This is a genomic window from Pseudomonas sp. P1_F1_2 (assembly GCF_056405815.1).
The window spans coordinates 1-57,084 of record NZ_JBFUBK010000031.1 but is presented as its reverse complement, the minus strand read 5'-3'; the positions used below and the strand labels follow the sequence as shown (position 1 = coordinate 57,084).

58 protein-coding genes are annotated in these 57,084 nt (G+C 55.1%); 27 read left to right on the top strand and 31 right to left on the bottom strand.

The window, feature by feature from the left end; genetic code table 11:
• Positions 1–122 precede the first annotated feature (122 nt).
• The 3 genes from sorB to AC1D2P_RS11960 all read right to left on the bottom strand — a co-directional run bounded on the left by sorB (position 123) and on the right by AC1D2P_RS11960 (position 3,861).
• Entirely contained in the window at positions 123–770 is a 648-nt protein-coding gene (gene sorB, locus AC1D2P_RS11970) for a SorB family sulfite dehydrogenase c-type cytochrome subunit (RefSeq protein WP_109785888.1), read from the bottom strand.
• A 9-nt stretch (positions 771–779) separates the two neighbouring features.
• Positions 780–2,036: a SorA family sulfite dehydrogenase catalytic subunit gene (gene sorA / locus AC1D2P_RS11965; protein ID WP_077430550.1), complete on the bottom strand. Its 1,257-nt coding sequence runs from the start codon at positions 2,034–2,036 to the stop codon at positions 780–782.
• A 307-nt stretch (positions 2,037–2,343) separates the two neighbouring features.
• On the bottom strand, positions 2,344–3,861 hold the full coding sequence (locus tag AC1D2P_RS11960; RefSeq protein ID WP_077430551.1) for a nucleobase:cation symporter-2 family protein: 1,518 nt from the start codon (positions 3,859–3,861) through the stop codon (positions 2,344–2,346).
• A 256-nt stretch (positions 3,862–4,117) separates the two neighbouring features.
• Here AC1D2P_RS11960 and AC1D2P_RS11955 point away from each other — a divergent pair, with 256 nt between their 5' ends.
• Together AC1D2P_RS11955 and AC1D2P_RS11950 are read left to right on the top strand one after the other, a co-directional pair.
• On the top strand, positions 4,118–4,399 hold the full coding sequence (locus AC1D2P_RS11955) for a BrnT family toxin (protein ID WP_046026925.1): 282 nt from the start codon (positions 4,118–4,120) through the stop codon (positions 4,397–4,399).
• Between the two features lie 2 nt (positions 4,400–4,401).
• Positions 4,402–4,743, top strand: a complete 342-nt coding sequence (locus AC1D2P_RS11950) for a BrnA antitoxin family protein (protein ID WP_223523314.1) — start codon at positions 4,402–4,404, stop codon at positions 4,741–4,743.
• 79 nt (positions 4,744–4,822) lie between these two features.
• Here the strand turns inward: AC1D2P_RS11950 and AC1D2P_RS11945 are convergent, their stop codons facing one another.
• Together AC1D2P_RS11945 and xth are read right to left on the bottom strand one after the other, a co-directional pair.
• On the bottom strand, positions 4,823–5,659 hold the full coding sequence (locus AC1D2P_RS11945) for an arylamine N-acetyltransferase family protein (RefSeq protein ID WP_223523316.1): 837 nt from the start codon (positions 5,657–5,659) through the stop codon (positions 4,823–4,825).
• 118 nt (positions 5,660–5,777) lie between these two features.
• Entirely contained in the window at positions 5,778–6,566 is a 789-nt protein-coding gene (gene xth / locus AC1D2P_RS11940) for an exodeoxyribonuclease III (protein ID WP_477757605.1), read from the bottom strand.
• A 169-nt stretch (positions 6,567–6,735) separates the two neighbouring features.
• Here xth and AC1D2P_RS11935 point away from each other — a divergent pair, with 169 nt between their 5' ends.
• Positions 6,736–7,320 carry a GNAT family N-acetyltransferase gene (locus AC1D2P_RS11935; protein ID WP_477757606.1) on the top strand — a complete coding sequence of 195 codons (585 nt, stop codon included), beginning with the start codon at positions 6,736–6,738 and terminating at the stop codon, positions 7,318–7,320.
• Positions 7,321–7,427: 107 nt separating this feature from the next.
• Complete coding sequence (locus AC1D2P_RS11930; protein WP_477757607.1) at positions 7,428–7,748, top strand: hypothetical protein; 321 nt, start codon at positions 7,428–7,430, stop codon at positions 7,746–7,748.
• Between the two features lie 33 nt (positions 7,749–7,781).
• On the opposite strand, the gene AC1D2P_RS11925 is transcribed toward AC1D2P_RS11930, so the two are convergent.
• Together AC1D2P_RS11925 and AC1D2P_RS11920 are read right to left on the bottom strand one after the other, a co-directional pair.
• The gene (locus tag AC1D2P_RS11925; RefSeq protein ID WP_223523321.1) at positions 7,782–9,188 is read right to left on the bottom strand and encodes a DUF1254 domain-containing protein; all 1,407 of its coding nucleotides are present in this window, start codon (positions 9,186–9,188) and stop codon (positions 7,782–7,784) included.
• A gap of 141 nt (positions 9,189–9,329) precedes the next feature.
• Positions 9,330–10,901, bottom strand: coding sequence for a sensor domain-containing diguanylate cyclase (locus AC1D2P_RS11920; RefSeq protein ID WP_046026931.1), 1,572 nt, complete (start codon positions 10,899–10,901; stop codon positions 9,330–9,332).
• A 234-nt stretch (positions 10,902–11,135) separates the two neighbouring features.
• Here AC1D2P_RS11920 and AC1D2P_RS11915 point away from each other — a divergent pair, with 234 nt between their 5' ends.
• On the top strand, positions 11,136–11,603 hold the full coding sequence (locus AC1D2P_RS11915) for an SH3 domain-containing protein (RefSeq protein ID WP_109785895.1): 468 nt from the start codon (positions 11,136–11,138) through the stop codon (positions 11,601–11,603).
• 53 nt (positions 11,604–11,656) lie between these two features.
• Here the strand turns inward: AC1D2P_RS11915 and AC1D2P_RS11910 are convergent, their stop codons facing one another.
• Positions 11,657–13,405, bottom strand: coding sequence for a L,D-transpeptidase family protein (locus AC1D2P_RS11910; RefSeq protein WP_223523326.1), 1,749 nt, complete (start codon positions 13,403–13,405; stop codon positions 11,657–11,659).
• An 81-nt stretch (positions 13,406–13,486) separates the two neighbouring features.
• On the opposite strand from AC1D2P_RS11910, the gene AC1D2P_RS11905 reads away from it, so the two are divergent.
• The 8 genes from AC1D2P_RS11905 (at position 13,487) to AC1D2P_RS11870 (ending at position 20,839) form a co-directional block, all read left to right on the top strand.
• The gene (locus tag AC1D2P_RS11905; protein WP_109785897.1) at positions 13,487–14,188 is read left to right on the top strand and encodes a murein L,D-transpeptidase catalytic domain family protein; all 702 of its coding nucleotides are present in this window, start codon (positions 13,487–13,489) and stop codon (positions 14,186–14,188) included.
• A gap of 293 nt (positions 14,189–14,481) precedes the next feature.
• Positions 14,482–15,309, top strand: coding sequence for a hypothetical protein (locus AC1D2P_RS11900; protein WP_477757608.1), 828 nt, complete (start codon positions 14,482–14,484; stop codon positions 15,307–15,309).
• A gap of 11 nt (positions 15,310–15,320) precedes the next feature.
• Positions 15,321–15,728, top strand: a complete 408-nt coding sequence (locus AC1D2P_RS11895) for a hypothetical protein (RefSeq protein ID WP_109785899.1) — start codon at positions 15,321–15,323, stop codon at positions 15,726–15,728.
• 308 nt (positions 15,729–16,036) lie between these two features.
• Entirely contained in the window at positions 16,037–17,743 is a 1,707-nt protein-coding gene (locus tag AC1D2P_RS11890; RefSeq protein WP_477757609.1) for a copper resistance system multicopper oxidase, read from the top strand.
• 7 nt (positions 17,744–17,750) lie between these two features.
• A complete protein-coding gene (locus tag AC1D2P_RS11885; protein WP_477757610.1) occupies positions 17,751–18,638 on the top strand; it encodes a copper resistance protein B in 888 nt (295 codons plus the stop codon).
• 53 nt (positions 18,639–18,691) lie between these two features.
• Entirely contained in the window at positions 18,692–19,063 is a 372-nt protein-coding gene (gene copC, locus AC1D2P_RS11880) for a copper homeostasis periplasmic binding protein CopC (protein WP_109785902.1), read from the top strand.
• Between the two features lie 3 nt (positions 19,064–19,066).
• Positions 19,067–20,002 carry a copper homeostasis membrane protein CopD gene (gene copD, locus AC1D2P_RS11875; protein WP_477757611.1) on the top strand — a complete coding sequence of 312 codons (936 nt, stop codon included), beginning with the start codon at positions 19,067–19,069 and terminating at the stop codon, positions 20,000–20,002.
• 51 nt (positions 20,003–20,053) lie between these two features.
• Entirely contained in the window at positions 20,054–20,839 is a 786-nt protein-coding gene (locus AC1D2P_RS11870) for a transporter substrate-binding domain-containing protein (RefSeq protein ID WP_477757612.1), read from the top strand.
• Positions 20,840–20,952: 113 nt separating this feature from the next.
• On the opposite strand, the gene AC1D2P_RS11865 is transcribed toward AC1D2P_RS11870, so the two are convergent.
• On the bottom strand, positions 20,953–21,171 hold the full coding sequence (locus AC1D2P_RS11865; protein WP_109785905.1) for a hypothetical protein: 219 nt from the start codon (positions 21,169–21,171) through the stop codon (positions 20,953–20,955).
• A 304-nt stretch (positions 21,172–21,475) separates the two neighbouring features.
• On the opposite strand from AC1D2P_RS11865, the gene AC1D2P_RS11860 reads away from it, so the two are divergent.
• Positions 21,476–22,081, top strand: coding sequence for a transglycosylase SLT domain-containing protein (locus AC1D2P_RS11860; RefSeq protein ID WP_109785906.1), 606 nt, complete (start codon positions 21,476–21,478; stop codon positions 22,079–22,081).
• Between the two features lie 64 nt (positions 22,082–22,145).
• On the opposite strand, the gene AC1D2P_RS11855 is transcribed toward AC1D2P_RS11860, so the two are convergent.
• A complete protein-coding gene (locus AC1D2P_RS11855; RefSeq protein ID WP_109785907.1) occupies positions 22,146–22,805 on the bottom strand; it encodes a hypothetical protein in 660 nt (219 codons plus the stop codon).
• Between the two features lie 189 nt (positions 22,806–22,994).
• Between AC1D2P_RS11855 and dusA the strand changes: the two genes are divergently transcribed.
• Positions 22,995–23,990: a tRNA dihydrouridine(20/20a) synthase DusA gene (gene dusA / locus AC1D2P_RS11850; protein WP_046026947.1), complete on the top strand. Its 996-nt coding sequence runs from the start codon at positions 22,995–22,997 to the stop codon at positions 23,988–23,990.
• 58 nt (positions 23,991–24,048) lie between these two features.
• Here the strand turns inward: dusA and AC1D2P_RS11845 are convergent, their stop codons facing one another.
• A complete protein-coding gene (locus AC1D2P_RS11845) occupies positions 24,049–24,882 on the bottom strand; it encodes an undecaprenyl-diphosphate phosphatase (RefSeq protein ID WP_477811440.1) in 834 nt (277 codons plus the stop codon).
• A 498-nt stretch (positions 24,883–25,380) separates the two neighbouring features.
• Here AC1D2P_RS11845 and AC1D2P_RS11840 point away from each other — a divergent pair, with 498 nt between their 5' ends.
• The 4 genes from AC1D2P_RS11840 (at position 25,381) to AC1D2P_RS11825 (ending at position 29,345) form a co-directional block, all read left to right on the top strand.
• Positions 25,381–26,121 carry a winged helix-turn-helix domain-containing protein gene (locus tag AC1D2P_RS11840; RefSeq protein WP_477757614.1) on the top strand — a complete coding sequence of 247 codons (741 nt, stop codon included), beginning with the start codon at positions 25,381–25,383 and terminating at the stop codon, positions 26,119–26,121.
• A gap of 29 nt (positions 26,122–26,150) precedes the next feature.
• Positions 26,151–26,900, top strand: coding sequence for an EAL domain-containing protein (locus AC1D2P_RS11835; RefSeq protein WP_477757615.1), 750 nt, complete (start codon positions 26,151–26,153; stop codon positions 26,898–26,900).
• A 29-nt stretch (positions 26,901–26,929) separates the two neighbouring features.
• The gene (locus tag AC1D2P_RS11830; RefSeq protein WP_046026951.1) at positions 26,930–27,604 is read left to right on the top strand and encodes a helix-turn-helix domain-containing protein; all 675 of its coding nucleotides are present in this window, start codon (positions 26,930–26,932) and stop codon (positions 27,602–27,604) included.
• A 346-nt stretch (positions 27,605–27,950) separates the two neighbouring features.
• Entirely contained in the window at positions 27,951–29,345 is a 1,395-nt protein-coding gene (locus AC1D2P_RS11825) for an undecaprenyl-phosphate glucose phosphotransferase (protein WP_477757616.1), read from the top strand.
• Between the two features lie 234 nt (positions 29,346–29,579).
• Here AC1D2P_RS11825 and AC1D2P_RS11820 read toward each other — a convergent pair whose 3' ends face one another.
• The 6 genes from AC1D2P_RS11820 to galE form a co-directional block, all read right to left on the bottom strand.
• Positions 29,580–31,658, bottom strand: a complete 2,079-nt coding sequence (locus tag AC1D2P_RS11820; RefSeq protein ID WP_109785911.1) for a YjbH domain-containing protein — start codon at positions 31,656–31,658, stop codon at positions 29,580–29,582.
• Entirely contained in the window at positions 31,655–32,416 is a 762-nt protein-coding gene (locus tag AC1D2P_RS11815; protein WP_223523338.1) for a capsule biosynthesis GfcC family protein, read from the bottom strand. The genes AC1D2P_RS11820 and AC1D2P_RS11815 overlap by 4 nt, the downstream gene beginning before the upstream one ends.
• Positions 32,413–33,048 carry a YjbF family lipoprotein gene (locus AC1D2P_RS11810; RefSeq protein ID WP_263295610.1) on the bottom strand — a complete coding sequence of 212 codons (636 nt, stop codon included), beginning with the start codon at positions 33,046–33,048 and terminating at the stop codon, positions 32,413–32,415. Before AC1D2P_RS11810 ends, AC1D2P_RS11815 begins: the two co-directional genes overlap by 4 nt.
• 44 nt (positions 33,049–33,092) lie before the next feature.
• Positions 33,093–34,202, bottom strand: a complete 1,110-nt coding sequence (locus AC1D2P_RS11805; protein ID WP_477757617.1) for a polysaccharide biosynthesis/export family protein — start codon at positions 34,200–34,202, stop codon at positions 33,093–33,095.
• 86 nt (positions 34,203–34,288) lie between these two features.
• Positions 34,289–34,525, bottom strand: coding sequence for a hypothetical protein (locus AC1D2P_RS11800; protein ID WP_109785914.1), 237 nt, complete (start codon positions 34,523–34,525; stop codon positions 34,289–34,291).
• A gap of 142 nt (positions 34,526–34,667) precedes the next feature.
• A complete protein-coding gene (gene galE, locus AC1D2P_RS11795) occupies positions 34,668–35,684 on the bottom strand; it encodes a UDP-glucose 4-epimerase GalE (RefSeq protein ID WP_477757618.1) in 1,017 nt (338 codons plus the stop codon).
• 309 nt (positions 35,685–35,993) lie between these two features.
• Between galE and galU the strand changes: the two genes are divergently transcribed.
• A complete protein-coding gene (gene galU, locus AC1D2P_RS11790; RefSeq protein ID WP_046026958.1) occupies positions 35,994–36,827 on the top strand; it encodes a UTP--glucose-1-phosphate uridylyltransferase GalU in 834 nt (277 codons plus the stop codon).
• Between the two features lie 73 nt (positions 36,828–36,900).
• Entirely contained in the window at positions 36,901–37,308 is a 408-nt protein-coding gene (locus AC1D2P_RS11785) for a phosphohexomutase domain-containing protein (RefSeq protein WP_046026959.1), read from the top strand.
• A gap of 4 nt (positions 37,309–37,312) precedes the next feature.
• On the opposite strand, the gene AC1D2P_RS11780 is transcribed toward AC1D2P_RS11785, so the two are convergent.
• From AC1D2P_RS11780 to AC1D2P_RS11740, 9 genes are all read right to left on the bottom strand, one after another.
• Positions 37,313–38,449: an SGNH/GDSL hydrolase family protein gene (locus AC1D2P_RS11780; RefSeq protein WP_477757619.1), complete on the bottom strand. Its 1,137-nt coding sequence runs from the start codon at positions 38,447–38,449 to the stop codon at positions 37,313–37,315.
• A 36-nt stretch (positions 38,450–38,485) separates the two neighbouring features.
• Positions 38,486–39,523 (bottom strand): acyltransferase family protein, encoded by a 1,038-nt coding sequence (locus AC1D2P_RS11775; RefSeq protein WP_477811439.1) that lies wholly within the window; start codon positions 39,521–39,523, stop codon positions 38,486–38,488.
• Between the two features lie 12 nt (positions 39,524–39,535).
• Entirely contained in the window at positions 39,536–40,639 is a 1,104-nt protein-coding gene (locus AC1D2P_RS11770; protein ID WP_477757621.1) for a hypothetical protein, read from the bottom strand.
• Positions 40,639–41,859, bottom strand: a complete 1,221-nt coding sequence (locus AC1D2P_RS11765) for an MATE family efflux transporter (RefSeq protein ID WP_477757622.1) — start codon at positions 41,857–41,859, stop codon at positions 40,639–40,641. The genes AC1D2P_RS11770 and AC1D2P_RS11765 overlap by 1 nt, the downstream gene beginning before the upstream one ends.
• Positions 41,856–42,968 carry a polysaccharide pyruvyl transferase family protein gene (locus tag AC1D2P_RS11760; RefSeq protein ID WP_477757714.1) on the bottom strand — a complete coding sequence of 371 codons (1,113 nt, stop codon included), beginning with the start codon at positions 42,966–42,968 and terminating at the stop codon, positions 41,856–41,858. Before AC1D2P_RS11760 ends, AC1D2P_RS11765 begins: the two co-directional genes overlap by 4 nt.
• A gap of 15 nt (positions 42,969–42,983) precedes the next feature.
• The gene (locus AC1D2P_RS11755; protein ID WP_109785920.1) at positions 42,984–44,066 is read right to left on the bottom strand and encodes a glycosyltransferase; all 1,083 of its coding nucleotides are present in this window, start codon (positions 44,064–44,066) and stop codon (positions 42,984–42,986) included.
• 104 nt (positions 44,067–44,170) lie between these two features.
• Positions 44,171–46,393 carry a polysaccharide biosynthesis tyrosine autokinase gene (locus tag AC1D2P_RS11750; RefSeq protein WP_109785921.1) on the bottom strand — a complete coding sequence of 741 codons (2,223 nt, stop codon included), beginning with the start codon at positions 46,391–46,393 and terminating at the stop codon, positions 44,171–44,173.
• Positions 46,394–46,437: 44 nt separating this feature from the next.
• Positions 46,438–46,878, bottom strand: a complete 441-nt coding sequence (locus tag AC1D2P_RS11745; RefSeq protein WP_477757623.1) for a low molecular weight protein-tyrosine-phosphatase — start codon at positions 46,876–46,878, stop codon at positions 46,438–46,440.
• A 364-nt stretch (positions 46,879–47,242) separates the two neighbouring features.
• A complete protein-coding gene (locus AC1D2P_RS11740) occupies positions 47,243–47,626 on the bottom strand; it encodes a hypothetical protein (protein WP_109785922.1) in 384 nt (127 codons plus the stop codon).
• A gap of 340 nt (positions 47,627–47,966) precedes the next feature.
• On the opposite strand from AC1D2P_RS11740, the gene tal reads away from it, so the two are divergent.
• Positions 47,967–48,893, top strand: coding sequence for a transaldolase (tal, locus tag AC1D2P_RS11735; protein ID WP_109785923.1), 927 nt, complete (start codon positions 47,967–47,969; stop codon positions 48,891–48,893).
• Between the two features lie 110 nt (positions 48,894–49,003).
• Here the strand turns inward: tal and rssC are convergent, their stop codons facing one another.
• Positions 49,004–49,486 (bottom strand): anti-sigma factor antagonist RssC, encoded by a 483-nt coding sequence (rssC, locus tag AC1D2P_RS11730; protein ID WP_046026968.1) that lies wholly within the window; start codon positions 49,484–49,486, stop codon positions 49,004–49,006.
• The gene (rssB, locus tag AC1D2P_RS11725) at positions 49,486–50,667 is read right to left on the bottom strand and encodes a two-component system response regulator RssB (protein ID WP_046027144.1); all 1,182 of its coding nucleotides are present in this window, start codon (positions 50,665–50,667) and stop codon (positions 49,486–49,488) included. The genes rssC and rssB overlap by 1 nt, the downstream gene beginning before the upstream one ends.
• 276 nt (positions 50,668–50,943) lie before the next feature.
• Between rssB and AC1D2P_RS11720 the strand changes: the two genes are divergently transcribed.
• Positions 50,944–51,243, top strand: a complete 300-nt coding sequence (locus AC1D2P_RS11720; RefSeq protein WP_046026969.1) for a PilZ domain-containing protein — start codon at positions 50,944–50,946, stop codon at positions 51,241–51,243.
• Positions 51,244–51,303: 60 nt separating this feature from the next.
• On the opposite strand, the gene AC1D2P_RS11715 is transcribed toward AC1D2P_RS11720, so the two are convergent.
• Entirely contained in the window at positions 51,304–51,993 is a 690-nt protein-coding gene (locus tag AC1D2P_RS11715) for an MlaA family lipoprotein (RefSeq protein WP_109785924.1), read from the bottom strand.
• Between the two features lie 202 nt (positions 51,994–52,195).
• On the opposite strand from AC1D2P_RS11715, the gene AC1D2P_RS11710 reads away from it, so the two are divergent.
• Both AC1D2P_RS11710 and AC1D2P_RS11705 read left to right on the top strand, forming a co-directional pair.
• A complete protein-coding gene (locus AC1D2P_RS11710; protein ID WP_109785925.1) occupies positions 52,196–52,816 on the top strand; it encodes an HAD superfamily inactivated hydrolase PcrP in 621 nt (206 codons plus the stop codon).
• 109 nt (positions 52,817–52,925) lie between these two features.
• Entirely contained in the window at positions 52,926–53,189 is a 264-nt protein-coding gene (locus AC1D2P_RS11705) for a DUF4404 family protein (protein ID WP_109785926.1), read from the top strand.
• 172 nt (positions 53,190–53,361) lie between these two features.
• On the opposite strand, the gene queF is transcribed toward AC1D2P_RS11705, so the two are convergent.
• Entirely contained in the window at positions 53,362–54,192 is an 831-nt protein-coding gene (gene queF / locus AC1D2P_RS11700) for an NADPH-dependent 7-cyano-7-deazaguanine reductase QueF (RefSeq protein WP_027921667.1), read from the bottom strand.
• Between the two features lie 61 nt (positions 54,193–54,253).
• Positions 54,254–54,787 (bottom strand): copper-resistant cuproprotein CopI, encoded by a 534-nt coding sequence (gene copI / locus AC1D2P_RS11695; protein WP_477757624.1) that lies wholly within the window; start codon positions 54,785–54,787, stop codon positions 54,254–54,256.
• Positions 54,788–54,942: 155 nt separating this feature from the next.
• Here copI and AC1D2P_RS11690 point away from each other — a divergent pair, with 155 nt between their 5' ends.
• Positions 54,943–55,623, top strand: a complete 681-nt coding sequence (locus AC1D2P_RS11690) for a heavy metal response regulator transcription factor (RefSeq protein ID WP_477757625.1) — start codon at positions 54,943–54,945, stop codon at positions 55,621–55,623.
• Complete coding sequence (locus AC1D2P_RS11685; protein ID WP_077430562.1) at positions 55,623–56,972, top strand: heavy metal sensor histidine kinase; 1,350 nt, start codon at positions 55,623–55,625, stop codon at positions 56,970–56,972. Before AC1D2P_RS11690 ends, AC1D2P_RS11685 begins: the two co-directional genes overlap by 1 nt.
• Positions 56,973–57,084: the final 112 nt, after the last annotated feature.

Below are 57,084 nucleotides of genomic sequence, written 5' to 3'. Positions count from 1 at the left end.
TTATTTTTCTGTTCGAGTCCAGGTCGTGAAGCCAGACAACGTTTCAGGGAAGGTTTTCAAAATCTCTGAAGCTCCGAAAAAACCCGCCATTTGGCGGGTTTTTTCGTTTCTGGCTACCGAGCCTACTGCTGCAGTATGAACGTTGCCAGGGTTTGCAGATTGTCCGGGCTTATCTGTGCGAACGGTGGCATCGGGATATTCCCCCATTTGCCGGTACCGCCGTGCTGGATGCTGGATGCCACCTTGACCAGTGCCTGCGGGTCACCGGCGTACTTGGCAGCTACAGCATGATAGGCCGGCCCTACGACTTTTTGATCGATCGAGTGGCAAGCCAGGCAACCGTTGCTCTGGAGCAACGCCATGGCATCGACTTTTGCTGCTGGCGCCGCCGGGGGCGGCCCCGCGGATGGATTCAAAGCAGCCTGCACATCGGCATCGCTCGTTTGGGCACTCCCGTAGGTCACCGCCAGGTAGACGCCGATAGTGCTCACATCCTGATCGCTGATCGGAGCCCCGTACACGTGCTGCATCTTGCCCGCCTCAGCGGTCCACTGCGCCAGCGTCATGCCCGGAGGCTGGAAGTTGATGTAATCGGCCGAATGGCAGATGGAGCATTTCTGCTGGGCCAACGGATAGCCAGGCAGCGCACTGGGTTTGAGCACAGCCGTTTCGGGCGGCAAGGTGATCGATAGTGGCGCTGCGTTAGCCCAGCCAGCCAAACAAACCTGAGCCGCACAGAGCAAAGTCATCATGTATTTCATGCGTTTCATGCGAGCCCCTCAGGCGACAGTCACGTGGCTGGTTTCTACGACGTGGCGGCGGTAGCCAGCCGGGTTCCAGTCGGCCTGCAGCGGCTGTGTTTCGCCCGCACTGTTACTGGCTCGCACCATCAACTGGGTGGCACCCGCGCTGGTAAAGGTGATCGGCAGCGTCCACTCACGGAAGGAGAAACGGCCAAGGTCCTGCCCAAGCGCGGCTTCGCGCCAGACTTTTCCGCCGTCGATCGAGATTTCCACCTTGTTGACGCCAACACCGCCGTCGAACGCAATACCCTTGAGCACCACGCTTTTTTTCAGCGGCAACACATCGCCATGTTTAACGCTGGTGATGAAACTGCGCACCGCCAACTTGGAAATCGGCAGGGTTTTTGCCGCTGTGGTGCCAGGGGCAATGCAGAAGCAATCGTTGTCCGGCAGGCGGTAACCTTTCGCCATGAAGAAACCTTCATAGGTATGGTCGACGACTTCAATCTCACTGAGGTGCTTGACCCAATAGGTGCCGAAATAACCGGGTACGACCAGACGTATCGGGTAACCGTTGAGGAATGGCAGATCGGTGCCATTCATCGACCAGGCAATCATGGGCTCGCCGTCCATGGCATGGCTGATGTCCAGCGCCTTGATGAACTCCGGCGTACTTGGCAGCACGGGCTTATCGAGCCCACGGAAGGTCACTTGCCTGGCATCGGCTGTCACACCCGCCTTTTCCAGTACCGCCTTGAGCGGCACCCCCACCCAGCGCGCATTCCCCATCGAACCATTGCCCAACTGAGCACCAAACACGCGGGGCATCGAGAAGCCGCGGCTGTTACCTGAGCACTGATTGACGGCCACCACTTCTACCGGCTCGGCAAGGGCCTTGAGCTCTGCCAGGGAAAGTGACAGCGGCGTGTTGACCGAGCCCTTGATCGTCAAGCGGTAGCTGTCTGGATCAATGCTGGTAGGGAAATTGGCCAAGTGGTAACGCACGAAAAACGCGTCATTGGGCGTGATGGGCCCTTCGTTGAAGACCGGAAACGGCGTCTCAAGGTGCGGCGGGCGTGTGGTCACCAAGGTCAACGGGCGTTTTTGCGGATACTGCACCAGTGGCCGGGGGCCGGCGGCAAAGGTCACTTCTTCGGCGGTCTCGTCGGCCTTGGTTTCGTCGGCTGCCCTGGCCAGGCTCGCCAACGGAGAAGCCGCCAAAGCGAGGGTGAAGGCATCGCGCAGAACGCGTCGGCGGCTCGGCTTGCTGTTATCTATAAAACTGAACTTCATTCGGTGCTCTCTATAATTGTTTTACTGAGATGCAACTGTCAGCCCGGCCAAGGCACGCAGGCCTCGGGCTCGATGTTTTTTTAAAGGGTTTCGCTTCACGGTTGGACTTCGGTGCGAAACCAGTATCGTCACGCCAAAGTCGACCGCTTTTCATTTGACGTCAGCGGCTTAACATTTGACGACAGTCGTTGCCGACGCATGCGGTCGAGCGTGGTATCTCAACAGACTTGTCCCAAGCCACACATTCAGCCAAAAAAAAAGGCGTCCCGAAGGACGCCTTTTTTATATTTCCATGCCTTGAATGTTGTCAGACATGCTCACTGCTTTTCGCATGCAGCGCTCGCGGCTCTCCATGCCCATGGTCGGTTTCCACCACCGGGATTTCTTTTCCGTCGCAGTCATGCAGTTTGCCTTCGCTGAAATAATCCCCTTCGCGCAACGCCGCCAGGTCCTGATAACGCAACACGCGCTCAGTACCGGCCGCGAACACCGACTGCTGATCCGAGTTACCCGCCGTGAGGTGGTTGAATGTCAGGTTCAACACGATGGCCATGATCGCCGACGAGCTGATGCCCGAGTGGAAGATGGTCGCGAACCAGCTAGGGAAATGGTCGTAGAAGTTCGGTGCAGCGATGGGGATCATGCCGAAACCGATAGAGGTAGCGACGATGATCAGGTTGACGTTGTTGCGGTAATCGACCTTGGACAGCGTCCGGATACCACTGGCCGCCACCGTACCGAACAGCACGATACCGGCACCGCCCAGAACAGACGTCGGCACAGCGGCGATGACCCGGCCCATGAACGGCAGCAAGCCGAGAATCACCAGGAACAAACCACCCGTGGCGACCACGTAGCGGCTCTTGATCCCGGTCACCGCCACCAGCCCGACGTTCTGGGCGAAGGCACTTTGGGTGAACGAACCGAAGATCGGCGCAATCATGCTCGACAGCATGTCGGCGCGCAGACCGTTGCCCAGGCGTTTGGAGTCGACTTTGGTGCCAATGATTTCACCGACGGCGAGGATGTCCGCCGAGGTTTCCACCAAGGTCACCATGACCACGATGCACATCGACAGGATGGCGGCGAAGTGGAAGGTCGGCATGCCGAAATGAAACGGCGTCGGGAAGCCGAACATCGGACCTTGGGTGACGGACGAAAAGTCCGCCATGCCGAGGAACACCGCGATGACCGTGCCGATGACCATCGCCAGCAGAATCGACAATCGGGAGATGGTCGCGCTACCGATCTTGCTTAGCAGCAACACCAGCACCAGCGTCACCGCCGCCAGGCCAATGTTCGCCACGCTACCAAAGTCCGGCGCGTGACTATTGCCGCCCATGGCCCAACGCGCAGCCACCGGCATCAACGTCAGGCCGATGGTCGTGATCACAATACCCGTGACCAGCGGCGGGAAGAACTTGGTGATGCGCGAAAACACCGGCGTGATCAGCAAACCAATCAACGACGCGGCAATCACCGCCCCGAGAATCGACTGGAATCCGCCCTCCCCGCCACTGCTGACTATCGCCACCATGGTCGCGACACCCGAGAACGACACGCCCTGTACCAGCGGCAACTGACAACCAAAGAACGGTAAACCGAGGGTTTGCAATAATGTCGCCAAGCCCCCCGCAAACAATGAAGCTGCAATCAACAAACCGATGTCCGCCGGCGAGAGTCCGGCCGCCTGACCGATGATCAAAGGCACCGCGACGATGCCTCCGTACATGGTCAGAACATGTTGCAGGCCGTAAGCCATATTCGCGCCGATCCCGAGATTTTCATCCTCGGGCCGTTGGTGTGAAACATGGGGCGTTTTCATGGTTGGGGGGTTCCCTGGTTTTTGTTGTGCGCACACTGTATTCAAGACACAGGACAAATGTCTATAGAGTTGTATACAACTTATCGGTCGGATTATGGACAGGTGTCCATTTTGCTCGTCAAGTGACGAACCTGACCGCACAAAAAACCTTGAAATACATCCCTCCAGGTACACGCCCCTTCTGCCGCTAATCTTTTTCGTTCATGGCGACCGCCGGCACGGATGCCCTCTTTTTTATACATATAAAGTATGCATAATGAAGCCATTCGACATTCAGTATGACAAGGCAAAGAACGCGGCCAACAAACTCAAGCATAGGGGCATCAGCCTGGCGGAAACCGAACCGGTGTTCGATGACGAGCGGGCCCTGACGCTGCAAGACCACGATCACGACGAACAGCGCTGGATCATCATGGGGCAGGATGCCAAAGGTCGTTTACTGGTGGTTGCCTACACGTGGCGCGAACCGAATTTCGTTCGAATTATTTCCGCACGCGTCGCCACCAAAAACGAGCGTCGCCACTACAGGGATGCATGACCATGAAAGACGAATACGACTTCAGTAACGCCAAGCGCGGGGCCGTTGCCTCCAGCAAAGGCAAGACCCGCATTACCATCATGCTGGATGATGCCGTCATCGAGGCGGCTCGCTCGCTCGCGGAGAACGAAGGATTTGGTTATCAAACAGTCATCAACAACACGTTGCGCCAGAGCTTGCTCAGCGATAAAGGACAAGGCGCGAAGGTCGATCAACCCAGCGGCGCCACTGCCGGCCAACTCAAAAAAGGCGTAACGGCCACCGACCTCAAGAGCCTCGAACAGAAACTCGCAGAGGCCCTTAACGAAATCCGTCGTGTGATGGAGCCGGGGATTCGGCCATAGGGGATAGGATCCTGAAGGCAAGTCAAGATCAGCATTAGTGCGCAAGGCAGATCGGCAGATCTGCCTTGCGCAGGCTCGGTCAGACCTCTTCCTTCGGCGCGATCAAACGCTCGATCACCTGCCTCAACCGGGCGCTCTCAGGTACCAGAATTCCGAACTCGCTGCCCAGCAGCTCGATCAGCTCATCCACATCCGTCACTTGGCGCCGCTCACTCTCGTGACCGATCCGATGTATTGCAAAGTTGCCATTGTTGAGCGTACGGCGCCAGCCCTCCCCGGTCCGGGCAACCATCAGTTGTTTGGCAAACGAAGACTCGGGATGGGTCGAGACGTACCAGTTGCCGAGGGTGTAATCGATGTCTTCCTGGCGCTGCAGGTCGAAGATGTACATCGCCCGCCACTCGCCGCCGACGTTGGCGCGCAAGGTGTAGCCATCCGCATGTTGTTCAATGCGATACGGCTCATGAGGGGTGGGTTGCCCGGCTTCGGTGTCGAGCATCAGTGGTGCCGTGGGGACCATGCCGCCAAAGCCGACGTCGGTGATGTAGCGCACACCGTCCAGAGTGACCAGGCTCAAACGGTGAGTGCGAGCGGTCCACGCGCCTTCGGGCTGCCCCATCACAACCCGTCCGGTGATGCCACGGGCGTCGAAGCCCAGCTCCTGAAGCAAAGCCAGGAATACATGGTTGAGCTCATAACAGTAGCCACCGCGACCGTCGAACAGGACTTTCTGTTCAATGGACGGCAGGTCTATCCGCACCGGTTCGCCCGACAATGTGGTGAGGTTTTCAAATGCGAAGGCACCGGTGTGGCGCAACTGCAACTGGCGCAGGGTTTCCAGGGTGGGTGCCGGGGGCGCATCGAAGCCCAGGCGCTGCAAATACAACTCAAGGTGGGTCAGGCGTGGCTCGCTCATTGCTCAGTCCTTATGCATGGGGCCGCGGATCGCTCCGCCGATGGCCGCCATGTATAAGGGATAAAGCGCTTCGACTGACAATTGATTTCGCCAATCACTATCCCCGCCGAAATCAATGTTATTTGCGCGAACTCACACGAATCCATGTCGGCGCATGGTCACTGGCATGCGGCTCGTTGCGCACCCAGGCGTCGACACCGGCCTCTTGCAAATAAGGGCTCAGCACCGGGTTCAGCAACAGGTGATCGATGCGCAGCCCGGAGTTTGTCTGCCAGTGCTGCCGGAAATAATCCCAGAAGGTGTAGAGCCGGTCCTGCGGATACAGATGTCGCAGGGAATCCGTCCAGCCCTGATTCAGCAAACGTTGATAACACTCGCGGCTTTGCGGTTGCAGCAGCGCATCCTTGAGCCAGGACCGAGTGTTGTAGATGTCCAGATCGGTGGGCACCACGTTGTAGTCACCGGCCAGCACCACCGGGTGTTCACTGCCCTGCAGTTGTTTGGCGTAGGCGATCAGCCGTTCGAACCACGCCAGTTTGTAGTCGAATTTCGGCCCCGGTTGCGGGTTGCCGTTGGGCAAGTACAGGCACCCCACCAGCACACCATGCACCGCCGCTTCCAGATAGCGACTGTGGGTATCGGTGTCATCGCCTGGCAAACCGCGCCGACTCTCCAACGGTTGCGCATCTCGCGCCAGAATCGCCACCCCGTTCCATGAAGATTGACCCTGCCAGATGGCACCGTATCCGGCCGCCTCAAGCTCGGCGGCAGGAAAGGCTGCGTCCACCGATTTCAGTTCCTGCAAACAGGCGATGTCCGGTTTTTCCCGTTCCAGCCATACCCGTAAATTGGGAAGACGTGCGCGCAGGCCGTTGACATTGAACGTGGCGATTTTCAGGTTTTTCATGGTCGGACACTCGCTACGGATTGGCGGTATCCAGTTCTGACCGGAGTGCGTGGCAACAGTTGCCCTCGCACACCCGGCGGTCGATTAAAGGTGTCGCAGCGGGACTTGCCAATCGACGGCGGCTCCCTTGTAATGCCCTCTGCGATTCTTTTCCGAGACAGCCTCGAACATGGACACCCTGGAAGGTCACCGAATCAGCCTGCGTCCCCTGCAACTGAGTGATGCCACCGCCCTGCTCAATGCCGCGCAGGACGGCGAATTATGGAACCTGACAGTTACCGTCGTGCCCTCGCCCACCACCATTGATGGCTACCTGAAAAAGGCGCTCGATGGTCGAGATGCCGGCACCGTCCTGCCTTTCGTCATCGTGCTCAACGAAACCGGCGAAGTGATCGGCTCAACGCGCTTCTGGAAAATCGACCGCCTCAACCGCAAGCTGGAAATCGGCAGCAGCTGGATCAGCGCCCGTTGGCAGAAAACCTTCGTCAACACCGAAGCCAAATACCTGATGCTGCGCCATGCGTTCGACGTGCTGGACTGTGTACGGGTGCAGTTCACCACCGACGAAAACAACCAGAAATCACGTCACGCCATTTTGCGGCTGGGTGCGCAACAGGAAGGTATCGTGCGCCACGAACGGATCATGCCGGACGGTCGCAAGCGCAACTCGGTGCGGTTCAGCATCATTGATGATGAGTGGCCGTCGGTGCGCAGCAATCTGGAACAGAAAATGACCGAATACAGCCTTCGATAGTGCTCCCACATTGAATAGCGACCACCTACCGCTCGTCATCCAACCGGTACCCATCGACCCGCCTTCGGACCAACATCAGGTAACGACTCACCTTGGGGAGACGGACCATGATGACCACAAAACTCACTTCACTCTTACTGACCGGGTTGTTATGCGTCGCAGCGACGGCCTCGTTTGCAGCGCCCTACGACAGCCCCCATCCGGCGGACACACGGCCCGGCGTCACCCGCGGATCAACCCTGTCCCCCGACTACACCCGCAGCGTGCCTTCGGCCGGCAACAACTCAGGCTCGGTTAGCGGCACCGGTACTAATGGCGGGGCCAGCGGCTCGGGCTCTGGCGCAGGCGGCGGCACCGGGGCGGCTGGCGGCGGAACCGGTGGTGCGGGAGGCGGAACAGGTAGCTGGACGAATAAAAGCAAGCCATGAAGCACTTCATGGTCTGCTTTCGCTATAAGTCCATCACAGTCGTTTGACGGCTGGCGGGTTCCATTTGCCGTTCAATGCCTCGGGTTTTGGGCCGTACAGGCGCATGGTCAGGTTAAACGGGCCTTTGGGGGCGGGAAGCCAGTTGGCCTCAAGGTCTTTGCCGGGGCTTTCGTTCTGGAAATAGATGTCCAGGGAACCATCGGCGTTAGTCTTGAACGGCATCCAGCTGCTGACTGCAAAACGGTTTAGCGTATTACCCACCTGGAATCCTTCCGGATCGTACAACGTGATCGACCAGAAAGCGTTCACCGGCGGTACTTCAGCTTTATCAAAATGCAGGACGTACTTGTTGGCCCCATCGAGCGGTTTGCCCTTGTCGTCCCCCATGTTCAGCGGATAAATCGCATCCTCGGGCAAGTTCGCCCCCAACCCGACCTGCGCCACGATCGCGCGTTTAAGGTAGTAATTGCCGTAGACCCCCATGGTGTCGGTGTTCATCGACCAGCCGTTGACCACCCGAGCAAGCGTTTCAACCTTCCACTTCATCAGTGTTTGCGCTTCTTCAGGCACGGTCTGCAATGCGGCTTTCACGGCTGGGTCCAGTGTCTCGATGTTGAACGATTTACCCACCTCGATACCGATGCGTTGCATCTGCGCCAGGATCGGCTGATCGGTGAGGTGAGGCGGATGCACTTTGAGCAATTCGGCGGCGTAGGCAAAGTATTTTGCCGCCGACAGCGTATCGACCTGAATCTTCGGCGGCGTTTTCATGTCCACCGCCGGGTCGACTTTCACGGTGACCGGTTCAGCTTTTTTACCCAGCTGCGACAACGGCGTCACGGTATAGCCCGCCTGAATACTGTGCACTGCCGCGTAGTCGGCTTCCCCGTCGGTCTTGGTCCGGCCGATGATCCAGACGAAAGGCGTCGGCGCTGGCAAATGACTCAATCCGGCAGGTACCGTTCCCGTCCAGCCCGGTGGTGTCACCAGAAACTGACTGGCCTGTGTGCCGGTAGTGCGCCAGCCTGGCGAAGCGAAGACGTCGCTCCACATGTCGAGCATCGGCAACAGATAAAAACGCCCCGCGGTGTCCGGCGCGGAAATCACCAGCGGCTCCTTGGTCAAATCGAGCCAGGCGATGGAATACAACGTATCGAAGTTCGCCCGCACCACCCCTTTGAAACTTGCGGGAGGATACTGCGGCACACTCACAAACATGTTCATCGGGCCTTTACCAAACTCCTTGCCGGGTTCGATATTGGTGAACTGCTTGCGGGTGATGTCCATGGTCAATAGCGGATAAAAATACAGGTAGGCCTCAACGCCGATGGCATGTGCTTCTTCAGGGGTGACTTTGGTTTGAGCCTGGCTGGCCAGTGGAAAAACGGCGGCGGCCGCAAGGGTTAGAGCAACGGCTGTCAATGCTTGAGTAATCAACATTTAGGCGATCGTCCGTGCTATGGGGAACGCTGCCGGGTTCGGCAGGGCTAACGGAACTCTAGACGATCGATTCAGGAAGAACTGACAGGCGGACGACCGGTTGTCGGGTGTTGCAAGGCTCAAACAACAGCACTGAACGGCTCAACGATCCGAGCGCATCAGCGCCTCCACGCCCCCTTCCATGGACAACACCGCAGAACGATTGCGCCCCGAATGCTTGGCTTGATACAGCGCTGCATCGGCACGCTCGATGAACACTTCGATGCTGTCGCGCCCTGACGGTATGAACGCGTAACAGCCAAGACTGACCGTCACATAGCCGGTGGGTGAGCCGCTGTGAGTGATGTTCTTGTCCATGACGCTGCGGCGGATTTGTTCGGCAATCGCGAGCGCGCCGTGGATATCGGTATTGGGTAACAACACCGCGAACTCTTCACCGCCATAGCGCACCGCCAGATCAGCTTTGCGATGACAGCAACTCTTCAGCGCTCGCGCCACTTCGGCCAGGCAATGATCGCCGGCGACATGGCCGTAAGCGTCGTTGTAACGTTTGAAGAAATCGATGTCGAGCATGACCAGGCTCAATGAACTCAACTGCCTGGCACCGCGCGCGAACTCGATGTCCAGCGCTCGCTCGAACAATCGACGATTGGCCAGCCCGGTCAGGCTGTCATGGGTGGCGATCAGTTCCAGGGCTTCTTGCGCTTTGCGCAAATCGGCCTCGATCCGCTCGCTATCGCGCACTTGATGGATGAACACCCAGCCGAACAGCCCCACCCCAAGGATCACCAACGCCACGATGACGCTGGATTGAAACGCCGTGTCGTACCAGCCCTGCAAAACCGCGTCCCGCGAAGAAGCCGCAGAAACCACCAGTGGATAACCCTCCAGCTGACGATAGCCATGCAATCGAACGATGCCATCCACCATCGAACTGATCATCGCGTTGCCGGCGGGCGCGTTGGGCAGCAGGTTCCGGAAAATGTCCCCCTGGGCCAATGACGTATTGATCTGCGACTCCACAAATGGCCGTCGCGCCAGCAGCGTTCCATCGGTCAGCGCCAAAAACATCGACCCCTGGTCATCGAGGCTGAAGCTTTTGAAGAACTGATCGAAGTACGCCATCTTGATCCCGGCCAGCAATACCCCTTGGAAGTTGCCGTTTTTGTCATTGATGCGCCTGGAAACCGGAAGGATCCACTCGCCATTCTCCCGACTGCGGATGGCCGGCCCGATGTGCGCAACCGAGGACACATTCTGCTGGTGAAACTTGAAGTAGTCCCGATCGGCCACTCCAGCGCCCCGAGGCAGGTCCTCGAACGAAGTCACCACCCACTGCCCCTGCTTGTCGAACAGGAAAATCCCGTGCAACTGGTCCAGCGCCAGCACCCTGCGGGCAAAGGTTTTCTGCAAGCGCGAGTGTTGCGCAGGGCCATAGCCGTCAACCTGAATCCAGTCCACCAGACTGGTCAGCACCAGATCGGCCTTCATGAAGGTGTCTTCAGCTTGCTGCGCCATGGCTCGGGTCAGGTTCGACGACGCCACTTGCGCCACTTCCAGGTCGTGGCGCTGCGACTGCTGTAGTTGCAGGTACAGCAAACCACAAAGACACAGGCACACTGCCGCGATAAACAGCACCGCGGCTTTAAGCAGCGGTAACCGTTTCAACGTGCCACCGGGGGCGTGATGCGGGTCGTGAATGGGGATAGGCAAAAACTCGTCCTGTAAGGGCATGCGCGGGCGAAGACCCAAAAACCCTTATTTTTTGTGAGCTTAGTCTACGCCTTAGTGAGGAACAATTGTCCTGTGGAGCGTCGGCAGTCGCGCAAACCGGAGCGCTCACCAGGAAACGAATTGTCACGTTTGAATCGCGGGCATGACCCAAGGCAAGACCTGGATGACGTTGCAGGAGCTACGATTACTCTTACATCACGACAGGGAATCGAAATGAGCAAGGCAGACGAACTCGCCGCGAAGTTGAAACACACAGGGTCTACCAAAGCAGATCAGATCATCGATAGTTGGCCGGGCCAGGTTTACGACCTTTATCGCCAGATCGAGCATTGGCTGCTGCCGCTGACGGAGGTTGGCCTGGTTTTGCGGCGCAATCCTGTTCACATATTCGAGAGCGATCCGACTGGGGAAACGTTCGACTATTCCATCGACCAACTGGTGATCGAGGGCAACCGCTACTCGCTGACTTTCGACCCGGTCGCACGATTCACCGCGGATGGCGCGGGTCGGGTAGAGATCCATTCCAAAGGCAAGGAGCTCGCACTATTGCGCACTGTGGATGAGCACGGCGAGACGCATTGGTGGCTGCAAACGATTGAGCAATCCGGTCAACAGGAGGATGCGGTAGCGCTGACAGAGCACACCTTGCTCTCGGTGGTGCAGGAAGGGCTGGAGCTCTGAACCCGAGGGATTTATAGCGGGCAGGCTCGGTTCATTGAGCCTGCCCTTTGCGGTTACAGATCCGGCCTCACCGCCACCACAGACCCCGTCGCCGCGCGCAAATCCAGCGCCGGTACTGGCGAAGGCCGGTTCAGCGCCTGCAACACCGGCGCATCGTAGCCATACACATCCGGCTTGAACGCCACCCGCCCGTCACTCTCCAGATCCACCGTCCAGTACGCCAACAACACCGGCACTTTCACAGGAAGCATGACGTTCTCGGTCTTGCCATTGGCCAGTTGTTTTTGAATGCCGGCGCTGTTCCATTTAACCGGATCGTTGAACAACAGCTCCACCAATTGCAGCGGGTTCTCTACGCGGATGCAGCCCGAACTGGTTGCCCGGACCGTTTTGGCAAACAGTTCGCGATGCGGTGTGTCGTGCAGGTAAATCGCATAGTCGTTGGGGAAGCGGATTACCACCTGCCCCAACGAGCTGTCGGGCCCGGAGTCCTGACGCAGGGTGAGCCCGCGTGCGTTGCTCCAGTCGACGGAAGACGGGTCGAGCACATTGCCCTCGCGATCCAGTACTCGCATCCGGTTGGCGGCCAGGTAACCGGGATTGGCCTGAATTTTTGGCAGCACGTCTTCCTTGAGGATCGTAGGCGGCACGGTCCAGGTCGGGTTAAACGTGATGTAGGTGATCTGCGCCTGGAAAATCGGTGTATTGCGCGCCGCTTTACCGACCTGTACCCGGGAACGCCAGATCGGCTTGCCATCGCGGTACATCGCCACCTTGTAGCCGGCGATATCGACAATAACGAACGTGCCCTGAAGTTTATAAAGCAGCCAGCGCGCCCGTTCCAGGTTCACCCGCACCTGGTCGATGCGCGCATCAACGGGCACATTCAGCGCCGCCAGCGTCGTCGCCCCCGCCACGCCATCTGCACCCAGGTATTGCTCGGTCTGATACTTCTTCACCGCTGCGGTGACGGCGCCGTCGTACTTCGTGCCGCGGATCAATCGCGGATCGAGAAAGCCTGCCGCGACCATTCTCGCGCGCAGTTGGGCGACAGCAGGTTCGTCCATGCCGGGTTTGAGCGAATGGTCTACAGCTACTTTCGGCCAGCCGCCCCGGTCCCGAATCCCGCGCAATTGCGCAAGCGCCTGGCGCAAACCAACGTAGACCGCTGCTTGCGGTGGCGCCTGGGCAAAAGCGCTCGCCACGTCGTGATGGTCGAGTGCGATGAAGAAGGCATTGACGTCCTCACGGGGATCGACGCCATTGCCGTCAAAATTCCAGTGATTATCGAGCCGCGACGGATCGACTTTGCCGCGCCGCAATTGCAGCAGCGCAGCAATAAAGGTGTGGGTGGTGGCGATATCAAACGCTGCCCGCTGCTCAGGTGTGACCGTCAAGGTTTGTACTGAGGGCTGCGTACGGACAATTTCATCGATATGGAAATCCGCCGGGTTCAAGCCGTCGGCCTGCGTGTCGTTCAGGCTTTTGATCAACTGCGCGACATCGCTGTCATTCGTCCACGCCGCGCGATAGGCGCGATGGGTGTAAAAATCCATCACCAGACGACTGACATCCACCCGCCGATGGCGCTTGGAGGTGAGCAAGGGCGGGAAGGCGGTTTTCAGAGGGGCGAGCGAGGCCTGAATCGTTTGAGCGACGATGTCGTCCGCTGCGGCGTCCATAACGGTGCTCGGCGCAATTGCCGACTCAATCGGCGAAGTTTCAGCAATCGCTGCACCACTTATCAGAAAGCCCATAAAAAGTATGCGGCTTATGACGAATAACCTTGTTAATTGCACCATAGATAATCCTTAATCTCCCGCATTCAATCGCTAGCTTCCCATGCACTGCTAGACTCGAACTTAACATGATGAGACATCTATATGGCGCTACTACGTTTTGGCCTTCCATTCGCGGCCCTGTTACTGACTGCAATGTCCGTACCGTCAGCCTACGCCGATTCGCTTGCCGCCGCCCTCGTCAAAGCAGCGCCGAGCGCCGACGCCAAGGTCATTGACCTGGCCGTCCGCGCTTCAAAATGCAGCATCGCTCAAGGCAGAGCCCCCGTCCAAAGGCTCGCCATTATCGACTATTCCTTGCCTTCGACTGAACAACGTTTGTGGGTCTTTGACCTGAAAAAACGCAAACTGCTGTTCCATGAACTGGTAGCACACGGTCGAAACAGCGGCGAGAACATGGCCGTTAACTTCTCCAATCAAAACGAAAGCTTCGCCACCAGTCTCGGCTTGTACCGTACACAGTCAAGTTATGTCGGCCAAAATGGCTACTCGCTGCGCATGGAAGGCCTGGAGCCGGGTTTCAACGACAACGCGTACGACCGGGCGATCGTGATTCATGGCGCCCCCTATGTCAGCCCGATGCTGGCCCGTGTGAATGGCCGGATTGGCAGAAGCCTCGGTTGCCCGGCCGTTCGGCCGGCGATTGCGCATCGGCTGATTGATTCGATGAAGGATGGGCAACTGTTGTTCTCCTACTATCCGGATCAGCGCTGGTTGAAGTCGTCTTCTTATATCAATTGCGGTAGCGGCACGGTTGCTTCGGCATTCAAGCCAAATAAAGGCTGACAACAAAGGGCAGCCTTTCATCACCGCCCTCCCCCCGATATCACACAAAGTGATATCGGTCCCACAAGAATTAATTCTGTGCTTCACGCAGAAACAAACATTTGTGGCTACTCCGTGGAAGAAAACACCGAACGGTACTAGCGTATGAGGACGGATAGCACATTTAAGCCGTTTTTGTTCTACGCTTCCATCACGAACAGAAGTCACAGAAGGTGATCACAGTCAACAACCCGGTCTTTACTTAACCTAAAGTCACGGGCTGTTATGCGCGCATACAACTTGGAGGTACGCTTATGAAAACAGGCTTGTTAATACTACCTGCCCTCATATCGCCAACTTCTGGCTGCGTATCATTGGACTCGGTCAAAAACTACGCCTCCTATTCAAAATTAACTGTAGAAAGCACCAGGCCAATTGCACAAGACTACTTTGATTCCTGCATGAGGGCCAACAATTACAAACCCTATAGCCATGCCAGCAATTGCCAAAGCGAAAGAGCCACTTCAAATGCGATTTCCGAGATCGCAGAAGTACTGGCCGCTTATAGCGACTCGCTCGGCGCTCTTGCCTCTGACGAGCTCGTTAGCTATGACGACAATCTTAACGAAGTCGCATCCGAACTAAAAAAAATCAAGGGCGCCTCTCCGGAAAAAGTTGACGCAATCAAAACTCTTTCAGCAAAAATTGCATCAGCGACGACTAACGCCTATCGACAGAAGCAAATTGTAAAATACATATCAGAAAGTAACGATGCAGTAGTTTCGGTTTCCGACACATTGGCATCAGTCATTGAGCAAAATTACTCCTTTGCAATTTCTCTAGAAATTGATGCTTGGAGTGACAGCTATCGTAAAGTAGAAATAGTTGAGCGTGATGCTCACCCCTTAGCGTGGGACGCCTTTGCGACAAGCAAATGGCAGGAGAGAGAGAATCTGGAGAAAAAACAATCTGCCGCCACTGCTTTGGCAGACAGCATCAGAAAAATCGGCTCAACACATGCAAAATTAAAAAAAGATGCAGAACATATTACCGGCGATGAGGTTTATGCATCGGTCAGATCCTTTATTAGCGATGTCAAACCAGCCATTAACCAGGTTAAGGCAGCCTATACTGAAAAATAGAGGTCTTCACAATGAGCATTACTATATCTTCAGAAAATATTCTCGCTTTGAGCCGGGCATATCATGATTTATCTACGGGCTTGGGAAACTACAGATTTGACCACTGGAAGACTCTGTCCGACGATGAGCGTAAAGATCTGGAGGACAAACAGTGGACTTTATTTAACCTCTCCAGCGACCTGAACGCCCAATCCGCGTTATTAGCGTTGAGCGCTACACACGAAGATATAGAAACTCTACAAAAATGCACCAAAGGCATGAAAAAAGCCGCCCAGACCATAGAAGACATTAAAGACGCCATTACTATCGCGAGTAAAGCTATCGCTTTAGGCGGAGCATTTTATCTAGCAATGTCTACAGGCCAGTTGAGCGTCGCCGTGATAGCGGCAAATGAATTGATCGCGCAGATGTCGAATTAACACCTATGCATCACCTCGACCGGAGTGAGCTGACATCATGATGTATCGCCCTAGAACGCCGTGAACTACTCCGTGTCACTTAAAGCCGGTGGGGGAGATGCGTGGTTCATCTCAAAAACGCTCAGCAGTCGTGAGACTTGACTCCAGAACCACGGGCATACGCCTCATTGCCCCACTCGATAATCGATAGGCATCGCCAGCAATATCCCGCGAACCTGTCAAATCTGTAATCCCCGCCTCAGTTTTCTGAAAGGCTGCGCTCGTTAGTCTCGGCGTCAACTACACGTTGACGGACCGGGAACAACGGCATGCATTCCACTACTTCAAGACGCACCTTCGTGAAGGGACTGGCCGCCGGCGGGTTGCTCGGCGGCCTCGGTTTATGGCACACGCCTGTCTGGGCGGTCACCAGCCCCGGCGAAACTCAGGTCCTGGCGGGTACCGATTTCGACCTGTTGATCGGCGAAACTCCAGTCAACATCACCGGCAACCCGCGCACCGCCATGACCATCAACGGCGGCATTCCCGGCCCGTTGCTGCGCTGGCGTGAAGGCGACACCGTCACCTTGCGGGTGCGCAACGCACTCAAGGACGACACCTCCATTCACTGGCACGGCATTTTGCTGCCGGCCAACATGGACGGCGTGCCGGGGTTGAGCTTCCACGGCATCGAACCCGGCGGAATGTACGTCTACCAATTCAAGGTTCGGCAAAACGGTACTTACTGGTACCACAGCCATTCTGGCCTTCAGGAACAGTCCGGCGTCTACGGCCCGTTGGTGATCGACGCCAAAGAGCCGGAACCCTTCCAGTACGACCGCGATTACGTGGTGATGCTGACCGACTGGACCGACGAAGACGCGGCCGGTCTGATGAAGAAGCTGAAAAAACAGTCCGACTACTACAACTACAACAAACCCACCGTGGGGGATTTCATCCACGACGTCGGCGAGAAAGGTTGGGGCGCAACGGTCGTGGATCGAAAGATGTGGGCCGAGATGAAGATGAACCCCACCGACCTGGCCGACGTCAGCGGCGCCACTTATACCTATTTGATGAACGGCCAGGCGCCGGACATGAACTGGACCGGTGTGTTCCGGCCTGGTGAAAAACTGCGCCTGCGCTTCATCAACGGTTCCGCCATGACCTACTTCGACGTGCGCATTCCCGGCCTGAAAATGACCGTGGTGGCAGCAGATGGATTGCACGTCAAACCGGTGAGCGTCGACGAGTTTCGTATCGCGGTGGCGGAGACGTTCGATGTGATCATCGAGCCGACACACGAGGCCTACACCCTCTTCGCCCAGTCAATGGATCGCACCGGTTATGCGCGCGGCACGCTGACCGCGAAGGCCGGGTTATCCGCACCAATCCCTGTGCTGGACCCTCGCCCGCTGGTGACCATGGATGACATGGGCATGGGCGGGATGGACCACGGCAGCATGGGGGATATGGCGGGCATGGATCACAGCAGCATGGCGATGCCGGGCATGCAATCTCATCCAGACACGGAAAAAGACAACCCGCTGGTGGACATGCAAGCCATGACCACGTCGCCAAAACTCGACGACCCGGGATTGGGCCTGCGCAACAACGGGCGACGAGTCCTCACCTATTCCGACCTGCGCAGCACTTTCGAAGACCCGGATGGCCGCGAGCCCGGTCGCACCCTTGAGCTGCACCTCACCGGCCACATGGAGAAGTTCGCCTGGTCGTTCAACGGCGTGAAATTTTCCGATGCCGAACCGCTGCGCCTCAAGTACGGCGAGCGGGTTCGAGTGGTGCTGGTCAACGACACGATGATGACCCACCCCATCCACCTGCACGGCATGTGGAGTGATCTGGAAGACGAGAACGGCCAGTTCATGGTGCGCAAACACACGATCGACATGCCACCGGGTTCCAGGCGCAGCTACCGGGTGACCGCCGATGCGCTTGGTCGTTGGGCCTATCACTGTCATCTCCTGTACCACATGGAAATGGGCATGTTCCGTGAAGTTCGCGTGGAAGAATGAGGCGCTCATGACCAGACTTATCCCGATTTCTTTCGCACTCATGACTGCGGGCCTGCCGTTCTCATCGGCCATGGCCGCCACCCCCGACATGCAGGGCATGGACCACAGCCAAATGACCGGCATGGACCCCAGCCAGATGCAAAGCATGGACGACTTCCAGATGCAGCCCGCCGCGCCGACCGAAAGTCGCACGCCGATCCCGGTGCTGACCGACGCCGACCGTGCCGCCGTGTTCGTCAGCCCCGGCGGCCACAATGTGCATGACAGCGCGCTCAACTATTACTTCCTTGCCGACAAACTCGAATGGCAGGACGCCGACGACGCCAGCACGCTCGCGTGGGATCTCTCCGGCTGGGTCGGCGGCGACATCGATCGCCTGTGGTTGCGCTCCGAAGGCGAGCGCAGCAACGGCAAGACCGAAGACGCCGAAATCCAGGCCCTGTGGGGCCACGCGATTTCCCCCTGGTGGGACGTGGTGAGCGGCGTTCGCCAGGACTTCAAACCCGGTGCCCCGCAAACCTGGGCGGCATTCGGCGTACAAGGCATGGCGCTGTACAACTTCGAAGCCGAGGCCACTGCGTTCATTGGCGAAGCAGGTCAAACCGGCGCGAGGCTGGAAGGCGACTACGACATTCTGCTGACCAACCGGCTCATCTTGCAGCCGACGGCCGAACTGAATGCCTATGGCAAAAACGACCCACAACGCGGCATCGGCTCCGGCCTGTCCAACACCGAAGCCGGCCTGCGCCTGCGTTACGAAATCCGCCGAGAGTTCGCGCCTTACATCGGTGTGACCTGGAACCGCACGTACGGCAAAACCGCCGATTACGCCGCTGATGAAGGCGAAGATCGCAGTGAAACGCGCCTCGTCCTCGGCGTTCGACTGTGGTTCTGAATGCATCAAATCAAAATCAAAATCAAAAAAACAACCGCTTAAAGAGGCCTTGCATGCGCACCATCAAAATCACCGCTATCACCCTCGGACTGCTGATGAGCACACTCGCTCAAGCGCACCCGAAACTGCTCTCCTCCACCCCCGCTGAAGGTGCCGACGGTACGTCGCCGAACACCATCGAACTGCACTTCTCCGAAAACCTCATGACCCAATTCTCCGGCGCAAAACTGGTCATGACCGAAATGCCCGGCATGGCCCACTCACCGATGCCGATGAAAGCCAAAGTCGCCGCTGGCAGCGACCCGAAAACCATGCTCATCACCCCGCTCTCGCCACTGCCCACGGGCAGCTACAACGTCGAATGGCGCGCGGTGTCTTCGGACACGCATCCGATAACCGGCAACGTTTCGTTCAAAGTGAAGTGATTGATGAGCGAGTCGTTCAGCGTTGCCCTGCGGTTTGTGTTGTATCTGGACTTGATGTTGTTGTTTGGCATAGCGGCATTCGGGTTGTACAGCCTGAACGGACGGGAACGGTTGTCCGGGGTGGTGTTGCCGTTTCGGTCGATGCTTGCGGGGGCGGCGATGCTGGGTGTGTTGCTGTCTGTCGCGAGCATGGTGGTGATGGCGAGCGCCATGAGCGGTGAAACGGACTTTACCCAATTGCGCCCGCACATCGAGATGATGGTGCTGGAGACGGACGTCGGGTTGGCCTGGGTGGCGCGAATCGTTGCGCTGGCTGTCTGCGGTCTAGCCATGGCGCTCAACACTCGCGCGCCCGACTTGAGCTTGCTGATTGCCTCTATTGCCGGCGGCATCGCCCTCGCTTCCCTGGCCTGGAGCGGACACGGAGCAATGGACGAAGGCAGCCGGCGCATTTGGCATTTCACCAGCGACATCCTTCATTTGTTGGCGGCAGGTGCCTGGCTTGGCGCGCTCGTGGTATTTGCGATGATGGCGCAGATCAATGCGCTGCAATCGCAAGAGCCCGTCAGGCTGCTGGCTCGTGCGGTTGCACGATTTGAAACGGTGGGTGCGCTGATCGTCGTCGTCATTTCGGTGACGGGAGTCGTGAATTACCTGTTCATCGTCGGCCCCAAACTGGATGACGTTTTACTCAGTACTTACGGGATTTTGCTGTTTATCAAAGTGGCACTGTTTGCCGGGATGCTAGTGCTTGCTGCCTTGAACCGGTTTCACTTGGGGCCTTTTTTGGAGCAGTCGTTGCGGGACGGGCAGTATCGAGTCGCGGCGAAGGCGTTGCGGCGCAGCGTGATCCTGGAATTGGCAGCAGCCGTGTTGATTTTGGGATTGGTAGCGTGGCTGGGGACGTTGAGCCCTGAAGTAGAGACGAGCAATCTTTAGCAAATCAAGTTCTACTCTGAGTCCCAAATCCATCATGGAAGCCGGACAACAATGAAACACATAAGCAGCACAATCATGCTCGGGGGCTTACTCGCTCTATCGTTTGGCGTTCAGGCAGAACCTTCGCACCTGGACAGCGTCATTCAACAAGGCCAACTACGGGTTTGTACGACAGGCGACTACAAACCCTACACCTACAAAGCCGAGACCGGCGAATACTCAGGCATCGACATTGCCATGGCTCGTTCACTGGCGGACAGCCTGGGCGTCAAGGTTGAATGGGTGCAGATCACTTGGAAAACCCTGATGCCCGACTTGCTGGCGGGCAAATGCGACATCGGCATGGGCGGGATCTCGGTCACCCTGGAGCGTCAGAAAAAAGCCTTCTTCAGCACCACACTGGACGTCGACGGCAAGATCCCGCTGGTGCGCTGCGAAGATCAGTCGCTGTACCAGACCGTCGAGCAAATCAACCAGCCTTCAGTTCGTCTGGTTGAACCGGCCGGTGGCACTAACGAAGCCTTTGTTCACGCCTTCTTGCCCAAGGCGCAATTGAGCCTTCACGACAACGTGAGCATCTTCCAGGAGCTACTGGACAAGAAGGCGGACGTGATGATTACCGATGCGTCGGAAGCGCTTTACCAGCAGAAACTCAAACCCGGTTTGTGCGCGGTTAACCCGAGCCGGTTTATGCAGTATGGGGAAAAGGCCTACCTGCTGCCGCGCGACGACATCACCTGGAAGTTGTATGTCGATCAGTGGCTGCACCTGGCCAAGGTGACGGGCAACTACCAGAAAGTCCTGGGACAATGGATAGCAACGCCCGAAGCTAAATAACCCGCAACCTGCCACGCCCCCCCTGTAGCAGCTGGCGAAGCCTGCGTCCGACTGCGCAGCAGTCGCCAGCCCTCAAGTAAAACGCAAAACGGCGGAAACACTTCCGCCGTTAATCAATCATCGTGCAACAACCCCGAACTGTACTCGCCAAAGCTGTTGCCGAGCGCACTGCCATGGAAATTCATCTTACCGGGATTGTTGGTGGGTCCCGGGCCAAAGCCGGCAGAGGGCACGGATTCTTCCGAATAATTGCTCTGGGTGCTCACACCCGAACAGGCGCTCAACAGCAACGCACCACCGATCAGCACGACTTTGAACAGTTTCGAGATCATTTTCAGTTCCCTCTATGGGATGGGATGCAAGCGCGGTGATACGACCTTAAGTGGTCATCCTAGACTGCCATTTCGCCGGGCATCATGAAACTTTGCGCGCCGACAGCATTGGTTCAGCTTCGGCGGCCCGGGAGGTGAAAAAGGGTCGTTCAACGGTAGCAGAACGTTACAAAGCAGCCTCGCCAACGGGTGACCTCGTCCAGCCAGATGACATCACACGTTGCCGTCGGTGCTTTGGCCCATGCGGGCCACGTGCGACTTATTTGGGCTGACGTCACCCTTACTCTTTTCCGAGACACGATGAATGAAGCAATGGCGAACATGGATACCTGTATTGATGCTGCTGATCTTGACGGGCTGCACAACGTCGCCACCAAAGGACCAAAACAACCTCTGCAATATTTATCGTGAATACCCTGACTGGTACGAAAACTCGCTGGAGATGCAGGAAAAGTGGGGCACGCCTCAACATGTGGCGATGGCAATCATGAAGCAGGAAAGCAGTTTTGTTGCCGATGCGCTCCCCCCTCGCGACTACCTGCTGTGGGTCATCCCTTGGGGTCGAGTCAGCTCCGCCTACGGCTATGCGCAAGCGCAAGACCCCGTGTGGGGCGAGTACAAAGACGGCACCGGCAATGGCGGTTCGCGCGACAACTTTGATGACGCAATCATGTTCATCGGCTGGTACACCACCGGCACTCAGCGCCAACTCGGGATCTCCAAATGGGATACCTATAACCAGTATCTGGCGTACCACGAAGGACGCGGGGGATATCGCAACGGCACCTATCTCAGCAAGCCCTGGCTAATGCAGGTAGCGCGAAAAGTAGAACAACAATCACAGAACTACAGCTCGCAGCTCAAGCAATGTCGCCAGGAACTGGAGGATGATCGCAGTTGGTTTTTTTGAGCTGCGTACATGCCTAGTGTTCAGCCCTGAAATAGGTGTAACAATATTTCAGGGCTGGAAAAAATTAGAAAGCCTCAACAGGCTTCTTAGCCGCCTGAATAATCTTATTCGCCTCTAACCGCGGAAACGAAAACCGAATCAACACCCCCGCGTCAGCCCCCTCTCCCGCAAGCACCAACTCAGCAGATCTCGTATTCTCAGGCGATGCGTTCAACGCGCCAACCGCATTCGACTGTCCTTTGGCACTCACACCTTCCAAAAACGTATAGGTCAGACTCCCGGAGGTCAGCGCGACCTGTTCGAAGTTAGTTAACTTCGCTGTCAACTCGTCTTTGCTACTCACTTTTTTCGCAACTTCGACCACGTCCAGCATCGACTTATCATCGGTCATGGAAACCAACGTGAATGTCTTGGAAAGCCCTGCGATGGCTTTGCCATACAAATCCTGATCGAACGGGCTGATCAACGACACCATGATCAGCTTGTCTCCCGAGAACACCAACGCYACGGTGAATTTCTCTTCCAGGAAATCGACGTCGTCGATGCACCTTGCCGTCCCGCCGACATCTTCGGAGCAGTCGTAGTAACCAGTGGCTTCGGTGTAGTTCGCGAGGGGGGATTGATAGACGTAATTCTTGAAGAGCTTGTCTTCGGCAGCTGCGCCTTGCGCAAATAGAAAAATGATGGCGGTGACTAAAGCAAATGACGCAATTTTCTTCAACATGGGATCCTTCCTCGAACGGCTTTGTAGTTAGTAGCCATATGCTATCAGTCCGCGTAAATGCTGTCTCGCCCATTACCTTCAGTAGATTTGCCAATGGCAGCCGGAGATATAGCCGCAGGACTCGCCTCAACCCAACAGATCCATTCCTGATAAACTCCCGTCTTTCGCCCCACCGATTCCAGACCGCCAATGCCCCCAATCACCGCCACACCCGCCCCACTTTCCCGCCGCTTCTCCGTCGCCCCGATGATGGATTGGACTGACCGCCATTGCCGTTTTTTCCTACGCCTATTGTCGAAAAACGCCCTGCTCTACACCGAAATGGTCACCACCGGCGCGCTGCTCAACGGTGATCACGATCGCTTCCTGCGTCACAACGAAGCCGAGCACCCGCTCGCCCTGCAACTCGGCGGCAGTGTCCCGTTGGACCTTGCCGCCTGCGCCCGCATGGCACAGGAGCACGGTTACGACGAGGTGAATCTGAATGTCGGCTGCCCGAGTGATCGGGTGCAGAACAATATGATCGGCGCGGTGCTCATGGGGCATCCGCAGTTAGTGGCTGATTGTGTGAAGGCGATGCGTGATGCGGTGTCGATTCCGGTGACGGTGAAGCACCGCATCGGTATCAATGGGCGGGACAGTTACGAGCAACTGTGTGATTTCGTCGGCACAGTGCGGGATGCCGGGTGCACGAGTTTTACCGTGCATGCGCGAATTGCGATTTTGGAGGGGTTGTCGCCGAAGGAGAATCGCGACATTCCGCCCCTGCGTTATGACGTGGCAGCGCAGTTGAAGAAGGATTTTCCGGACCTGGAGATTATTCTCAACGGCGGGATCAAGTCGCTGGAAGCCTGCCATGAACATTTGCAAACGTTCGACGGCGTGATGCTGGGCCGCGAGGCTTATCACAATCCTTATGTGATGGCTGAAGTGGATCAGCAACTGTTTGGCAGTACGGCACCGGTGATCACTCGGGCCGAGGCGCTGGCGCAGTTGCGGCCTTATATAGCGGCGCACATTGATGCGGGCGGTTCGATGCACCACATCACTCGGCATGTGCTGGGGCTGGGCACCGGGTTTGCGGGGGCGCGCAAGTTTCGGCAGCTGTTGTCGGTGGATATTCACAAGGCCAAAGAGCCTTTGGCGTTGCTGGATCAAGCAGCGGAGTTACTTGAGGGACGTTAACGGTTAGCCGTCTGGATTTACGAAAACCAGGCTGTATGTCTTCAGCCTGGTGCACGTATCAGAGTGCTGCCGCTTCAGTCCAGTTAACCCAACCGAATACCCACGTTGCCAGAATCAACAAACCGAATGCGATCCGGTACCAGGCAAATACAGCGTAACTGTGGCTGGCGATGAACTTGAGCAAGCCGCGCACAGCAATCATGGCGAAAAAGAACGCGGTCACGAAACCCAAGGCAAACACCGGCAGGTCGCCGGCCTGGAACAGTTCCCGATATTTGTAGCCTGAGTAGACCGCGGCACCGACCATGGTTGGCATTGCCAGGAAGAACGAAAACTCGGTTGCGGCCTTGCGTGACAGCCCAAACAGCAGTCCGCCAATAATGGTCGATCCAGAACGTGAGGTGCCCGGGATCATCGCCAGGCATTGGGCGAAGCCGACTTTAAGGGCGTCGGTCCAGCGCATATCATCAACGTGATCGACATACACCACATGTTCTCGTCGCTCAGCCCACAACATGATGATGCCGCCCACTACCAATGCCACCGCCACGGTGATTGGATTAAACAGATATTCATGGATCTTATCGGCGAACAACACGCCCAGGACAACGGCCGGTAGAAAACCGATCAATAAGTTCAAAGTAAAACGTTGTGCATTACGTTGAGTCGGCAAGCCTGTGATGATCTCGAGGATCTTGCGACGAAACTCCCAGACGACCGCGAGTATGGCGCCCAGTTGAATAATGATATTGAAAGCCATCGCTCGTTCGYCGTCAAAATCGAGCAAGTCTGCAACAATAATTTGGTGCCCAGTACTTGATATGGGCAAAAACTCCGTCAGCCCTTCGACCACCCCTAAAATCAATACCTTTACGGTAGTCAAAAAATCCATTGTTCCCCCTCATCGTCAAAAGCACACACTGACGTGCTTTTTAATGTATCGCCAAGGAGAAAGTAAACCGCATCCACTCCAAAATTAAAACCCAATGTTAATAATTGTCCAGCGCCACAAATAACATACTCGATGTTATGTATCGGCACAAAATGGATAGATCATGACTGTAGAAAAACTCAAACTAACCAATTAAGCAATCACGCAATGGTAATTCATAGCACCCCAACAACAATCCAAGTAACAGCAGCATTACCCGACCCCATAGCGAATCGATCTGAAAATGCAGGACATCACAGCAAAAGATGGCACAATGACACTCTCGCCTCAATCGTCACCTCTCACACACGAGCGCAAAGATTCACGTCCTCCTCACCAGCAATGTTWAAAAAAACTATGCCGTCCGCTAGGAAAACCAATGAAATGTTACCAATTGTCAGTCACAAATGAGAATTGGTGCTTTAACATTCAAATGTCAGCACCCAGCCGAGTCAAAGCATGATGCTTACAAGGAAAATAACGACTACCCGTCACAACCATACAAAGGAAATGACCGGTATTCTCACCATCGGACGGACCCATACGTTAGTGGAGAGCTTTAAGACTTTAGTAGTACACCACGTCACCGATGATATATCCGTTGATACGATGTGCTACAGCAACCCCTTCAAACAAAACAAGGACCTCCACTCGTATCGCGCAGTTTTTATTGTCACTGACAGCCCTCAGGCGTTTGCTGAAAGCCTCACCCTGGTTGAAAACATTCGCGCCGGTAACCATGCACTTATTATTGTAGTAGCCACCACCGGAAAAGGCACCTTCAACAAGATGAAATATTATCTTGCCGGAGCCGATCACTGCATTAAATTTGACACTGTAACTGAGGAAAACCCGGACGTGATTTCCGAGTTTTTTAATAGCGCCGAATGGAAAAAGCAGCATAATCTACTCCTGGATCCGACTCGCATGTGTCTGATCGGCGACTGTAAAAAACTAGATGTTTCGTTTTCTGAAATGAAGATTCTTGAAGCATTCTCCGAAACTAAAAACCAAATATTGAGTCATGATGAAATCGCCATAATCATGGGCCTCAATATAACTTTTTATGATCCAAGGGCCTTGGAAAAGTCCATTAGCCGCCTTCGCGGAAAAATAAAAGGCCTGTATGGCACGAACGCTATTCAAAGTATTCGTGGTCATGGATATCGTTTAATCAGGGGTCTGATCTCGACCGCCTGATGATTAATGTGCAAGGGAGTTACTGCTGTATGAACGCAACGGGAAGCGTGTCTCACGTCAATCGTGCAAGTCATTACTTGTCTCGACAACTGATCCTCGCTCGCGATGACTGCCCATTTGGCAGTGAGATCAGAATACATCAGGTTTCGCCTACTCGTGCATCCTGTACGCCACCGCTGCATCAGATGAGTGGCATCTACAGTGAAGTACTCATGCATACTCGACTGATTGCCTTCTCGCTAAAAGATCAAAATGCCACTAGCGAAAACAAGTACTTAAGCCGACGTTTTGTATGCGTAGCACAATCAGATCTCACCAGTGCGGCCCTCACCGAAGAGTTGATACAGTGCAACGATGCGCTGCGCAATTTCGGTCAGACATTGGCTATCGCTCTCAATGAGCTGCCTCTTTCGGCGATCAGCTTCACCGACAAAAAGAAAATCCTCAACAACGTATATCTGTTGAAAGATCACGGCATAGAAATCGCTTTCGATGGCTATAACATCCACGACGAAAGTATCGAAATCTTTACAACCCTGAATCTATTCGACTATATAAAAATCTCCCTTTCAACCCTAGACTCTGGCCTTAAACTGACTGGCAACCCCGAGTTATTCAATCGACTGCATGAACGTATGACCATGCTGACTCACACTACAAAAGTCGTCTTTATAGCTGACAGAGTCGAGCATGCCGCCAGCCATATATTGGCCCGTGCACTGCCCTTTGATTACTTCCAAGGGAGCCACTACTCCCCCGCCGACATACTTTTAAATTAAAACCGAGAGTGCACTTCAGGAGAGAAGACATGGAAAGCCGCACCCCCCTCCCCAGAAAATATTTTGTCGTAGTTACTCATAGCCCGGCATTACAACTTGAGCTTGAGGAATTACTGTCAAGCGAGCGATACAACTCATTTGGCACGTCACAGGCAAAAATGTTTGTCGAAGGTGTTGTCATGCCCTCTTCCGCCCCTAAACTCATGGAATTCATTCCCCCTCACTTGGACAACATTGTCCCACCTGTTATTAAACACGATACGCAACGCATACTTTCGATGTTTGAATCCGAATGGCTAGTGGCTCATTCCGATTCTCGGTTTGACAACATCCATTCACTTGCAGTTGAAACCAGAGACACCCTCTCCAAAACGGCCAAACCGCACACCCCCTATGCAGATGCCTGGCGACTGAGCAATGGCAACGGCGCCTTAATCAAAGATGACATCGAGATTGTCTTGACGGGCCTGGAGGCCACACTGGTCAAAAGAATGTTGCACCATGACGATCGCGTGGTCAGCAAGGATGATCTTATTCGGAGCATTGGCAGAGAGCCCGAATATTATCGAGGTCTCGAAATGTGCCTTAGCCGATTACAGGAAAAGTTTAAAAATGCCAGCAATGGCGAGCGTCTTTTCCGCGCGGTCAGGAACCGCGGCTACTGCCTTATACAAAAAATCATTCGAGGAAAAGGCCTCAACTGAGCAAACATAACAACCAGACTGATCGTGCATTACAAAAATAAAAAGCACACTAGTCCCTCGTTGGCGCCAAAACAAACTCCTCTAGTAATACTCCGCCGCCCTCCGCACATTATCGACTATTTCTAACACTTTACCGTCCAGGCTAATGGACGCAGAAACTAACTACTCGTTAGAAGTCGTCAGACAGCCCTCTCCCCAATAATTTAACCTATTCACTGACGAGTACGCCGCACAGTGGCGTTTCGGTCGTCAATGTTTTGCCAACTTATAAAAATAATAACGCCTGTTTCATCAACTTTGGCTGTTGTCTGTCGACGCGCAAATGGACGTATTTTGGGGATATCGCATGGTTAACAATCTTCGTATCAATCGAAATACCCACCTCAAAGGATTGACCTTCTGGGGACAATGGGCACTGGGTCAGGGCTTTGTTATTGCCCTGTTATTTTCATTGGTTTATTACAAGACCGGAACGGTAGAGTTTTATTATCGAGTGTGCGCAATTCTTACTGTGCTTGCCTCGGTTCCCGCCTATTCGTGGTGTGGTGTCTATGCAAAAAAGGATAACTACCTGACAGGCTTGGGACGATTGCTGATGGGGTGGTCAATGACCTTGGCCGCGTTAGCCTGTGTGGCGTTTATCTGTAAGGCTGACGAATTGTTTTCTCGTCAACTTATCCTGATATGGGCCGCATGCGGCTACATCGGGCAAGCCCTGCTGTACGTCCCACTGCACGGATTCTCGCAATACTATCGAAGGTCACTACAACGCGAGCATAAGACCCTGATCGTGGGTACTGGCGAGCTGGCGCTGGGACTGGCCAGGAACCTTCGTAGCCTGGAACACTCCCCACTCGTGGGACTGGTCAGCACGGATACCTCGCTCCCGCCGGGAATGGGTTCACCGCGTATTGTGGGTCCGCAGGAGCAACTGCTGGAATTGATCAAAGTCCATGACATCCGACGCTTGTACATTACGCTGCCCCTGAGTGAAGCGGCAAAAATCGAGGCCATGTATATCGATTTGCTGGGAGCTAACGTAGACGTGGTCTGGGTGCCGGACTTGAATAGCCTGACACTGCTTAATCATTCTGTGAGTATCGTGGACGGCTTGCCGGCGATTTACTTGAATGAAAGCCCGTTGACCAGCCAGCCCACCGCTGCATTGAGTAAAAGCCTGCTGGAAAAGGGCGTTGCGCTCTTGGCCATTGTTCTGCTGAGCCCACTACTGTTGCTCATTGCCTTGGCCGTGAAACTCAACTCGCCTGGCCCGGTGTTCTTCAAGCAGGACCGTCACGGCTGGAACGGCAAGGTGATCCAGGTCTGGAAGTTTCGCTCGATGCGCGTGCACGATGATCATGAAGTAAAGCAAGCCAGTCGTAACGATTCACGGATTACTTCAGTGGGACGTTTTATCCGCCGCACCTCGATCGATGAACTGCCGCAACTGTTCAATGTATTGCAAGGCCAAATGGCGCTTGTCGGACCACGTCCGCACGCCGTTGCACACAATGATTACTACTCAGGGAAAATTCTCGCCTACATGGCGCGCCACCGAATCAAACCGGGGATTACCGGGCTGGCTCAAATCAACGGTTGCCGCGGCGAGACCGACACCCTCGACAAGATGCAGAAACGCGTCGAGATCGACCTCAAGTACATCAACAATTGGTCGTTGTGGCTGGACCTGAAGATCCTGGTGAAGACGCCCTTCACCCTGCTGTCTAAAGATATTTACTGATGGCTTGGTAGTTGGACACAGGCAAGCTCGACAAGGGGACGCAAGTCCCCTTTTTCGTGGGCGCCGATTGGGCTCTCTGATGGCCACTCAAGTACGACCAACCACCTCAGGGATTCCCGGGCTCAGTGTTGCATTGGTGTCTTGGAGGGAGATAGCGCAGAGAACTCTGCGCCACATCTTGCGGTTGATCCGGGTGCGATCTACAGCGCTGATTGCCCTGTAGATCGCCCGCAGTCACTCAGTGATCTTGTCAAAGTTGCGGTAGAACAGATCGGTGTCACGGCTATCGGTCATGGCGTGCAACGAGTAACTGCGATTGAGCCGTGCACCACCGTCCCGGGTCAGTGGGGACCAGACGATATTGGCGCGACGCATCGTCGACATACTCATCATTTCGTCGAACGGTATGGAGATGTAAATGCCCTTGTCGAAACTGCCCTCGCCGTATTCCTCACTCGTTGCGGTGGTCAACGTGGCCCAGGCCCCGAATCGCACACCATTGGCGAACTCCCGTGACAGATCGACCGTAGCGCCCCAATCCCGCGCCAGGTAACGACCGACACTGACAGCCGCCTGAGCCTCGAAAGGCAAGTCGGTATAACCGGTGATGTGGCCCGTGACGGTCGAGTAATCCCGCAGGCCGAAGCCTTGGTCAAACTCGCGCTGACGCACGAAGTTCAGGTCCGCGCCGACAGACCAGCGCTGCCCCATTGGACGAAACAGTACCTCACCGCCAACGCCGGCAAACATCGACTCCAGGTAGCCGCCATAGACCATGCCATACAGGTCTTTATCCAGCCGTTCAGCGTGATTGAGTTGGAACGTCGGCATGGTGACATCCGAGGTCGTCAGGTACTTGCGCAGGTCCGTCCTCACCCGGGGTAAACCACTTGGCGCGTCGTAGGTGAAGTGATCGTAGTTGTTGGCCAGATTGGTACTGAGCAGGCCACTCCACCAGATATTGCGCGTGAAGCGGTACTCGGCGTCCACATCGGCAGTCAACTGATAGAGCAACCCATCAGGGCCGCCCACGTTCTGTTTGTAGCCCAGCCCGATGCCATATTTGAATGGATCGAGCGCCCCGGTATAGAGCGTGGTCTCCGTGCGCGGGAGCGGGTTATTGACCTCAGTCGCACGGTGCAGACTGTGCAATGGCTCCTCATTGTTGACCACCTCGCGAAAGGTCTCGCGAGGCACACTGGTTTCGTCCAGCGGCATGTCGTAGCGCTTGTTGACCACGGTAAACCAGTCGATATCGTCGTTAACACTGTTGTCCAGAATCCGGCTGGCCCGGCCGACGGCTTTTGCCGAATAGAAATAATTCGACTGTTCGCCGTACACCAATAACTCTGAGCCGCGCTGGGCAATGCGCTCAACGTTGTAGCCCGCATTTTTCTGCAGCCGTTGGGACACGTTGGCCCAGTTGACCTGGTCCGGCGCAGTCGCGGGTGCATGCGCCGGCAGGCGCTCCGCTGGCGGATCGTAGGTCTTGGCCGGCGCCTTGCGGCTGACGAAGTTGGTGTGCAGGGTGATGCCGAACATGGCCGTATTGCCACGCTCCCAGCCAGCGCTTAGATCAACCGAATCGGTCAGCTTGAACACTGCGCCAATGTTGATGGGCGAGTCTTGCTTGATGTGGTTGTCCTTCGGCTCGTTTTTATAGTCGTTGCCTTCGTACTCGAGTTTGAGACTGAGCGGGTCCCAGGGCGTCTGGTAGGTCACGCCACCGAACAAAGAGGGTCGACCACGGAAGTAGGCGTTGGTATTGACGTCACCGGTGCCTTCGCTTTGTGGCCGGGTATTGAAGCGGTCATCCACCCAACCTGGCGGGTTTTCAAAATCGCCTCGATTCCCCAGATAACCCCAGGCAACACCTGCGCTGAAATCAAAGTCGTCATAGCGCTTGTTGGCCACCACGTATTCGCTGGAAAACAGACCGGTACCACCAACGTCGCGAAAACCCACGGCCAATTCAGGTGCCCAATGGCTTTCTTGCCAAAGGCGCAGCTTGACGTCCACAGCCTTGTCTTTATAGCTCTGGTCACCACTCAACGACTCGGGGCCATACTTACGGTTGGTGATCGCGGTATAGCGAAACGAGCCTTCCAGCCATTCAAATGGCTGCAGTGAAACACTGTAACGACTATAGGGACTGGTTCGACTGGCATTCACGCTCAGCTCGCCGGCCGGAGCCATCCGGGCAGTCGGTGTCTGCATCAAGCCCACACCGCCAAAATCACTCTGAGTAAATCGCGGTTCTCCATGAACCAAACCACATGGCAACAACAATACCGCTGCAAAACGTAAATTCAAGGAACCACCTCAGCCAGTTGCGTGGCAAGAAATTCGGCCAACTGCTGATTCAGTTCAGGTATAGGCGGATTAAGATCATCGTTTTTGATAGGGACCAGGATTTTGCTGCCCGCGGCAGGCACCTGCCCGCTTTCGCGATTCCACGGCGCAATGCCGACCCGGCGGATAACGCCATCGGGCTGAATGATCCAGAGGTAATCGGCTTCAGCATCGGCAAGCGGTGCACACCCTTGCAGGTAGTCACGCGCCTCCTGCATCGCGCGATACGCTAGCCGGCACGGTTCGGCGACAGCACCCAGCACTTCAACCACACTGGAGCGCATCGGGTAGATCAGGCTGTCGCCGTCAGCGAGGCGGAAATTGCGAGCGAACCCGACCTCTACCGCGACCGGATCCAGGACGGCCACCTGGCGCCCCGTGACGGGCAAGTAGCTGACTTGCTCGTACATCCGCAACGCCAACGTCGCCCGGCTGGTTCGCTCCAGGAGCAACGCGGTACGTTGCAACACCTTCAAGTCGAATAAGACTCCGGCTTTAAGCCGAGTCTGCTCTTCGAGCAATGACCGTCGCAGCCACCCTGCCGCCATCCAATAGCCTTCAGGATTGGGTTGCGCGACGCGGATCACGTCCAGCACTCGACCATCGGGTTGCAGTTCGACCACTCCCGGATTGCGCACGTCACCGCTGACGGTGACAGCTGCACTCACGCCGCCGGAGATCAACCACAGGCACGTCCATAACACCTTGGGAAACTTCAACGGACAGCCCTGCGTTCAGAGGTCAGTTGAACGATCGTCACCCTGAGTTGCGCTGTCAGTTGCTGCTCGCTCTGCAGGATGAAACCGTTATCCGGATTGACCCAATAATGATTGGTCGCGTGCAGTCCAATAAGCGGCGCATCAATATGCTCATCAACACGCATCACAGCGTATTCCTTGTCCAGAATCCTGATGGTTTCCATGGGGTGTCGCGTGAAGCGACTGTTCACGACAACACCCACTTCGTAGCCATGATAAAGATCGATCCAGCGCTGGCTGGTGTACCCATCGGGCAGCCGATGAAGCCCCTGTTTGAATGGCGAGACCGCTTCAAAACGGGTCCCGTCCAGATCCCCTCCGACGCCAAGACCGACACTGCGAATTGCCAGGCCATCGCGCAGCAACAACACCTGCTTGCCGGACGCGACCCAGTACTGCAAGTCACCTCGTTCACGCACCATCGCCAACACCCCTACGCCGGAAGGGGTGGTCAATTTGAGTTGGGGGTAGTGAACTTCGGCTACTTGAGCCGGGGTCAACTCCAGATCATCAGGTCCGCCGGCCACGGCTTTGAAGTTCGCCAGCGTGGCCTTCATCAGCGGATTACATCCACACAACAGCAACGCCGCCATCAAGCAGACGCTAACTCTCAACGCTCTCACAGTTGGACCAGACCTTATCGGTTGTTAGCTTCGCTTAAGTTGTTTTGTGCGGCAGCGCCAATGCCCAGAATCGCGGCCGAAGGCACCAATTGACTGATGAAGCGGTTCCAGCGGGTGACGTTGGCAGGTCCCACATAAACGATGTCCTGGGGGCGAACATCGAAGTGAGTGGCGAGTGCCATGGCGGCAGGCGACTCAGCTTGCAGCTGAAAGATTTTGGCGGGTTCTACATCGAGGTTTTCTACGCCCCTGATGACGTACACGGCGTTGCCGTTCGAGGTGGCCTGATTCAATCCCCCTACCGAACCTATAACGTCAGAAAGATTCATGGTGCGTGTCTTGAACGTCAACGCGCGTGGCTGATTGACCTCGCCCATTACATAAATCTTTTTGCTGTCGTTGTACGGCAGGTACAACTGATCGCCGCCTTTGAGGTAGACCTTTTGCAACGCCGCATCCTGTTGATTGAGCGCATCAAGGTTGAGCGGATACACCCGCCCGTTTCGCGTCAACAGCAACCCGGACAAGTCAGCATTCAGCGGGTCAATGCCGGCGGAACCCAAGGCTTCAACAACATTGAGCGGGGTGGTGGAAATCGCTTGAGGACCTGCTTTCAATACGGCGCCCGACACCACCACTTTCTGGCTGGCAAAACGCAACACGGCGACATCCACTTGCGGATCAGAGATGAAGGTCGACAACTTTTCTGCGATATCGGATCGCAGTTGCTGGATGGTTTTGCCGGCGGCCTGGACTTCCTTGATATAGGGGTAGTAGAGCGTGCCATCGGAACGGACAAGTCGTCCGTTTGCATCGATCTGCTGCTGCGCCCCTGAGGGTGCAGTCAACTCGGGGTGATCCCACACCGTGATGTACAAGACATCGTTATTACCGATGCGGTACTCGGCGGGTGCCGTCAGTAATTCCGCGGGCAGTGGCTTATCGATCTGTGCGGCCCTGTCCATGGCGATGAGCTTGGGGGTAATTGGAATCAGCTCGACCCGACTGCTTTCGCTGGCCCCTTCGCGAGTGATATCACTGGTGCTCAGATGTTGACCCGGCGAAAACATGCAACCTTGCAAAGCAATACTTGCCAGCATTAAAAAAGGAACACTACGAATCATAAAGGCACTACGCTATTCAAGGGCAAATACAAAACAAGATCGCCCAGTGTTAGCCGGGCAATCTCGTATTACACCTGCGAAATTTCTTAGTTACTGGTGCCGGTCGTCCCGGTAGTACCTGTTGTCCCGGTGGTTCCGCCATTGGAACTTCCACCACTGTTGGAGGCGGCCACGGCACCTGCAATCAGTGCGGTACTTGCCAGTACGGCTTGTCCAGCGGTCACGTCACCCAACACTTTTGTTTCCAGAGTGAGAGGTTCTTCTACGGCGAGTACCCAGCTGCTCATCATGGACAACAAGGCTATTACCATCATCTTTTTCATATCAAACTCCTTCCTGCAAGTTCTTTATATCTACGGACTTGCTGGATGGGTTTCCAGTCAATTTTCCCGACCATAAATAACATCGAAGCCTGATATAACAGTTCAGCAGAAAAACAGGCCGTTGAAGGCCCGCCCATCAGTTTCAATCGACGTATCCCCGGGGATGATTCGATTGCCAACGCCAGGTATCGGTCATCATCTCCTGCAAATTCCGTGTGGCCTTCCAACCCAACTCCTTCGCCGCTTTAGAGGGGTCGGCCCAACACTCGGCGACGTCGCCCGAGCGTCGCGGCATCATCCGATAAGGCACCGCTCGCCCCGACGCTTGCTCAAATGCCCGCAGTACTTCAAAAACGCTGTAACCATCGCCAGTGCCCAGGTTCCAGATATTGATCCCGGTGCGCGTCGAGATCGACTGCAACGCTTTGAGATGCCCGTCAGCCAAGTCCACGACGTGGATGTAATCGCGTACGCCGGTGCCATCGACGGTGGGGTAATCGTCACCAAATATCGACAACTCCTGCAGACTGCCGACGGCAACCTGGCTGATGTACGGCACCAGATTGTTGGGAATACCGTTGGGGTCTTCCCCCATTTGCCCACTTGCGTGAGCACCGATCGGATTGAAATAACGCAACAGTGCGATGCTCCAGCGCGGGTCCGCCGCACACAGGTCATGCAATACGTTTTCGATGATCAGCTTGGATTGCCCGTAGGGATTGGTGGGCGTGCCCGTCGGAAAGTCTTCACGAATCGGCATCTGCTCAGGCGCGCCATACACCGTGGCCGATGAACTGAATACCAACCGCAATACACCGGCCGCAGACATCGCCTGGCAAAGCGTAATGCTTCCGCAAACGTTGGTTTCGTAATACTCAAGCGGCTTGCGCACGCTTTCACCTACGGCTTTGAGCCCGGCAAAATGCAGAACAGCATCAATGGAGTGCTGCTGAAAAATCCGGTCCAGCAACGCTCTGTCGCACACGTCCCCGTGAATCATTAAGGCGGATTTTCCGCAAATGGCTTCAACCGCATGAAGGGCGGCATCAGAGCTATTGCAAAGGTTGTCCAGCACAACCACTTCGAAGCCTGCTTCAAGCAGCGCAAGAGTGGTGTGCGAACCGATATAACCGGTTCCACCCGTTACCAGAATCTTCATAGAGCGGTCCATAGTGGGGTATTGAAGTATTCAACTGCATGCCATATTTAAAGCAATTAGCGCACGCAAGAAATTGACGCCAACGACTTATTAGCACTTCACAAGAACCGACACTATTAATAGACACCGACTAAAACTAACCAAATACAGACAGACCCGACAACTAATAACATTTACCCCATTCTGCACATGCCATTAATTGCCATCAAACCACGCCTCAGGTATTAAAGTACAACCATCGTAAAACATCCAAACTCATGGCCACCCTCTTCTGTGTGGCTGTGAACAATGACTTTCCAGGAAATATCTATGATTCGTAAATGCTTGTTCCCCGCCGCCGGCTATGGCACGCGTTTCTTGCCTGCAACAAAAGCAATGCCAAAGGAAATGCTGCCGATCGTCAACAAGCCTTTGATCCAATACGCCGTTGAAGAAGCACGGGACGCCGGTTTGCAGAACATGGCCATCGTTACCGGTCGGGGCAAGCGCGCACTGGAAGACCATTTCGATATCAGCTATGAACTGGAACACCAGATTCGCGGCACCGAGAAAGAAAAGTTTCTGGCCGGTACACGAGAGCTGATAGAAACCTGCACCTTCGCCTACACCCGCCAGGTCGAAATGAAAGGCCTGGGGCACGCGATTCTCAGCGGTCGCCCCTTGATCGGTGACGAACCCTTTGCCGTGGTGCTGGCGGATGACCTGTGCCTGAACCTGCAAGGTGACGGTGTGCTCGCGCAGATGATCAAGCTCTACAATAAATTTCGCTGCTCGATCGTGGCCATTCAAGAAGTCCCGCGGGATCAGACACACAAATACGGGGTGATCGCCGGCGAACTGGTTTCCGAAGGGATCTACCGCGTCAACAGCATGGTTGAAAAACCCGCCCCCGAGGACGCACCGTCCAATCTGGCAATCATCGGCCGGTACATTCTGACCCCCGACATTTTTGATTTGATCGCCGATACCCAGCCCGGCAAGGGCGGCGAAATCCAGATCACCGACGCGCTGATGAAGCAGGCGCAAGATGGCTGCGTGCTGGCCTACAAGTTCGAAGGCCTGCGCTTTGATTGTGGTGGTGCAGAAGGCTATATCGACGCCACCAACTTTTGTTATGAGCAGCTGTATCTCAAGGGCCTTTAACCAATCGGCTCAGCACACTCACCGCTCACCTTGCGGAGCCCTCCGTTACACTCTTTCATCCAGGCAGGCCACTATGACCACTGCAAAACGCTCGGTAGACACCGAACTGAAAGCGAGCAACTTCGGAATGATGGCCTGGCTGTCAAAAGCGCCATCGTTATCCTTCGACACTGCTGCCTGGCTGGGCACAACCCTGCTGGTTGAACGTATCGGGGTGTTCCCCTCTTCGGGCGATATCCATCGCCCGATCAGGGACCCGCTTTCCCTCTTGGCTCACCTGAAAAGTCTGTATGCCGACAAGGCCCTGGATATCGATGAACGCGAAGGGCTTAAAGTGATTTTCAACGATTGGCGATTCCGGGTTCGCATTCGCTACAGCGACCCGGCAATCGTCATCAATGTTGAAACGCGGTGTGATCCCGAACTCATGCCTCTGAAAACCGCAGAGCTACTGAGCCAGCTGGAACACTTTGAACGGTGAAGGATTACTTTGAAGCGGCACCACACGGCAATTCACCGACAAGCAGTCGATAGAAGTAATCGGCAATAAGCCGACCTCCCGAACCCGGGATGGGGTGAATCTTGTCGGGGCCGATCATGGGGGTCGGCCCGTCACTGGCGTAGCGTTTGAAGTCGGCACCGAACGCACACTGCAAACTCCAATAGGCGACGTTCTGCGAACGCGCCCATGGTTCAAGTACTTGGGCATAGTCCGACATCGGATAGGCACTGGAACGTGTTGTGTCCTGACGCAAGATCACATTGATGCTCGCTGCCGGATGAACCTCGCGAACCATCTGCACCAAGCCTTTCATGTTCTCAAGATAATCCTTGGGCTTAACGCCAAACCCCTGATCATTGCCGCCCAACATAATCAGGTAAACGTCTGCCGGTATCTTTGAAACGACGGCCTTCCACTGGGTCTGCCATTGGTTGTCGCTTTTAAAAAAGTCACCGGAGGTGGCACCTGAAGCAGCGAGTTTGGAGACCCTGATGCCGCCCCGGTCATTGGCCAGCCACAAGCCAAATAATGTCGGCGCACCTTTCACCACTTCGAGCCTTAGCGCCCAGTCAGCACTGGCGGGGACGCTTAGTTGCACTTCCTGAACACCGGCCCCCGCTATCGTCAATGGATGCCACGGGCCTGAAGGTGTCCACCGATACCTCATCTCGCTGGTTTTGCCGTTTCCCAAGTAGAGTAAGTTGGCGTGGGCAATGGACGTATCAATCGCAGCCGTCTGGCTGGAATCGATCTCAAGATAAGCACCCGCCTTCCCGGTAACAGTGCGACTGTCCGGRCTCGCTTGCCCAAGACTGGAAACGCTCCAATCACCACCGAAGTACTGCTGATTGCTGCGGGTGTACTTGAAGTTCGTACCGCCGAGCGCTACGCCGTGGTTAAACCCGACATAACCAGGCCCGGCGAAACCAAAGTCTTTCGCCAAGCGTTGAGTGAGGCCATTCAGATAAAAGTTCTGCCCGGCGCTATAGCTGTCGCCAATCACCGAGATGTCCAGCACCATCCCCGCTTTACCCTTGCCCAGTCCGGCAAGCGGTTCGCGTGAGCCTCTCACCTCGATGACCGGAGCCGGGACAGGACGCACATCATCGACATAGACCATTGGCTCATCTATCTATCAGGAAACCTGCTTTGGTGTTCAGGTGCGAGACACCTTCAGACCTTTCGCCGGGGTCTTTTTGCTGATCGCACGTTCGCCCAAAAACAAAGTCGATGTGATGGCGAAACGGCTGAAAACATTCGACAGCACCACGGGCCCCAACAATCCGAACAGCACACCGCCAACAACCAAAACGCTTTCATCGGTGACACCCAAACGACGTAACGCGACCCGTGAACTGCCCRCAAACAGAACGTGAAAGAGGAAAATCGCGTAGGAATATCCACCGAGCCAGATCAGCGCTTTCGAGCGCATGTCACTCGACAACAACGCGATGCAGGAGGCACAGCCAACGAGCAATCCGACAAGGCTTCTGCGATCGACAATGAGCTCGCGATCCACGGCGGCAATGTAGAGCAGTGCGACCGATATCAAGACGAACGCGACGGGCCCGATCACTTTCAGGGACTGCTTTAACTCATTGCCCTTTTCGTGGCAAATCATCCCCGTCACGAAGAACGGCAGCAAATAGATGGCGCCATTGATGCCAAAGGCATCGACTGGAAAAAGCGGCATCAAGAACACCGCTGCGGAAAACAAAAACAACAGGTACAACCGTGTCGCCGTCTGCAACCAGCCGCGCCACTGAAGAAATCCGACAAACATAAAGATGATAAAAACCGCCTGCAAGAACCAGAAGTGGTTAATCGGCACGTAAAACGACAACAAGGCGTCTATTAACCCGAAGTCGTTGTTTACCCCCGGCCCGACAACCTGCAGCACCGAAAATGGTATACCGACAAAAAACAATGGCACGATCAATCTTCTTACCTTGCCACGCCAGTAAGCGGAAAAGTCGTTGCCTCTGATTTTGTAAATCGAATAGATGTAGCCCGATATAAAAGTGAACAACGGCATCCGGACGTACACCATCGAATCGGCCAGGATTCGGAAAGGTGATCCCAGGTCGATTTTCAATCCGCCGCCTAATGGCCCTATCACGTGATAGAGCACCAGCAGCAGGCATGCCAGCCCTCTGAGTGTTTCTATTTCCAACGACTTCTTATTGCTTTGCATAAACCACAAACCTCAGTTCAAGACGTTTGATTCAAGCGACTCAGGTTTTTTTGAGCGCAACTGCAACCCCAGCCCCACAAACAGAACCGGAACCACCATGGAGAAATGTCGGGCAAACGATCCGAAGTCAGGTTCAAACAGGCCCTGCACCAATAAAAAGGACAACGGAATAGCGATAAGCTCTTTGACTTTGGGTTCGATGATTGAGCCCTTGTAGTGACTCGACGTCATCATTTTGAACATCAGCAACGAGGTCATCATCATCAGGACGACAAAGATGATCTGCCCCAGGCCGGAAAGAAGGATTAACTCCACCGGGAAAGACAGCCTGAAAAAGATGCTCATCGAATCCACGGCCTGCGAAACGAAGTCACCGCCGTTGATCCACGACACAATCAATGACTTTGAGCCCTCTTCGCCCAGTGTGCGTTGCTCGTTACTATTGGCTCGAATGGACGAAACCGAATAGCCGGCCAGCATCTGAATCGCTGTCGCGATGGCCAAATAGAACGTGAACAACATCAGGAAAAAGCTGAAACGTGACACACGCTTCTTCATGACACACACGCCAACCCAGACCAGCGAAAACAGTATCCAGTAGGGTCGAACCAAGATGCCGTAAAACAGCGCAGAGAGAAAAAAGCCCACTCTGTATTGCTTCGAAAATGAAAAAACCAGGATGGTAATCATCGCCACCGAAACAATGATTTCCTTGGTCAGGTTATCGAGAAAGAACGACCTGACCACCCCCCACAGACACAGGGTCAGAAAAATCGTCAGCGGTATTCTTCTGAAGATAAAGATCGGGATAGACGTGAGAAACAAGTTGCACATCATCCCGTAGGCCCAGGCATTGTCCAGATTGATGCCGGTGGGACGTAGCACGTAAGCAGTGCAATCGTAAGAAGACCGGTCTGGCGAAAAGGGATTCCAGAAATTGCAGTAGTCTGAACGAGCGTATGACGACCACAACGTCATCGCATCCGGGCCCGGTTCTCGGTGAACCAGCAGCGGCATTGCTACGGACAGAAAAAGACCGCACATCAAAATCAGGAGTGAGATCGACGAATCCAGCTTTGTACCGCGAAATTCTATGGAAGGCAGAGATAAAGCCATTACAACGCCCCCTTCGCCTGGGCAAACCTGGCCAGCAAAGCAATAACGACCAGCTGCACCGTAATCGAGAAAACGTTCCCCCAGGCCGCCCCATAAATTGAATAGTGTTTAATAAGGACATAGCTGACAGGCAGTGAAATCAGCAGGCAGATCACCGCACTGGCCAACGACACCCGATTGTTCTTCGAAGCAATAAGACCTCCCCATACGATGTCGCCGACTGCTCGCAGCGCAAACGAGAAAATCAGGATGCACAAAACCCCGTTATCCGGACGCGGAACTGCCGCGTCCACATAATCCAGCACGACATTAAAGAAGGCATAAATCAGCACAGCAACTGCGCAGGAAACAACCAGGGAACGCAACACCCATTGATTGAAAAAGAGTTGGCGGACCGTCAGTGCCTGTTGATTATTCTTATAACGCTTGGCGAGTACCGGAATGCCAACGACGGCAACAACGGCAAAAGACAGCGCTTGCAACGTGTTAGCGGCAGACCAGGCATACACGTACTTGCCAAGGCTGTCGTACGGCTCCAGGTCCACAATCAGAAAACGCTCGGCAAACTGACTCAATAACATCAAACCGTCGCCCAGATAAAAGGGCAACCCGGCTTTCCAGACAGAAGCCGTAGTGAGGGCACTGACCTCCCTCCCCTTATGTACATTAACCACAATAAAGTACCCGGCCACGATCACCAGAAGGTTGCTGATCACCCATAACCAAAGAACACTGGCAATGCTGGACACCACGCCCGTCATTAGCCCTCCCACAGCAATCAGCGCCCAGAGCCCGGTTTTTATGAAGAACAATAACGCTCCCCAATTGGCTTTTTGCGCAGAAAAAACAAAGGAATTAATTTCGAAGGAGAGATGCTCTGTGATCAGGAGCAGCATGACGCAGACGATCAACGCGGTGCTCGCCTGAACATCGCTGAAGAGTGAGTAGAGTATGACTGTGACCACCGAAAACAACGATCCGACGGCCAAGTACAAGACCAGTACTTTATCGATGACGAATCGGGAGCTGCCCCCGATGCTGATCAACCGATTGATTTCAGAGCTGAACCCGACGCTGTAAAACTTCGAGGCTAGCAAAGGGGCGATCACCACGACGCCGTAGAAGCCTAATGCGTCATAACCCAGGTAATGAGTGATGGCCAACACCAGCAAAAACTTCGCGCCTAATGCAGTCCCCCTAAGCAACAACCGAAATATCATCGAACAACCCCTTTGATGATATTGTCCATCAGCACTGTTTTGGCTTCGATTTCTTTACAGGTATCCGTGAGTTTCTTGGCAAACCTCAATAGAGCGTTGGGGGCGTAAACAGTGTCGATGATGGTATCGACATTGATATCGCCTTCGTTGATCACCCAGTCTTCCACTCCCATGTCCTGATACGCCCCAAAACCTTTGCGTTCATAACTGATATGGAACGCGGGTACACCGGCCAGGAGCGCCTCGATAGCCCCGTGTAACCTCACGGAAATAACCAGATCCGGTTGATATTTTGCGAGCGTCGCCTTCAAGGGCAGCAGGTCTTCGGTAATGCCAAGTTCGCGATAAAACGCGCCATCGTCATTGCCGCAGACGGTGCTTTGCACAGCGCACACCACTTGGCTTTTCGCCCTTAATCTCCTCAATAGAAGCTTCAGGTTTGCAACGTAGGCGACTTTCTTCTCTTTGCTCCAGTGCGACGGCTTGCGTAGAACAACACAGACCACGGCAGGAGATGATGCACAGTGGATAAACTTGGGCTGCAGCAGTATCTTTTTCGCTAACGCCTGGATCGCCAGGTCCGGCGCCCGGTAGACATTCTCATTGGACTGGAAAATTTCCGAAGACCTGTTGTCTCTGACAAATACCGCATCGGCGCTGGCGTAATGCTCTACGATTTTGCTGCTCTCGCCATGGAACGGACCGATACTTTGTGGGAGGTAAACCGTCGGTACCTTGCTCAAAATCGCGGTTTCAAGCTGTTTGGCATGACCCAGTTTAAGCTTGAGGTGTTCAAAGGTGCTTTTTGAGCGCATGTATCCACCGCCCACCCCTACAACCAGATCGCTGGTATTCAAAAGATCGGCAAGGGGGACATAAGACTGTTTAAGGAAAATCGCTTCCCTCACCCTTCCGAATCCCTTAGCCGCCATGACCGGCGCCTCATATCGCTTACAGGAAAGATAGCTAAATGATTGAGGGTCTGACGCAACTACGTTGATTAAAGTGCCGGCACCAAAATTGCGTTGCACCGTGGCTATTGCCAAATCCACGAGTAGACCATCACCCGAACTGGACGCACTGTAGCCATGCAAAATAGTTACGTTCATCATCTGATTGTCTACTTAATAAGTTTTAGCGGAGTACACGTCATAGGTTTGCTGAATCATCAACGTTGCACTGAACCGCTCGCGCACTTTCTTGCGGCTTTCTGTACCGAGTTCCAGCAGCTTATGTTTTTTGATATTCACTAATATGCTGGCAAGGGCCTGGTAGTCGCCGGTCGAGAACAGGTAGCCGGTGATGTTGTCCGTCACCAATTCAGGAAGCGATGTACAGTCACTGGCAATCACCGGCACGCCCATGGCCATCCCTTCGAGGGGAACCATGGCAAAGCCTTCCCAGCGACTTGGAACAATCAAGGCATCCGCCGTTTTGTACAGTTCGTTGACTTCAGCCGGAGTCACCCAAGGCAGGTACTCCACGGCGTCAATATCGGGGCACTCGACGAAGTCTTCATTGACAGCACTCCCAACGACAGTGAGTCTCAAGTCAGTTCGCTCGACTTCAGCAAACGCCTTGAGCAAAAGATCGAAGCCTTTCTGGTAATCCAGTCGACCTACAAATAGAAGCTGAATGTCCGTGCTTTCGCTGGACTTGTTCTCATCACTTTTATAATGAATCCCGTTGTAGATCAGCTTCATGCGGTGACGATCAATACCAAACGACGCGGCTTTATCCATTTCATACTGACTGACGCAGATAATGACGTCCGTTACTTTCTGCAAGAGTCGCTCCACCAGCGAATACACTTTCTGCTTGACTGGCGAGCTCTCCATCAAGAAGGAAAATGCGTGCGGGCAGTAGACAATTTTAGGTGACCGCCAAGGGCGCAGTAGCAGACAGACACATCGGCCAATGACCCCGGAAAACGTGCTGTGCAAGTGCACGACATCCGGTTTTTCCTTGAAGATCACGCGGGCCAATTGCCAGGCAAACCGCAACAGGGACATGACATCGCGCTTGTTTCGGGAAAAGGTCCTGATGTTTTTTTCATCAATGCCATGCAACTCTTTCTTCTGGTCGTACGGAACCAGATAAACCAGTTCATACTTCAGAGCATGGTCCCGAGGGGGGGTTGATATCGTACGAATTACCGTCGCAACGCCACCCTTGATAGTTTCCGCCACATGTAATATTTTTTTCATAATCCACCTATCTCCATGAACTTAGTCGCAGGTAAAACACGATTAAGAGTGGTGAGTTATCACCCACTCACTCCCAACCGATTACCTGGTAGATAGAACTCGCATCAGGACTTGTCAGAGGCGTACTCATAGTTGTAATAAGCGCCATTACCGTAGTAACTGGATGCCCGCTTCTCGACTCCATTAAAAATAGCGCCCTTCAACTCGATACCGTTTTGCGCAAACCGACGAATTGTCAATTCAATCTCTTTGGCCGGATTTACACCAAAGCGGGTCACGATCAAATTAATGGCAGCTTCACGCCCAACGATTGCAGCATCTGTAACTGCCAGAAGAGGTGGCGTATCGATGATGACGACGTCGTAGAGTTCACTCAGTTCTGCCAGGAGTTCTCTGAAGTTGGCATGCATCAACAGCTCTGATGGATTAGGCGGTACCTGTCCACGACTGATGAAATGCAGGTTATCAACCTCGAGCCTATTGATTGCCTGCTCAATGCTGCAGCGTTTGGTTAAAAGATCGGATAAGCCGTTGCTGATCGGTGTAGCCAAGGTTTTGTGCAGGTGACCTTTGCGCATATCGGCATCGATCAGTACGACCCTCTGCCCGCTTTGAGCAATGACCGCGGCCAGGTTAGAGGAAACAAACGTTTTGCCCACCTGCGGGCTCGGACCGGAAATCATGATCCGGTTGTTGGTCGCATCCAGCCCCGCAAAATGCAAACAGGTTCGCAGGCTGCGTATCGACTCAATGGACAGGTCAGTAGGGTTGCGCAGCGCCAATAGGAAAGCCTGGCGGTTGACGCTATCGCCCAACCGAAGTTTTTTATTGTCTTCTTCTTGTTGTAGGGCGCTGTAGGGAATAGAGGCATAGACGGGCAGCCCGAGTTGTTCGATGGCTTCCGGCCCCTCAAGTCCTCGGCTCAACGATTTACGCACCAACACCAAGGCAACGCCGACAAACCCGCCCAGCAACGTTGCAATAATAATGAGCAAGGCTTTGCGCGGTTTGACCGGGGATGTGATGTCGACATCGGCGGTATCGATCAATCGAGCATTCCCGACCGCCCCCGCTCTTACGATGTCCAGCTCCTGGGATTTATTCAGCAGTTGGGTATAAATCTGTGTCGCCACTTCCACATCACGAGTGAGGTTCAAAAGCTCCTGTTGCGTTGCCGGAAGATCCTGAACCTTCTTCTCCAAACCGCGGCGCTGATTATTCAAATCCCCCAACTGGGCCATCAAGGCGCGGTAGGCCGGATGCTCACGGGTGAACTTTCGATCCAGTTCTGCTTGCTGGAGTTTTAAATCGGAGATGCGCGTATCCAAAACCACCATCTGCTCCAGGACAGACTTGGTTTCGAGTGAGATATTTACTGTATTTCCGCGGGTTTGATAGCTGTTCAGCGCATTGCTGGCCTTGACCAGATCCTCTTTGACTTGAGGGAGCTGTGACTGCAGGAAATCCAGGCTCTGAGCCGCCTCGGCAGAGGTGCGTTGCACATTCTGCTCTACATAAAGCGTCGAAATCTTGTTCAGAATTTTCACAGCCAGAGAGTAGTCGGTGCTGGCTAGCGCCAGACTTATAATGCCCGACTCCTTACCTTGTTCGGAGACTTCAAGGATGTCCTGGTAATTCTGAATAGTGACAATTCGTGGGTTGCGTACGACTTCGAATTTAGTGCCAGGGTTCGCAATCATGTTCGCGACCAGCACCTCGACCCCGTTCTCTACCACGGCGACGCCTGTGGTTCCATCGGCCAACAATCCACCCTCTTCATCGTAAAGCTTGAAGCGGTTCTGCTCTCCGGCAATCAGGGTCAGTTTTTCACCTAACAGTTCATCGGGCAGTTTGAGTTTTTCGATTTCAAGCTGCTCGCCACCCCAGGCGAAACTGTTCATGCCAAGGAGTGGAGGCGAAATAGTTTGGCCGGGAGTACTTTTATATCGCCGCGCAATAAAACCACCCACGACGGGAAAGGTGTTCGGCGTGATCACAATATCCAGACGCAGGTCATCGACTGTTTTGCCGATGACTGCGCGAGACTTGATAATTCCGATCTCGGTAGCCGCCGGGGATTGCCCACCCAGCATGCTGCTGATATCCGAAAAGCCCAACATGTCGTTCTTTTTCGGCTCGACCTGCACCAGGGCGTTTGTCAAATACACGGGCGCCGACAAAATCGAATACGCGGCACCGGTCACCATGAACGCTCCGGTAATGGCGCCTATTAACCATTTGTGATCAATCAATGTGCCTAGCAAACCGAGAAGATCAATCTCGTCTTTATCGTTATCTCGGCCACTGACTACTGACGGTAACTGCATAAGGTCTATTCTTTTACCATTAATACTAATCTGAAAATCATCCATCAACGTCCGAGGCGCTGTGCCCATGAGCAAACAGCATCTTCAATCAATGCATGGGCATGGACAAAAGCAGCTTTTCCTTGACGATACGGATCCTTTATTTCGTGCTCACTCTGCCACTTGCCCAGAAGAAACACTTTGCCCCTCGCGTGCGAGGCAATACTCAGCACGCCTTTTACATGCTCTTTCTCCATGACCAGAATGAGGTCTGACTCATTAACAATGGCTGGAGTGATCTGCCGCGCTTTAAACTCTTGGGCGGCGCCACCCTGTTCTTCGAGAACTGAAAGTGCGTTTGGCTCCATAGACTCCCCCACCCGCGCGTTGAGTCCCGCGGAGGTCACCGAGATATCTGAAGGATCCAGCGCGTTGCGGAGCAACATTTCAGCGGTTGGACTTCGGCAAATATTACCAACGCATACGATAAGAATCTTTCTGAACAAGGCTACTCTTCCCGTGTAGTGTCGATTCGGCCAATGTGTAGCGGGGACATGAGTGAACCGACAAAATCGGTCCCGCATTCAGAGATGAATCCATCATAAAAATACAAGTGCATTAAATAGCACGACATACAAAAAACGCCCAACAAGAATAGCCGGACCAAAAATAACGACAACAATCCCGCCGTCATTTACCCGACAAAAAATAACATTGGAGCGTTTGCATAAGAGGGTTGATGATATCGCTGTATATGACTGGCCAAACCTGTTTTGACTTCGCCTCCGCCCGGACAAACATCGTAATCATCAGGAAGTCCGCGCTGTCAAGACGCTATTAAAATCACAATAGAAAAAATACTCTCTTCACTTAATGCAGGCGCTTACCAATAAACTCGGAATAACACGCCACGTTTATTGCCAGCGCCCCTTCCACCAGCACCTCCAGCAATACGACCTGTGCTTCGAAGCGCAAGTTCTGGTTACATTTATGCGCGTCGTCCATTTGCTCCTTCATCATGCGGGTCACTTTACAGGGATCACTGTACTTCACTCTTTTTAACCAGATGGGAATTTTCGCTGCGGCTTTAACCCGTCCCATCTCAAGCACACCACTCATATTGTCCGGGTAGTTTCTTTTCGAGACCGCCATCAGCTCTTCCAATACATCGGTCAACTTCTTCAAGACATAAGCGAGTATAAAGTCATCGAAAGCCTCCACAATTCCAGACACTTGTGTTTCCTGTGAAGTCATCTTTCCATCCGCTACCTACGTTAATCGGCAGCACATTACACTTCATCGGCCTTGATTATTTGACATATTATAACGGTCAAAATCGACACTTTTTAACAGCGCTAAACGATCAAAGGCCCGCCCGTAAGAACCGGCGGCGACATTGTTGGCGCGGGGTCAACGGTCAGTTACGTTGAACCTGCGCCCCGTTTTGGCATCGTATAAACCGACACCGCGCCCCTCACCTTTCAAACACCTGTTTTCAGGTTGTTGCCGCTGGGGCCATCGATACGTACATGCGCCCTTGAGTGGCTGTCAGCGCTCGGGTAATGTCATTAGACCCACAGGACAGAGCACGCCCATGACTTCCAAGCTGGAACAACTTAAACAAATGACCACCGTGGTTGCCGACACCGGCGACTTCGAAGCTATCGCCCGCGTTAAACCGGTGGACGCCACCACCAACCCTTCCCTGCTGCTCAAAGCCGCGGCAATTCCTGCGTATGCCGAATTGCTGGATGCTTGCGTTCACGACTGCAAGGGCGATGTGGGCCTGGCCAGCGACCGTTTTGGCGTAGCGGTCGGGCAAGAGATCCTGAAGGTTGTACCGGGTCGTATTTCTACCGAAGTGGATGCACGCCTCTCGTTCGACACTGACGCCGTATTGAAGCGTGCGCACCGTCTGATCGAGCTGTACGACAAGGCCGGTATTGGCCGTGACCGCGTGCTGATCAAGATCGCCTCCACCTGGGAAGGTATCCGCGCGGCAGAGACGCTGGAAAAAGAAGGGATTCAGACCAACCTGACGCTGCTGTTCTCGTTTGCTCAGGCAGCGGCGTGTGCGGATGCCGGTGTGTTCCTGATTTCACCGTTCGTGGGCCGGATTTACGACTGGTACAAGAAAGCCAACGGCAACGACTATACCGGTGCGGATGATCCGGGCGTGCAGTCGGTGACACGCATCTACAACTACTACAAGGCCAATGACTACAAGACGGTGGTCATGGGTGCGAGCTTCCGCAACCTGGGCCAGATCGAGCAACTGGCAGGCTGTGATCGCCTGACTATCAGCCCGGATCTGCTGGAGAAACTGGCGGCTGACACTGGCAAGCTGGAACGCAAGTTGTCACCTGGGCATGCCGGTGAAGCGCGCTTGAGCTTGAATGAAGCGCAGTTCCGTTGGTTGTCCAACGAAGATGCGATGGCGACCGAGAAACTGGCTGAGGGGATTCGTCAGTTTGCCCGGGATCAGGAGAAGCTTGAGGCGTTGTTGCAGGCCAAGCTGTAACAGCTGACAGGCCAACGCAAAAAGGGCGAACCCTCACAGGTTCGCCCTTTTTTGTATGTGTCTGGTGACTGTCAGGACGCCATCGCGAGCAGGCTCGCTCCTACAGGGAATCAGTGTCGCTCCAGCGCATTTACCAAGTCATGGAACGCTTCACGATTGGAGTCGTTCAGACCCATGAGGATTTTGTGCGCTTCGAGGACTTTGATCCGCACCACTTCTTCGGACTGATCCTGGTCTGGCAAGTCGTCCAGGCATTCGGGACAGGGCACGGGCTGGTCAACGATGTTGAACACTTGCTCGAAGCCCATTGACTCCAACAGACGCGTAATGTCTTCGTGGGTGGTGACGACGGTCGGCAGCAGGCCGACCTTTTGCCGCGACAGGATCGACAGCTTGGCCAGCAGGCCCAGCGTGGTGCTGTCGATGCTGCGGGTTTCGGTCAGGTCGATCACGATCGCATTGAAGTTCAACGCGGTGAAGATCCGATCAATAGTCGCATCCAACGCCGAACACAGGGTCAGGCGAACTTCACCGACGAATTTCAGGACGAAGGTGCCGTCCTGCTCGGCGAACTGGATTCTACCGGTACTCATTAAAGATTCCTGCTCAACACCAACAGGGCGATATCATCCGGCATCTCCCCAAGCGTGGCCAATCCAAAAACCTGCCGCAGCCCGTCCAGGGTGCCGCCCGCAGCCTTGACCCTTTGGGGCAACGCCGCTTCTTTTTCTTTGAGTGTGGGTTCTGGCAAAAGATCCAGAATGCCATCAGACATCAGCGTCAGGCTGAACGTCGGCGGCAGTTCCAGTACGTGGTCTTCGTAGGTGGCTTCATTGAAGAGGCCTACAGGCAGACCGCGCCCTTCCAGATAACGAACACTGTCGGGTGTGTACAACACTGGCAACGGCAGGTGACCACCGATGCTATAGGTCAACAAACCTGTCTCCTCGTCGATGACTCCACCGACCATTGTGACGTGTTTGCCCAGCTTACAACTGATCAGGCCCCGGTTGATATGACCAAGGACCTCTGAAGGCTTGAATTCCGGCAATGTGCCGCTGCGTTTGGATTCAAACAGCAAGCGCGTGGTCATGAACTTCAGCAGCACGGTAACGAAGGCTGAAGAAGCACCATGACCGGAAACGTCCGCCAGGTAGAAGGCTACCCGGCGCTCGTCGACCCGAAAGTAGTCAACGAAATCACCCGACAGGTACAGCGACGGGATGATCTGGTGAGCAAACTGGAACTCGTCGATGGCCCAGGGGCTGACCGGCAGCATGTTCATCTGTACCTGGCGACCGGCGTTCTGGTCTTCCTGGAGCAGGTTCAGGCTGGCAGCGAGCTCACGGTTGGCCTTTTCCAGCTTCTCGCGGTAGCGCTGGTTCTCCAGCAGCAGGCGCGCACGATCCAGGGCTCGGCGAACAGAATGCTCGAGCACGGCCAGATCTTCGAGAGGCTTGATCAGGTAGTCCGCTGCACCCAGGCGCAGCGCCTCGACCGCGTCGTTCATCACGCCGGCACCTGAAACCACAATCACAGGGGTTTGCGGTGACCGCTCGGTGACCTGGCGGATAAGTTCGAGTCCGCCCATCTGCGGCATGCGCAGATCGCAGATGACCAAGTCGGGCTTGTCTTGCTCGAATACCTGAAGACCCTGCTGACCATTACTGGCCTGCAGGACACTGAAACCACTGTCTTCCAAATAGGCCGCGAGGCTCGCGCGCACTACTTCGTCATCATCGATTATCAGCAGCGTGGCACTGGTTTTTGGCATGTGGGCAAACGGCGCCAGAATTAGGTTGGCGTAGCAGGCAAGGCCTTTAGCCCGGCTCACACTACTGGATTCGCTTTCTAGCCTCTCTATTGCACCGTTTTCGAGCGTTTGCCCTACTCACACGTACACCAGAGGTGCCCTTCTAAGGCGCAGACGGTACTCCCATCCGCGGGGCGTTTCAAGCTCACGCCGATGGTCGCTTGGCGTCTTTACTTGTCAAATCACCGGGAGTTATAAGAACAGGCAAATCCGTAACCCAATGGAAGGATCGAGCCCATGAGTCAAACCGGTCGGGACTACAGCGAAAAGCGTGATTTCATTCGCATGCGCGTCGATGCCGATGTGTCGCTGATTCATGAAGGCGATGAGGTGCCAGCCGTCTGCATCGACCTTTCCAGCAGTGGTATGCAGGTCGAAGCGAAACGAGAGTTCAAAGTCGGTGACCGGCTCAATGTGCGCATCGATTCCGATCACGCAGCGTTGAAGGGGCTCGAAGCCGACACCGAGGTGGTGTGGGTGAAGTCATTGGACGGTGATGCTCAGAAACTCGGGCTTACAATCTTGAAAATGAAATAAACCGGATCCAAACGAAAGAAGGCGGCCAATGGCCGCCTTCTTCGTTTTTACCGGTCGAGATTAAAAATCGTCTTCAACCTGGCCGTCTTTGACTTTGAACTCACGGTTCTGCAAATACGCATTACGGATAAAGGTGTACTTGTCCCCAGTGATCAGTTTTTCGCTCGACAGCAAGCTGGCACGCGTGTCGACGATATTCAGGCCGAAGACCGAGTTACGCACCGGCACGTCGTTGATGTACGGGTACGGGCCCGTGTAGCTGTCGACGACCTTCGACGGCGCATCACGCAAGGTGCTTGGACCCAACAGCGGCAGCATCACGTAAGGACCGCTACCCATACCCCAATAGCCAAGGGTTTGACCGAAGTCTTCGTCGCTGCGCTGCAGACCCATCTTGGTGCCCACATCGAAGAAACCGAGCAAGCCGAACGTGGTGTTGAAGATGATGCGTGCAGTGTCGGTGCCCGCTGCAGCCGGTTTGGCTTGCAGAATGTTGTTCACCAGGTTGGTGACGTCACCGACGTTGCGGAACATGTTGTGAATGCCGTCTTCCAGAAACTGCGGCGTGATGAACTCATAGCCCTGAGCCACAGGCTTGAGTGCATACGTGTCGATGACGTCGTTGAATTTATAGATTGGACGGTTAACGCTTTCCCAAGGATCGTCTTCCGARGCAGCCTGAGCCACAAACGGAACCAGCAACAGGCTGGCACACACAAAAAGCTGAGCGAAATGATTGCTCCAGCGCATAGAAAAACTCCTTGGATTTGTACTGGCGCGAGCACTTGGCCCGGGCATTAAGCTGATTAGTATAAGACGGAAAACCCGGTTTAGGCAGCATCGCGCGCATTTCGACTATAGATGACTCGCGCTGACTGAGAGCGTTTCACATCAATGTCACTCAACTGTCACTCACGCCGCCTAGCCTTGTTGCTATTTCAGGGACGCCGATATGTCGCACGCCGAAACTTTGCCTCTCGCTGCCCCCAGTTTGACCGCCGTCTTGTTCGGCCTCAGTGGTTGCCTGGTGGATTTCGGCGCCCGGACGCGCCAGCACGGGGCGTATTCTGCGGAGCTCGCCGAAGCCACGCCCGGCGCGCTGGACAGCCTGCGCAGTTTGCAGCGCCAGCAAATCCCCTGCGCCTGGCTCGATGAACTACCCCCCGCCCTCAGCCATTCTCTGGCCGTTACCCTGCCGTCCTGGATTACATCGACGCAACACCCGGCAACAATCAATCCATGGCCTGCACCAAACGCTTGCTGGCAAGCCCTGATGGCGTTGAATGTCGAACGTCTGGATGGCTGCGTGCTGGTCAGTGGCGAACCACGCTTGTTGCAATCGGGTTTGAACGCCGGCTTGTGGACGATTGGCCTGGCGTCCTGCGGCTCGCTCTGCGGCCTGGCGCCCAGCGAATGGCACGCATTGAGCCAAAAGGAACGTGAACACCTGCGCGGCAAGGCGACGATGCAGTTGTTCGGCCTGGGCGTGCATTCGGTGATCGATCACCTGGGTGAACTCGACACCTGCCTGGCCGATATCAGCCTGCGCCGACTCAAGGGCGAAAAGCCCTGACCGAGATCATGCAGGTTGCGCGAGAGTGGATTAATCTAAAGGTCAGCCATAGACCTTTGGTGCGCTGCCGTGGTCTATGCCAGTGCCAATCGAGAGAAGGAAGAACGCCATGCCTGCCCGCGAACTGCAAGAACAGCTCAATGCCCTGCGCGAGCAATTGGAACAGAATCCTCCACTGTCCGAATCCGAACGCGAAAACCTGCATGAACTGATGCAACAGATCGAACTCAAGCTTGAGCTAGAAACCAAAACCCAGGACGCCAGCCTCGCCGATGGCGTTAACCTGGCAGTTGAACGCTTCGAACTCGAACACCCTACCCTGGCTGGCACCCTGCGCAACATCGCGCAAGCCTTGGGTAACATGGGTATCTGAACCCGCCAGACGCAAAAAAGCCCCGCCATCGCTGGCAGGGCTTTTTCATTTCCACAATTTGAAACGCAGTCCCTTGTAGGAGTGAGCCTGCTCGCGATACCGGTGGATCAGACGACATCAATATTGAATGTCAGTCAGCTATCGCGAGCAGGCTCACTCCTACATTGGATTTTTATTGACGCACCAACCGATGATTCGGCAGTTGGACGGTTTCGGTGCTGCGGTACGGGTTGATATCCAACCCGCCACGGCGCACATAGCGCGCATACACCGTCAACTTCTCCGGTTTCAACAACCGCTGCAAGTCGAGGAAAATCCGCTCCACGCACTGCTCGTGAAAGTCCGAGTGTTGTCGGAAGCTCACGATGTATTCCAGCAAACTCGCGTGATCCAGTGCCGCGCCACGGTATTCCACCGCCACACTGCCCCAATCCGGCTGACTGGTAACCGGGCAGTTGGATTTGAGCAAGTGGCTGTGCACGCTCTCCTCCACGATGCGCGATTCATCGCAACGCAGCAGTTCCGGGCGCGGATGCTCGTAGTTGCTGACGCTGATGTCCAGGTCATCAATGCACACGCCGGGCAGCGCCACGACGCCTTCGGCTTCGACATCTTTCAAGCTGCGAATGCGCACACCGACCGGTTTGCCGGCAGCGGCCGACAGGTCTTTGGCCAGTGTCGCCTCAAGGCTTGCCGTGTCGGCAAACGGTGTCTGGTTCAGTGAGTTCAGGTACAGCTTGAACGACTTCGATTCGATGATATTCGGCGAATCCGCCGGGATGCTGAACTCGCCAATCGCCACCACGGGCTTGCCCGACGGCAACAGCCACGACAGCTCAAAGCAGTTCCAGAAATCCACGCCTTTATACGGCAGGGTTTCAGCCGTCAGGCCCAACTCGGCCCATTTCGCAGTACGCGGGATCGGGAACAGCAAGGACGGCGTGTAAGTGGCGATGTATTCGCTGGATTTGCCCAGCGGCGAATGTTCGGCTGCGGGATGCATGGCGGAAACCTGACTGAAGAATCAGCGGATTCTACCAGCCTTTGCTCCCGCCATTGAGTCCTTACTGACTGACAGTCAACTTGCCGACCATGCCAGCCTGATAATGGCCAGGGATATTGCAGGCAAATTCCAGGTTGGTGGCCTTGGTGAAGGTCCAGGTCAGCTCGGCGGTCTTGCCCGGCTCCACGAGCACGCTGTTCGGGTCGTCATGCTTCATTCCCTGCCCGGATGAGTGGTCCATTTCGGCCATGGCGCTGTGGTCCATTTCCTTCATGGCGGTAGGCGCCAGCATGCCGCTCTGTTGCATCTGCAACATTTCCTGCTGGTGTTTGGCATGCATCGCTGCATCACCGAGGTTGAATTCGTGCAGCAACTGGCCTTTATTCACCAGCACAAAACGAATGGTCTCACCGGCCTTGATATCGATGGCCTTGGGCGAGAACGACATATCACCCATCACCACTTCAACACTGCGAGTCGCCTTGGCCGCCGGCGCAGGTTGGCCGAAATCGTAGGTGTTTGCCGGGCCGGCCCACACTGGCGAGTTCAGCGCCAACAAACACACCACCGGCAGCAAAGATTTGCGCAAAAACATCGTCGTACTCCAACAAGATAAGGTTCAGCCTGTGGAAAACTCTAAACTGCTGTCACTGCCCGCAACCTGACAGCCAGATTACAACTTTGTCAGGTTGACCTGAATTAACGCTGCCCACGGTATAAAGCGTTCGTTCCATTTATCTCGAGTTGCCCATGAAACTGCTGATCGTCGAAGACCAACCGAAAACCGGCCACTACCTGCATCAGGGCCTGACCGAGGCCGGGTTCAACGCAGAACTGGTGGCTGACGGCAACACCGGCCAACAACTGGCGCTGAGCGGTGACTACGCCTTGTTGATTCTCGACGTGATGCTGCCCGGCCGCAATGGCTGGCAGATTCTGCAAGCAGTGCGCAGTAATGGCCTGGACACACCGGTACTTTTTCTGACCGCACGAGACGCAGTGGAAGATCGGGTTCATGGCCTCGAACTGGGCGCCGATGATTACCTGGTCAAACCATTCGCCTTCTCCGAACTGCTGGCCCGGGTCCGTAGCCTGCTGCGTCGCGGCAGCGCCTCACCTCAGGAAACCCAATTACAACTGGCAGACTTGCACCTGGACTTGATTCGGCGGCGCGCTGAGCGCGGCGGCCAGCGCATCGACCTGACGGCCAAGGAATTCGCCCTGCTGGAAATGCTCCTGCGTCGCCAGGGTGAAGTCCTGCCCAAATCGCTGATTGCCTCGCAAGTGTGGGACATGAACTTTGACAGCGACACCAATGTGATCGAAGTCGCGATCCGTCGGTTGCGTCTGAAGATCGACGATGAATTCCCCAACAAACTGATCCACACCGTGCGCGGCATGGGCTACGTCCTCGAAGAGCGTGCAGCCTGATGCGGCACCTTTCGTTGAGCAGCCGTCTGGCGTTGCTGTTTGCGGCCTGCACGGCGGTGGTTTCGCTATTCGCCGGAGTATTGTTCAGCCGTGCCAGCGAAGCGCACTTCGTCGAACTCGATCAGCAATTGCTGGACGGGAAATTGATTGGTTTACGCCGGGCGCTTCAGGACATTCAATCCAGCGAGAGCGAAATCAGACTGGCAGATGAACTCAGCCGCCAGGCTGATTTGTCGCTACGCATCACCGGCAGTGACGGCCAGCGCTGGTATGACAGTTCCGCGCACCTGCCGGAAAAACTCCCGCAACAGCCCGGTTTATCGACCCTGAACAACGACGGCACCGACTACCGCGTGCTGATTGCGCCATTGTTTGACGATAGACCGGATTCCCCACAACTGACGTTATTGCTGGACATCACCCATCACCAGCACTTTTTGCAACGCATGCAGCACCTGATCTGGCTGACCGTGGGTTTGTCAGCCCTGGCCACCGCCCTGCTCGGCGCCTGGGCTGCGCGTAGCGGGTTGCGCCCGTTGCGGCGCATGAGCGCGGTCGCCAGCGGTGTGTCGGCGCAATCGCTCAATGCTCGACTGCCCGAAGAAGACATGCCGCCTGAGCTCGCGGAATTGGCCCACAGCTTTAACGCCATGCTCGGACGCCTTGATGCCTCTTTTCAACGGCTCTCGGCGTTCTCCGCTGACATCGCCCATGAATTGCGCACGCCGCTGTCCAACCTGCTGACCCACACCCAGGTCACCCTCACCCGCCCACGGCCCCTCGAGGATTACCGCGAAGCGCTGCACAGCAACCTCGAAGAGCTGCAATGGATGGCACAGCTGGTCAACGACATGTTGTACCTGGCCAAGGCTGATCACGGGTTGCTGATGCCCAAGCGCGAGCCGCTGGATCTGGCACAAGAAACCGATGTGTTGCTGGAGTTTTTTGCGCCGCTGGCCGAAGACGCTCGGGTCAAGCTTAGCCGTGAAGGCAATGCGCACATGGAAGGTGATCGCAGCATGCTCCGTCGGGCATTGTCCAACCTGCTGGACAATGCGTTGCGGTTCACACCGGCCCAGGGTGAGGTTCGAGTGCGGATTGTCGAGCAGGCTAAAGGGTTGAGCCTGGTGGTTGAGAACAGTGGCGATGGGATTGACGGGGCGTTGCTACCGCGATTGTTTGACCGGTTTTATCGGGCCGATCCGGCGCGCCAGGAAGGCAGCAGCGAACATGCGGGGTTGGGGTTGGCGATTACGCAGTCGATCGTGCGTGCCCATGGTGGGCAGATTCGTTGCGAATCGGCGAATGGGTGGACGCGGTTTGTGATTGAGTTGCCAAAGGGAGATTGAGGCCAGCAGTACCGGCCTCATCGCGGGCAAGCCCGGCTCCCACAGGGTTTTGAGTCGTTCACAAATGTGTGATTCAACTCGATCAACTGTGGGAGCCGGGCTTGCCCGCGAT

Excerpts from the sequence above, each read along its gene's own strand:
- rssC (WP_046026968.1), bottom strand. The coding sequence starts at position 49,486 with ATGAGTACCGGTAGAATCCAGTTCGCCGAGCAGGACGGCACCTTCGTC.
- AC1D2P_RS11830 (WP_046026951.1), top strand. The coding sequence starts at position 26,930 with ATGGAAAGCCGCACCCCCCTCCCCAGAAAATATTTTGTCGTAGTTACT.
- sorB (WP_109785888.1), bottom strand. The coding sequence starts at position 770 with ATGAAACGCATGAAATACATGATGACTTTGCTCTGTGCGGCTCAGGTT.
- AC1D2P_RS11885 (WP_477757610.1), top strand. The coding sequence starts at position 17,751 with ATGACCAGACTTATCCCGATTTCTTTCGCACTCATGACTGCGGGCCTG.
- AC1D2P_RS11805 (WP_477757617.1), bottom strand. The coding sequence starts at position 34,202 with ATGATTCGTAGTGTTCCTTTTTTAATGCTGGCAAGTATTGCTTTGCAA.
- xth (WP_477757605.1), bottom strand. The coding sequence starts at position 6,566 with ATGAAAAACCTGAAAATCGCCACGTTCAATGTCAACGGCCTGCGCGCA.
- AC1D2P_RS11810 (WP_263295610.1), bottom strand. The coding sequence starts at position 33,048 with ATGGCGGCGTTGCTGTTGTGTGGATGTAATCCGCTGATGAAGGCCACG.
- copC (WP_109785902.1), top strand. The coding sequence starts at position 18,692 with ATGCGCACCATCAAAATCACCGCTATCACCCTCGGACTGCTGATGAGC.
- AC1D2P_RS11915 (WP_109785895.1), top strand. The coding sequence starts at position 11,136 with ATGAGCAAGGCAGACGAACTCGCCGCGAAGTTGAAACACACAGGGTCT.
- copD (WP_477757611.1), top strand. The coding sequence starts at position 19,067 with ATGAGCGAGTCGTTCAGCGTTGCCCTGCGGTTTGTGTTGTATCTGGAC.
- AC1D2P_RS11755 (WP_109785920.1), bottom strand. The coding sequence starts at position 44,066 with ATGAAAAAAATATTACATGTGGCGGAAACTATCAAGGGTGGCGTTGCG.
- AC1D2P_RS11840 (WP_477757614.1), top strand. The coding sequence starts at position 25,381 with ATGATGCTTACAAGGAAAATAACGACTACCCGTCACAACCATACAAAG.
- AC1D2P_RS11835 (WP_477757615.1), top strand. The coding sequence starts at position 26,151 with ATGAACGCAACGGGAAGCGTGTCTCACGTCAATCGTGCAAGTCATTAC.
- AC1D2P_RS11825 (WP_477757616.1), top strand. The coding sequence starts at position 27,951 with ATGGTTAACAATCTTCGTATCAATCGAAATACCCACCTCAAAGGATTG.
- AC1D2P_RS11960 (WP_077430551.1), bottom strand. The coding sequence starts at position 3,861 with ATGAAAACGCCCCATGTTTCACACCAACGGCCCGAGGATGAAAATCTC.
- AC1D2P_RS11955 (WP_046026925.1), top strand. The coding sequence starts at position 4,118 with ATGAAGCCATTCGACATTCAGTATGACAAGGCAAAGAACGCGGCCAAC.
- AC1D2P_RS11785 (WP_046026959.1), top strand. The coding sequence starts at position 36,901 with ATGACCACTGCAAAACGCTCGGTAGACACCGAACTGAAAGCGAGCAAC.
- AC1D2P_RS11865 (WP_109785905.1), bottom strand. The coding sequence starts at position 21,171 with ATGATCTCGAAACTGTTCAAAGTCGTGCTGATCGGTGGTGCGTTGCTG.
- AC1D2P_RS11800 (WP_109785914.1), bottom strand. The coding sequence starts at position 34,525 with ATGAAAAAGATGATGGTAATAGCCTTGTTGTCCATGATGAGCAGCTGG.
- queF (WP_027921667.1), bottom strand. The coding sequence starts at position 54,192 with ATGCATCCCGCAGCCGAACATTCGCCGCTGGGCAAATCCAGCGAATAC.
- dusA (WP_046026947.1), top strand. The coding sequence starts at position 22,995 with ATGCCCCCAATCACCGCCACACCCGCCCCACTTTCCCGCCGCTTCTCC.
- AC1D2P_RS11930 (WP_477757607.1), top strand. The coding sequence starts at position 7,428 with ATGATGACCACAAAACTCACTTCACTCTTACTGACCGGGTTGTTATGC.
- AC1D2P_RS11760 (WP_477757714.1), bottom strand. The coding sequence starts at position 42,968 with ATGAACGTAACTATTTTGCATGGCTACAGTGCGTCCAGTTCGGGTGAT.
- AC1D2P_RS11710 (WP_109785925.1), top strand. The coding sequence starts at position 52,196 with ATGTCGCACGCCGAAACTTTGCCTCTCGCTGCCCCCAGTTTGACCGCC.
- AC1D2P_RS11740 (WP_109785922.1), bottom strand. The coding sequence starts at position 47,626 with ATGACTTCACAGGAAACACAAGTGTCTGGAATTGTGGAGGCTTTCGAT.
- rssB (WP_046027144.1), bottom strand. The coding sequence starts at position 50,667 with ATGCCAAAAACCAGTGCCACGCTGCTGATAATCGATGATGACGAAGTA.
- sorA (WP_077430550.1), bottom strand. The coding sequence starts at position 2,036 with ATGAAGTTCAGTTTTATAGATAACAGCAAGCCGAGCCGCCGACGCGTT.
- AC1D2P_RS11905 (WP_109785897.1), top strand. The coding sequence starts at position 13,487 with ATGGCGCTACTACGTTTTGGCCTTCCATTCGCGGCCCTGTTACTGACT.
- AC1D2P_RS11890 (WP_477757609.1), top strand. The coding sequence starts at position 16,037 with ATGCATTCCACTACTTCAAGACGCACCTTCGTGAAGGGACTGGCCGCC.
- AC1D2P_RS11765 (WP_477757622.1), bottom strand. The coding sequence starts at position 41,859 with ATGATATTTCGGTTGTTGCTTAGGGGGACTGCATTAGGCGCGAAGTTT.
- AC1D2P_RS11685 (WP_077430562.1), top strand. The coding sequence starts at position 55,623 with ATGCGGCACCTTTCGTTGAGCAGCCGTCTGGCGTTGCTGTTTGCGGCC.
- AC1D2P_RS11895 (WP_109785899.1), top strand. The coding sequence starts at position 15,321 with ATGAGCATTACTATATCTTCAGAAAATATTCTCGCTTTGAGCCGGGCA.
- AC1D2P_RS11690 (WP_477757625.1), top strand. The coding sequence starts at position 54,943 with ATGAAACTGCTGATCGTCGAAGACCAACCGAAAACCGGCCACTACCTG.
- galU (WP_046026958.1), top strand. The coding sequence starts at position 35,994 with ATGATTCGTAAATGCTTGTTCCCCGCCGCCGGCTATGGCACGCGTTTC.
- AC1D2P_RS11750 (WP_109785921.1), bottom strand. The coding sequence starts at position 46,393 with ATGCAGTTACCGTCAGTAGTCAGTGGCCGAGATAACGATAAAGACGAG.
- AC1D2P_RS11925 (WP_223523321.1), bottom strand. The coding sequence starts at position 9,188 with ATGTTGATTACTCAAGCATTGACAGCCGTTGCTCTAACCCTTGCGGCC.
- AC1D2P_RS11935 (WP_477757606.1), top strand. The coding sequence starts at position 6,736 with ATGGACACCCTGGAAGGTCACCGAATCAGCCTGCGTCCCCTGCAACTG.
- tal (WP_109785923.1), top strand. The coding sequence starts at position 47,967 with ATGACTTCCAAGCTGGAACAACTTAAACAAATGACCACCGTGGTTGCC.
- copI (WP_477757624.1), bottom strand. The coding sequence starts at position 54,787 with ATGTTTTTGCGCAAATCTTTGCTGCCGGTGGTGTGTTTGTTGGCGCTG.
- AC1D2P_RS11945 (WP_223523316.1), bottom strand. The coding sequence starts at position 5,659 with ATGAGCGAGCCACGCCTGACCCACCTTGAGTTGTATTTGCAGCGCCTG.
- AC1D2P_RS11705 (WP_109785926.1), top strand. The coding sequence starts at position 52,926 with ATGCCTGCCCGCGAACTGCAAGAACAGCTCAATGCCCTGCGCGAGCAA.
- AC1D2P_RS11720 (WP_046026969.1), top strand. The coding sequence starts at position 50,944 with ATGAGTCAAACCGGTCGGGACTACAGCGAAAAGCGTGATTTCATTCGC.
- galE (WP_477757618.1), bottom strand. The coding sequence starts at position 35,684 with ATGAAGATTCTGGTAACGGGTGGAACCGGTTATATCGGTTCGCACACC.
- AC1D2P_RS11770 (WP_477757621.1), bottom strand. The coding sequence starts at position 40,639 with ATGGCTTTATCTCTGCCTTCCATAGAATTTCGCGGTACAAAGCTGGAT.
- AC1D2P_RS11910 (WP_223523326.1), bottom strand. The coding sequence starts at position 13,405 with ATGGTGCAATTAACAAGGTTATTCGTCATAAGCCGCATACTTTTTATG.
- AC1D2P_RS11860 (WP_109785906.1), top strand. The coding sequence starts at position 21,476 with ATGAAGCAATGGCGAACATGGATACCTGTATTGATGCTGCTGATCTTG.
- AC1D2P_RS11950 (WP_223523314.1), top strand. The coding sequence starts at position 4,402 with ATGAAAGACGAATACGACTTCAGTAACGCCAAGCGCGGGGCCGTTGCC.
- AC1D2P_RS11900 (WP_477757608.1), top strand. The coding sequence starts at position 14,482 with ATGAAAACAGGCTTGTTAATACTACCTGCCCTCATATCGCCAACTTCT.
- AC1D2P_RS11870 (WP_477757612.1), top strand. The coding sequence starts at position 20,054 with ATGAAACACATAAGCAGCACAATCATGCTCGGGGGCTTACTCGCTCTA.